Source organism: Sphingomonas sp., assembly GCA_019635535.1.
Classification (GTDB): domain Bacteria; phylum Pseudomonadota; class Alphaproteobacteria; order Sphingomonadales; family Sphingomonadaceae; genus Allosphingosinicella.
Map to the genome: position 1 here is coordinate 1536620 of JAHBZH010000001.1, position 54289 is coordinate 1590908.

The following is a 54289-nucleotide window of genomic DNA, read 5'->3' on the forward strand; positions in this document are numbered from 1 at the left end:
CACCGCCCCCGACCCCGATGACGAGGACGCGACGATTTCCGCCAGCGAAAGCGACGATGGCATCGCCTACGGCCTGGAGATCGGCTACGATTATCAGAGCCATGGCGGTTTCGTCGTCGGCGTCTATGGCGGCGCCGATTTCTCCAATGCCGGGCGCTGCGGCGAAGTGGTTGGCGACGATCTCGCCTGCATCGAGCCGGGCCGTAACTTCACCCTGGGCGCGCGCGCCGGCTGGGCGGTTGCCGATTCCGTGCTGGTCTACGCCAAAGGCGGCTATTCCAACGGGCGCGTGCGCTTCGATTATGACGCGGACGTGGAGGATGACGACAACGACACGATCGCGCTGCGGCGGAACCGCAACGGCTGGCATGTCGGCGGCGGCTTCGAGGTCGCGCTGAGCCGCGATCTCTACGCCAAGGCCGAATATACCTACACGGATTACAGCCGGCTCACCGTCGTCGACCCCGAGGATGACGACCTGACCTACCGCGTCGGTGCCAGCCGCCACCAGGCGATCGCCGGGATCGGCGTCCGCTTCTGACGACAGGGAGGGGCGTCCGCGCGCGGGCGCCCCTTATCCCGGCGGAACCGGCCCGCGCGGCCATCCGTTTGCGCTCGAACCCTTTTTCAAGGAGAGCGCCATGCCCACCGACCAGGAGATCGAAGCCCGTTTCTGGAGCGCGCTGAAGGATGACATGACGGTCATGCTCGGCGTGGCGGGCGGCGACGGTCACGCCCAGCCGATGACCGCGCAGCTCGATCCCGATATCGGCCCCGGTTCGATCTGGTTCTTCACCGCCAGCGATGTCGATCTGGTCCGCGACACCGGCGCGGGCGCACCGGCGATGCTCCATTTCGCCGCCAAGAGGCACGATCTCTTCGCCTCCGCCGAAGGGCGGCTGACGCCGGATACCGACCGCGCACGGATCGACAAATTGTGGAACCGCTTCGTCGCGGCCTGGTATGAAGGTGGCAAGGACGATCCCAAGCTTGTCCTGCTGCGCTTCGATCCCGGCCATGCCCAGATCTGGCTCAACGAGAACAGCCTGTTCGCCGGCGTGAAGCTGCTGCTCGGCGTCGATCCGAAGCAGGATTACAAGGGCAAGGTGGCCGAGGTCGATCTGGCCTGACCCGTCCCGTGGGGAAGGACAAGCACAAGGTGCGCCTCAGCATCGACGTCGAGCTCGACTATCATTTCCCGGAAGCGGCGGACGTGCTGCTGGCGCTCGAAGTCGCGCCGTTGCCCGATCAGCGGCTGGTCGAGGACTTGTTGACGGTTTCGGGCGCGGGACCGCTCCGCCCGATCGTCGGCGAGGACGGGATCGGCCAGCGGACCTGGCTGCGCGCGCAGGGCGCGGCGCGCGTCGCCTATCGCGCGACCGTCGATATCGACCGCCCGGTCATTTCGCTGGACAGCCGTGCGATCGTGCCGCTGAAGGAACTGCCGGCCGAGGTGGTGCCCTATATCTGGCCGAGCCGCTATTGCGAGTCCGACCGGTTCGAAGGCTTCGTCGAGCGCCGCTTCGGCGGCATCGCGGGCGGGGCCAAGGTGACGGCGATGGCCGAGTGGATCCGTGGCGAGCTGGACTATGTGCCGGGCTCCAGTGATGCGCGTACCACCGCGTCGGACGCCTTCGTCGCGCGCCGGGGCGTGTGCCGGGATTATGCCCATCTCCTCGCCAGCTTCGCGCGGGCGGCGGGCATTCCGGCTCGGCTGGTCGGCGCCTATGCCTGGCGGCTCGACCCGCCCGATTTCCATGCTCTGGTCGAGGTCTGGCTCGACGACGGCTGGCACCTGGTCGACGCCACCGGCCTCGCGCCGATCGAGGGGATCGTGCGCATCGGCGTCGGCCGCGACGCGACCGACATCGCCTTCATGACGATCTTCGGCACGGCGGAGATGAACGCGCAGAAAGTGGCGGTGACGCGGGTGGAGCAGGACGGGCGGCCAGGCGCCGACGTTTCAGTAAAGCGAGGGAGTTCAATCGGTCCTGTCGTCGGATGACAGCAAGTTTCGCCTTCTCATGGATACGAACCATCCAAGACCCGCGATCGCCGCTGTCATGGCCGACCAGAATGGCGTCGCAATCGTCAATCCGAAAACGAACATCAGCGCTCCGAAAAGCAGGGCGCTGAACCATGGCTGGCCGAGCAGAGAATGTCCGATCACAATGCGAATGTGCATCACATCCGGTATGCCTGCAACAGTAAGCAGGCTCTCGCACTGAATCCTAAAGCAGCCGCATCTGCGCGCCTTCGGGCGGGACGAACAGGTCGGTGCGGAGCGGGCGGCGCTCCAGGTTCAGCCCGTGCTTGCGGATCGCGCGGTCGAAGCGGGCCTTGAGCAGTTCCGCCCATGGGCCTTGCCCGCGCATCCGGGTGAAGAAATCCGGATCGTTGTCGCGGCCGCCGCGCAGCTCGCGGATGATCGCCATCACCTTGGCGGCGCGCTCGGGATAATGTTCGTCGAGCCAGGCGCGGAACAGGGGCGCGACCTCGTAGGGGAGGCGCACCGGCAGGTAGAAGATTCCGATCGCCCCGGCCTCGGCGGCGGCCTCGACGATATGCTCCAGCTCGTGATCGGTGATCGCCGGCACGACCGGCGCGATCGAGACATAGGCCGGGACGCCCGCCTCGGCGAGCCGCTTCACCGCCGCGAGGCGCTTGCGGGCCGCCGGCGCGCGCGGCTCCAGCGTGCGCGAGATGGCGGGGGTGAGCGAGGTGACGGAGAGCGCCACGCCGGCCAGCCGATCGCGCCCCATCGGCCCCAATATGTCGAGATCGGCCAGCACCCTGTCCGACTTGGTGGTGATCGTCACCGGATGGCGCGTCTCGGCGAGCACCTCCAGGATCGATCGGGTGATCCGCCAGCGGCTCTCGATCGGCTGATAGGGATCGGTGTTCGTCCCCATCGCGATCGGGCGGACCTGATAGCCGCGTTTCCCCAGCTCGGCGCGCAGCAGCTTGGCCGCGTCGGGCTTGGCGAACAGGCGGCTTTCGAAATCGAGGCCGGGGGACAGGTCGTGATAGGCGTGGGTCGGTCGCGCGAAGCAATAGATGCAGCCATGCTCGCAGCCGCGATAGGGATTGATCGAGCGATCGAAGCCGATGTCGGGGGATTGGTTGCGGGTGATGATCGTCTTCGGATGCTCGATCGTCACCGTCGTGCGGAGCGGCGGCGCCCCGTCCAGCTCCTCGCGCGCGTCCAGCCAGTCCCCGTCCGCTTCGCGCGTCGGCAGGTTGAAGCGGTCCGGGGTGCGATTCTCGGGCGCACCCCGGCCGGGACGGGCGTCGGGCCGGGGCATAAGCGAATGATGCGCTCACCGAGAGAACAGATCAAGAACAAAAAGAAGGGTGGAGGCGAGGTTTATTGCTGCTCGGTTCCCGGGTCCGTCGTGGGCCCGCCTTGCCCCGTCATCGCCGTCCGCACGGGCTGGCGCGGCGCGATGCGCACCGCCGCCTCGCCGCGCATGCCGGGGAAGCGGGGCCACATGCCCTGGGCCAGCGCGCGGCGGCTCGCCGAGCGATCGGCGGTCTGTTCTTCGTAGATCCAGTAGTTCCGGAGCACGATCGGCACATAGCCGCGCGTTTCCCAGTACGGAATCGTCTCCAGAAACAGCAGGGGATCGCTCTGGTCGTAGCGATTGTTCCACTCCGCGATCGGCGCCGGGCCGGCATTGTAGGAGGCGATGATCTTCGGGAGCAGTCCGCCCGTCGCCGGCAGATCGCGCAGATATTCCAGATAGGTCTGGCCATATTCCATGTTGATCGACGGAATGTTGAGCTGCGCGGGCGTCACCGTCTCGCCGCCGCGCCGGGCCATGTGGCGGCCGGTGCCGGGCATCACCTGCATCAGCCCGCGCGCGCCCGCCGGGCTCACCGCCTCGGGCCGGAAATTGGATTCCTGGAGCGCATGGGCGAAGGCGAGGGCCGGATCGACGCGCCAGCCATTGGTCGGCTGCCAGCTCGGCGATGGATAGCGGTTGTGGACCGCCGTGCGGGTGCCGCGCGGGCCGTTATGGGCGAGCCACATCTGGGCGCTGGTGAGATTGAGCCGCGCGGCGAGGTGGAGCAGGGCCTCATGCTCGTTCGGCCGGCCGATCCGCGCCTGATGGCGGATCAGGCCGTCGGCCAGCGCGGACTCGCCGATCTCGGCCAGCGCGACGGCGGCGCGCACGTTGCGATAGACGGATATCTCGCGCCATTCCTCGGCGGTAAGCGGATCGAGCGTGGCGGGCACCGCGCGGATGCCGAGCGCGCTCTGCGCCAGCAGGCCATAGAAAGTCTCATTGAGCCGCGCGGCGGTTTGCAGACGACCCTGTACGCGTTCCGGCCGGCCGCAGGCGGTGTCGGCGCGCGCCGCCCAATAATGGCCGGCGGCGGACAGCTCGATATCGCCGGATCGGCTCGCGACCGTACCGAAATGATCGGCCGCCGCCGCGCAATCGCCCATCCGCCAGGCGGCGAGGCCGGCGACCCAATCGGCATGGATCGCATATTCGGTCGGCCCGCGCCGGGCCTCGTCGGCGATGCGGCGCGCGTCGCGGTCATAGCCGTTCAGGTAGAAGACCCAGGCGATGCGCTGGCGCAACGCGGTGCGCGCCTCCTCGCTGAGATCGGCGCCGCGCTCGTTCAGGATCGCTTCGGCTTCGAACGGTCGGTCGCCGACCAGCAGCGGCTGGATGGCGGATTCAAGCCGATCGGCAACGGCATCGCCGCGGATCGGTCGGGGACGGGCGCGGCGCGGCTGGCCGGCCAGTCCGGCAAGGCGCTGCTGTTCGGGCAGGCGGGGCAGCACGGTGGCGCCGCGCAGGGTGGCGAGCCGCGCGAGATCGGCGGCCTGCGGCAGGTCGGGCGCGCGTTCGAGCAGCTCGGCGAGCGGCCCCAACTCGACGCGCGGCGAGCCGGACGCGGTGTAGAGCATGGCGCGGGCGACATCGTGCAGTGGGCCGGGCCGGATGGCGTCCAGCCGCGCGGCGGCGCTCGACCAGTTTGAGGCACGCAGATCGGCGAAGACGGCCTGGTAATTCTCTCGATCCGACCCATTGAGCTGGGTCGGGACATTGAAGGCGCGCGGCGGCCGCTGCTGCTGCCCCTGCGCCACGGCCGAGGCGGGCAAGGCGGCGAGGACGAATCCGGCGACGAGCGCTCCGGTCAGCCGCTTCATTCCGTCAGTCCTTCCTTGAGCATCTGCAGGTCTTCCCAGGCGAGCTTCTTGAGGCCGGGGACGAGCGCCAGTTTCTCCGGGCGGATCGTCGTCAAGGCGCGCACCGGGCCCGCGGGCGTATCGAGATCGTGCCAGCGCCCGCGCACCGCCGTCACCGCGCCACCGAGCAGCGCCTTGGCGCAGGCATCGCCGAACAGCAGCAGCGCGCGGGGACGGACGAGGCCGATATGGTGACGGGCGATGTCCGCCAGCTTCGCCGCATCCGCGGGATCGAGCGCGCCGGTCGGCGTACGCAGCGGCGAGAGCGAAGCGAGATAGTGTGTCTCGCGGCTCCGGCCGATCGCCGCCATCATCTTGTCGAACAGGTCGCCGGGTGCGCCGGAGAGCAGGGCGCCGGCGGCGAAATCCGCCTGGCCGGGCATGTCGATCATCACCATCAGCCCGGACGCGGGATCGCCCGACGGGCCGAGTCGGGGCGCGAGCAGCGCGCCCAGCGGCAGCGCGGCGGGATCGGTCAGCCAGGCGCGGAAGGCATCGAGCGTGTCGGGCAGCGCCGGGGCGGGCTCGGTTTCGGCGGCTGTCGTGGCGGGCGCCGGGCTGGCCGGCTTGAGCCAGTCGCGCGGGGCCTCGTCAACGAGCGCATCGACGCCCGCCTCCGCCCACCAGCTCAGCGCGCTCGCAGCCGCGCTCGAAGACATAGACGCACAACCCCACCGTGAAACCCGCAGGCATAGAGTCAGGCCCTGCCGGGCTGGTCAATCCAAAGCGCCCCGTTTATCTGCAAGGCGTTGGCTGCATGCGATGAGGGGAGTCCGCGAAGGATGAGCGAACGGGAGTCGATGCCCTATGACGTGGTGATCGTCGGCGCCGGCCCGGCCGGCCTCGCCGCCGCCATCCGCCTCAAGCAGCGCGCCGCCGAAGCGGGGCGCGAGCTGTCCGTCTGCATCCTCGAAAAGGGCTCCGAAGTCGGCGCGCACATCCTGTCCGGCGCGGTGGTCGATCCGATCGCGCTCGACGAGTTGCTGCCGGACTGGAAGGAGCTGGACAGCCCGCTCACCGTGCCGGTCACCAAGAACGAGCATTGGGTGCTGACGGAGAAGAAGAAAATCTCCTTCCCCCACATCCTGATGCCAGGCTTCATGTCGAACAAGGGCACCTACACGCTCTCGCTCGGCAATCTGTGCCGCTGGCTGGCGGGGCAGGCCGAGGCGCTCGGCGTGGAGATCTTCCCGGGTTTCGCGGCGGCCGAGGTGCTGTTTAACGACGATGGCTCCGTGAAGGGCGTCGCCACCGGCGACATGGGCGTCGCGCGCGACGGCACGCACAAGGCCGACTATCAGCCCGGCATGGAACTGCATGGCCGCTACACCTTTTTCGCCGAAGGCGCGCGCGGGCATCTCACCAAGGAACTGAAGCGGATATTCGCGCTGGAGACTGACAGCCAGCCGCAGGTCTACGGCATCGGCCTCAAGGAGTTGTGGGACATCGATCCCGACAGGCACGAGCCCGGCCGGGTCATTCACACCCAGGGCTGGCCGCTCTCCGATGCCTGGGGCGGCGGCTTTCTCTATCATCAGGCGAACGGCCAGGTCGCGCTCGGCTTCGTGGTCGCGCTCAACTACAAGAATCCCTGGCTCTCGCCCTTCGAGGAATTCCAGCGCTGGAAGCAGCATCCGGCGATCCGCCATTTCCTGGAGGGCGGCAAGCGCGTCTCCTACGGCGCGCGGGCGATCAACGAGGGCGGCTGGCAGGCGATCCCGAAGCTGGCCTTTCCGGGCGGCGCGCTGATCGGCTGCGCGGCGGGCTTCGTCAACGTGCCCCGGATCAAGGGCAGCCATACCGCGATGAAATCCGGGATGCTCGCCGCCGAAGCCGCCTTCGCGGCGATTTCGGCGGACCGTTCGGCCGATCTGCTGGCGGATTACGAGCCGGCGCTGCGCGACAGCTGGATCGCCAGGGAGCTCAAGAAGGTCCGCAATGTCGAGCCGCTGGTTGCCAGATGGGGCGGCGCGATCGGCACCGCGCTGGCCGGCATCGACATGTGGATGCGCCAGTTCGGCATCGGCCTCCCGTTCACGATGAAACACCATCCGGACAATGAGGGTCTGTGGCGCAAGGACGTCGCGCCGCCCATCGCCTATCCCAAGCCCGACGGCACGATCAGCTTCGACCGGCTCTCCTCGGTCTTCCTGTCCAACACCAATCACGAGGAGGACCAGCCCGTTCACCTGACGCTCAAGGATGCGAGCATACCGGTGGACGTGAATCTGGCGCGGTTCGCAGGGCCGGAATCGCGTTACTGCCCGGCGGGCGTCTATGAATTCGTCGAGGAGGGCGGCACGCAGCGATTGCAGATCAACGCGCAGAATTGCGTCCATTGCAAGACCTGCGACATCAAGGATCCGACCCAGAACATCAACTGGGTCGTTCCGGAAGGCGGAGGAGGCCCCAATTACCCCAATATGTAGGCGTACCGCCCGGACGGCGCTGACCGTCCTCCTCGCCGCGACGGCCGTCACGGCCGCACAGGCGCGCGGCGACGCGCGCTCGCCGCTCACTGTTTATGCCCAGGCACGCACCGCCGCTTCGGCCGGTGCGCGCGAACGGGCCAGTGCGGATTATGCCGCAGCCCTTGCCGCCGCACCGGACAATGTGGTGGTCGCCGGCCCGGCGCTCGGCCATGCCGTCGCCGTCGGGGACTGGCCGTTGGCGATGCGCGCCGTCAGGGTGCTGGAGCGGGCCGACGCGCTCTTGCCCGACGCGCGCTTCCTGCTCGCCGCCGACGCCTTCCGCGCGCGCGACTGGCGCGCCGCCGCTGCGCAGGTGGATGCGATCGAGCGCGACCGGTTGTTCGCCTTCACCGTTCCGGTGCTGCGCGCCTGGATCGCGCTCGGTTCGGGGCGCGGCGATCCGCTGGCGCCGCTCGCGGTCGCGCAGGGCGAGATGGCCGAAGTCTATGTCGCCGAGCATCGCGCGTTGATCCGGCTCGCTACCGGCCGCGCCGGCGCGGACGAACTGGACGGCCTGATCGCGGGCGCCGGACCGCGCGCGATGCGGGTCCGTATCGCCGCCGCCGCGACGCTTGCCCGCCGCGACCGCGCGGCCGCGCTGGCGCTGCTCGACGGCAATGCCGGCCCGATCCGCGCCGCCCGCGCGCTGGTCGAAGCGCGCCGGCCCGTTTCCGGCGCGATCCTGACGCCGCAGGAAGGCATGGCGGAATTGCTGCTGCGCCTCGCCGTCGATCTCAACGCGCCGGAGCTGACCTCCGTCGCCGCCACCTTCGCGCGCATTGCGACCTGGCTGGCGCCCGGCAACGGCGAGGCGTGGATCGTCGCGGCGGACTATGCCGGCCGGCAGGATCGCCATGCCGACGCGGTGGCGATGCTCGCCTATGTCCGCGCCGGCGATCCCTATGCCGAAGCCGCCTTCGATCGGCGCGTCCGCATGCTGATCGACGGCAACGAGAAGGACGAGGCGCTGCGCCAGGCCGAGGGGGCGGTCGCCGCCGGCGGCTCGTCGGCCGATCAGCTTCGCCTGGGCGAGGTGCTGATGAGCATGGATCGTCCGGCCGAGGCCGCCGCCGCCTTCGGGCGTGCGATCAGCCTCGCCGGCGACGGCCCGCAAGCCTATCCCGAATGGGCGCTCTGGCTGATGCGCGGCGGCGCGCACGATCAGGCGGACGAATGGCCGGAGGCCCGCGCCGCGCTGGAGCGCGCCTACACGTTGGCGCCGGACCAACCGCTGGTGCTCAACTATCTCGGCTATGCCCAGCTCGCCCGGCGCGAGAACCTGATCGAGGCGGAACGGCTGATCCGCGAGGCTCATGCCCGCGCACCGGACAATGCCGCGATCACGGACTCGCTGGGCTGGGCGCTGTTCCTGAAGGGCGAGCATGACGAGGGCATCGCCCTGCTCGAGCGGGCCGTCGAGGGCGAGCCCGCCGATGTCGAGATCAACGAGCATCTGGGCGACGCCTATTTTACGGTCGGCCGCCGTGCCGAGGCCCGCTTCGCCTGGCGCGCCGCGCGCGTCTACGCCGAAGGCGCGGACGCGGCGCGTCTCGACGCCAAGCTCGCCGGCGGCATGACCCCGGAGCTGGCGGCGCGCTGATGCGCGAAACCGCTTATGCCAAGATCAATCTCGCGCTCCATGTCCGGGCATGCGAGCCAGGAGGCTACCACCGGATCGAGACGATCTTCGCCTTCGCTGAAGACGGCGACGAACTCACCGTCGCCGAAGGAGACGGGCTGAGCCTCGCCGTCACCGGCCCGTTCGCCGGGGCGCTGGCGGGGGAGAGCGACAATCTCGTGCTGCGCGCCGCGCGGGCGCTGGCGGACAGGGCTGGAATCGAACCGGCAGCCGCGCTCACGCTCGACAAGCGCCTGCCGGTCGCGTCCGGCATCGGCGGCGGCTCGGCCGACGCGGCGGCGTCGCTGCGGCTGCTGCGCCGCTTCTGGAAGCTCGATATCGAGGATGCGGACCTCCGCGCCATCGCCGCCGGCCTCGGCGCCGACGTTCCCGCCTGCCTCGCCAGCCGTACGATGCGCGGCGAAGGGCGGGGCGACGAACTGACCCCGATCGACCTGCCCGGCCTCGCCGGCGCGCCGCTGCTGCTGGTCAATCCGCGCATCGCGCTCGCCACCGCGCCGGTGTTCAAGGCGTGGGACGGCGTGGATCGCGGGCCGCTCATCGATTGGAAGACGGGCCGCAACGATCTGGAAGCCGCGGCCCGCGCGCTGGTCCCGGAGATCGGCGCGGTGCTGGACGCGCTTGCGGGTGCAAAGGTCGCGCGCATGTCCGGCTCCGGCGCCACCTGCTTCGGCTTGTATGAAAGCGAAAGCGCGCGGGATGCCGCGTTTCATGATATGCAGGCGCGTCACCCCGGCTGGTGGATATTTGCCAGCCGCCTCCGTCCGGAGAAGACGACATGAGTGTGGGCCAGATCGTTTCCATTGTTTTCCTGCTTGTCGTCGTCGTGCTCGTGCTGCGCGGTATCCGGGGTCACAAGCGGTCGGGCAACCTGGATGGCGGTCTTGATGGGAACTCCATCGCTGGCGACCCTTTCTAGGATCGACGACAAGGGCGATCGCGTCCCGGATGACCCGCCTCTCCCATTTCGGCACAGCTTTCCACGCCCGTTAACCATCGGAAAGCGCAGGATTTCGTCGTGGCACGCCTTTTGCTCCCGCGTCGGGAACGAGTCGAGGCATGCTTGGCTATGCCGACATTCGCCCGCGGCCCCCGGCCTCCACCGGACGGGCGCCGCGGCCCCTCATGACCGGGCACCGCGGGCGCGGCGCCCGGTCTTTTTTTGGCGACAAGCCGGGCCGGGCGCGGCAACAGGCGGAGCATGTTCACGCTCGCCATCGACGAGGGCGGCCTTGCCCGCCTGACCCTGGATCGTCCCGAGCGGCGCAACGCCATTCCGGCGTCCGCCTGGGCCGTGCTGGCCGAGCATGTCGGCGCGGCGCGCGCGGCGAGGGCGCTGGTCGTGGCCGGCGCGGGCGGCAGCTTCTGCGCCGGCGCGGATCTCGGCGATTTTCCGATGATGCTGGACGAGGCGGCGTGCTTTCGCCGCGCCATGCGTGCCGCGCTCGATGCGCTGCGCGATCTGCCGATTCCCACCGTCGCGCTGATCGACGGCGCCTGTTACGGCGCCGGCGTGGCGCTCGCCATGGCCTGCGATCTGAGGCTCGCCGGGGCGGATGCCCAATTCGCGATCACACCGGCGAAGATCGGCATCTCCTATCCGCAGGAGGACGTGCACCGGCTGGCCGAGCTGGTCGGGCCGGGGCAGGCGGCGCGGCTGCTGTTCACCGGCCTGTCGATCGATGGCGCCGAGGCCGCGCGGATCGGCCTGGTCGAGACGGTCGCCCCGCTGGCGGAGCGCGAGGCGGCGATCGAGGCGATCCTCGCCAACGGCCCGGAAAGCCTCGTGACGCTGAAGCGCGCCATTCGCCTCGCTGGCGGCGGAGCGCGCACGGATGCAGGACAGGATCATCAGTTCGACGCGCTGCTGGGCGGGGCGGAGCTGGCGCGCCGGCTCGAAGCGCGTCGGCGGCGCTAGCGCGCTCTTCCTCTGTTCGCCCTGAGCCTGTCGAAGGAGTATGTTTCAGTTTGATTTTGACGCTAGCCGCTCGCTTCCTATATGCTTAGCGGAAAGCATGGAGGCGATATGGGCCAGCACAAAGAAGAGATGGAGCAGTCGGCGGACAAGTGGCGAAAGGCAGCTGAGATTAATGGGTATCGCTGTATGATCTGCGGGGAGATTCCACCCTATGAAGAGCGAGAAATATACTTCGAGACGAAGCTGTGCGGCTATCACGCGCACACGGCTCAGAAAGACGACTGATGCCCAAAGGTTCGCACGGAGAGAAGCACCCAGCCGACACCATCGGGCGCGCGGTGATGATTGGCAAGATCGAGGATGAGCGCGACCCCATCCGCTCCGCTGCCGCCGAGCTTGGCAGCCGGGGTGGCCAAGCGCGTGCTCGGAAGCTCACGCGCGAAGAGAGATCACGAATTGCCAAGAACGCGGCTAATCGCCGGTGGGGGAAAGCCTATCTTGAGCCGGAAAGCGTGAAATAGTCTAGGAAGCGGGGCTGAATATGCGGAACTGGCAGTGGGAGAACATTATCGCGGCTGCGCTGCTTTCAGCCGGTATCGTGGTCGCGGCGCTTATTGCCGCGCCGCCTCGCTATGCAGCATTCCAAATTGCCGACAATATCTACGGACGTTTGGACCGCACGACAGGAGACATCGTCCGATGTGCAGGCGACGTATGCCAGCGCCAGCCTGATCACAACGATGACCCGCTAAGCCAGTTCCTGAATTCAAACTGAGATACTACCGGCGAAGGGCTGTCTTTCTGTTGTCGATCGCAAGGAAGGGCAGGACTTCGACAGGCTCAGCCCGAACGGTATTCCTGTTTTGTCCAGTCCAAATGATCTCTAAGGTGCCCCCGATGCGCCTGACTCTCCTCGCCATTCCCCTTTTCCTCGCCGGCTGCGGCGGGGCGGTACCGGCCGGGCAGGCGGACAGCGCCGATGCCGGGGACGGGCGGATCGAGTGCCGTCCGGAAGGGGCGGCGGAGTTCGCGCCGGTCTGCCTGCTGGAGCGCGCCGGCGAGACGCTGACCTTGCGCAAGCCGGACGGCGGTTTTCGCCGGCTGATCGTCACCACGGACGGGCGCGGTGTCGTCGCGGCGGACGGGGCGGAGCCCGCGCGGGTTCGGGTGATCGGCGAAGGGCGGATCGAGGTGACGATCGGCGGCGACGCCTTCCGCCTGCCCGCCACCGTGCGCGCGCCATGACCGGCCGTACGATCCTGACCGCCGCCGAGATGCGCGCCGCCGAGGAAGCGGCGATCGCCGCCGGTACGCCGGTCGAAATACTGATGGAACGCGCCGGGATCGGTGCGGCCGAGGCGATCTGGCGCTATGCGGGACCGGTCCCCGCGCTGGTGCTGTGCGGACCCGGCAACAATGGCGGCGACGGCTATGTGATCGCCCGCGCGTTGGCCGCGCGCGGCGTGAAGGTGCGCGTTGCCGCGACGGGCGCGCCCAGGACGCCGGCGGCGAAGGCGGCGCGGGAAAGCTGGAACGGACCGGTCGAGGATATCGCCGGGGCGAAAGCCGCGCCGCTGCTGATCGACGCCTTGTTCGGAACCGGCCTGGCGCGGCCGCTGGATGAAAGCCTGTCCGCCCGCCTCGCGGAGCTGGTCGCCGAAGCGCGGATCGCCGTTGCCGTCGATCTGCCGAGCGGCGTCGCCACCGACGATGGCGCGATCCTTTCGCCTGTCCCCGATTTCGATCTCACCGTCACCTTCCAGACGCTGAAGCCCGCTCATCTCCTCCAGCCCGCCGCGCGCCATCTGGGCCGCGTCGTCGTCGCCGATATCGGCATCGTGGCGGCCGGTTCGCTCGGGACGGTCGAACGGCCGCGCCTCATCCCGCCCGGCCCGGATTCGCACAAATATGATCGCGGTTTCGTTCTCGCCTTCGGCGGCGACCTGCGCGGCGCCAGCGCGCTGTCCGCCGTCGCTGCCTTGCGCGCCGGGGCCGGAGCGGTGCGGCTCGCCTCCGACAAGCCGCTGGGCGCGGTGCCGTTCGGGATCATGCAGGTGGGCGAGGACATGGTCGATCTGCTCGCCGACAAGCGGCTCGGCGCGGTCGTGTTCGGCCCCGGCATCATCCCGGGCGGGGAATCCGACGATCGGCTCGATCAATGCCTCGCCAGCGGATTGCCGCTGGTCCTCGACGCGGGCGCGATCACGCTGCTCGCGGAGCGCGGGCCCGAGCGGCTGCGCGATCTGGAGCATATGGCGATCCTCACGCCGCATGGAGGCGAGTTCAAGCGCCTGTTCGGCGACGGGCAGGGTGACAAGATCGCCCGCGCCCGCGCCGCCGCCGCGCGGTCCGGCGCCGTCGTCGTCTTCAAGGGCGCCGACACCGTCATCGCCGCGCCGGACGGCCGCGCGGCGCTGGCCGCGGACGCGAGCTCCTGGCTGGCCACCGCCGGCTCGGGCGACGTGCTGGCCGGCGCGATCGCTGCGATGCGGGCGCGGGGGCTGGACGCCTATGAAGCCGCCATCGCCGGCGTCTGGCTGCACGGCCGCGCCGCCCAGCGCGCGGGGCCGAACCTGATCGCCGACGATCTGCTCGAAGGGTTGCGCGGCGCGTTTATCGAATGTCTGTGAACGAAGGCGCGGAGATCGTCCGCCTCGCCGCGCGCGGGGACGGGGTGACGGCGGACGGCCGCCATGTGGCGATGGCTGCGCCCGGCGATCGTGTCGCGCCGGACGGGGCAGTAACGCCCGGCTCGCACCATGCCGATCCGCCCTGCCGCCATTTCCCGGAGTGCGGCGGCTGCCAGCTCCAGCATGTCGATGACGCGGCCTATCGCGACTATCTGCAGGATCGGGTGGTCGCCGCGCTCGCCGCGCAGAATATGGCGGCGTCCGACATCCGCGAACCCCACCTCTCCCCGCCGCTCAGCCGCCGCCGCGCCAGTCTCAAGGCGGCGGGCGGCACGATCGGTTTCAACGCGGAAAAGAGCCACCGCATCGTTGACATGCGCGAATGTCATATCCTGCGGACCGAGCTGTTCGCCCTGGTCGCGCCGCTACGCCGGCTGCTCAACAAGCGGGCGAGCGCGTCGCTCACCCTGGCCGATCAGGGGGTGGACCTCTTGATCGAAGGCATCGCGGTCGAGGGTCTGGCGCGGACCGAGGCGATGGGCACCTTCGCCGCCGAACATCGTCTCGCCCGGCTCGCCGTCGACGACGGCTATGGCGCGCAGACCCTGTGGGAGCCCGAGCCGGTCACGGTGACGCTCGGCGGCGTGGCGGTCCCGCTGCCGCACGGCGCGTTCCTGCAGGCGACGGCGGACGGGGAGGCGGCGCTGGTTGCCGCCGTGCGCGAGGCGGTGGGAGAGGCGCGGCTCGTCGCCGACCTCTTCGCCGGCCTCGGCACCTTCGCGCTGGCGCTGGCGGGCCGCATCTATGCCGCCGAGGGCGCGCGCGACGCCGCGCTGGCGCTGAAAAACGCGGCCAATGCCGCCGGGCGCACCATCTTCGTCGACCATCGCGACCTGTTCCGCCGTCCGCTCGACGCCGCCGAGCTGAACCGGTTCGAAGCGGTCATACTCGATCCGCCCCGTGCCGGCGCGCGCGAGCAAGTCGAGGCGCTGGCCGCGTCGCAGGTGCCGGCCGTCGCGATGGTCTCGTGCAATCCCGCCACCTTCGCCCGCGATGCGAAGGCGCTGGCGGACGGCGGCTACCGGCTCGACTGGGTGCGCCCGGTCGGCCAGTTCCGCTGGTCCACCCATGTCGAGCTGGCGGCGCGCTTCTCGCGCTAGCCGCCAGCGGGCCGGTTCAGTCGAACAGCTTGCCGAAGGCGCGCTTGGCGCGGGTCTTCCAGTGGCCGCGATGATAGGCGTCGCTGGCGAGGAGCGGCAGCACCGTCGTCGCCTCGGCGAACACCATCTGCTCGAGCGCGGTGGAGACCTTGCCCCAGCTCGCCGCCTCCTGGAGGGTGGAGGAGGAGCAGGCGCCGTCGCGCACGTCGGCGACGGTGATCTGCACCGCATATTTGTGCACCTCGACGTCGTCATGGCCGAGGATCTCGGCACACACGACCGTGTCCTGCACGAAATTCTTCGGCACGCCGCCGCCGATCATCAGGAGGCCGGTGGTGCCCGCCTTGATCTTGATGTCGGTCAGCTCGCGGAAATCGGCGATGCTGTCGATGGTAAGATAGGGCTTGCCCGCCTTCATCGCGTCTACCTGATGCTTGACGAGGCCGAAGCCCGCCGAGCTGTCGGTGAAGGCCGGGCAGAAGATCGGCACGTCATGCTCGAAAGCGAGCTTGACCAGGCTGTTGTCCTTCTTGCCGTGCGTCTGGAGATAACGGCCCATCTCGCGGATGAACGCGCGGGAGCTGTAGGCCTTCGGCTCCAGCGTCTCGGCGATCTCGAAGATGGTGTGATCGACGTGCTGGAGCTGCTCCTCGTCGATATAGGTATCGTAGATCCGGTCGATATAGAGCGAGCGCAAGGTGTCGTCGTCCGGCACCTCGTTCGCCTGGTAATGCTTGAAGCCCAGCGCCTCCAGGAAATCCATGTCGACGATGGTGGCGCCGGTGGCGACGACGGCGTCGATCATGTTGTTGGCGAGCAGGTCGGCATAGAGGTCCATGCAGCCGCCCGCCGAGGTCGAGCCGGCGATCACCAGGATGACCGAGCAGTCCTTGTCGGCGAGCATCTGGTTGTAGATGTCGGTCGCCCGGCCGAGATCGCGGCTGGAGAAGCTCATCTTGCGCATCGATTCCACGATCGGGCGCGCGTCGAAGCTCTTGATGTCGATATGCTCGACTTGCGTCGCGAGCAGCTCCGCCTTGCGGGTGTCGTTCACGGGGGAGTCGGTCATGTGGGTCTCCAATTCTTCGTCACCCCGGGCTTGACCCGGGGTCCACCTTCTTCAGCAAGGAAAAGAAAGGTGGATGCCGGCTCAAGTCCGGCATGACGATTGACTAATGAGTGGCCGTTACAGCGTTACGACGTTGGACGGAACCGCCTGTGCCCGCGCGTCGCCGAGGTACAGGCTCGCCATCGGCTCGTCCTCGGCGATCACCTTCATGTCCGCGCCGAAGCCGTTGAACTGGGTCCGCATCGCGCAGCCATAGGCGCCGAGCATGCCGATCTCGATATAGTCGCCGGCATTGACGTCGGCGGGCAGCAGGAACGGCCCGGCCATGTGATCGAGATCGTCGCAGGTCGGCCCGTAGAAGCTGAACGCCATGTCCTTCGTCTCGGATTCCGGCTCGCGCAGCAGCTTCACCGGAAAGCGCCAGCCGACATGCGCCGCATCGAACAGCGCGCCATAGGCGCCGTCGTTGATGTAGAGCGTGTCGCCGCGGCGCTTCTCGACGCGGACCAGCAGGCTGGCATATTCCGCGCACAAGGCCCGGCCGGGTTCGCACCAAAGCTCCGCCGAATAGGAAATCGGCAGATCCTCGAACGCGCGGTGGATGACCTCGAAATAGGTCTCCAGCGGCGGCGGCTCCATGCCGGGATACCAGGAGGGGAAGCCGCCGCCGACATCGACGATGTCGACCGTGACCGCCGCCTCGACGATCGCCGCGCGCACCCGCTCCATCGCTTCGGCATAGGCGGCCGGCGTCATCGCCTGGCTGCCGACATGGAAGCAGATGCCGAGCGCGTCGGCGACCTGGCGGGTCGCCATCAGCAGCGCCTTCACCTCGTCCGGCTCCGCGCCGAACTTGGCGGCGAGGCTGAGCTTGGCATGATCGGAGGAGACGCGGATGCGGACCAGCAGCTCGAGATCGGTGGCCCCATCCGTGGCGCGCACGATCTTCTCCAGCTCCTCGAGCGTGTCGAGCGAGAAGGTCCGCACCTTGTGCGTGAAATAGGCCTCGCGAATCGCTTCCTCGGCCTTCACCGGATGCATGAAGCAGAGCGTCGCCTCCGGCAGCGTCTCCGCCACGAGCCGCACCTCGGCGATCGAGGCCACGTCGTAATGCGTGACGCCGCTTTCCCACAGGATCTGGAGCAGATCCGGCGAGGGATTGGCCTTCACCGCATAGAGCGACCGGCCCGGAAACTTCTCGACGAAGAAGCGGGCGGCGCGCCGGGCGGCGTGCGGACGAATGAGCGTAACCGGCTGGACCGGCTTAAGGGCGGACGCTAGCCCCAGCGCATTATGGTGCGTGTGCAACTCAAGGGACCTCCAACGGACAGTTGACTAAAAGCTGCCTTGCGGTTGGAAGTCCCATGGGGCAGCGGAGGCGCGATATATGTGCCTTGGACCCCTGTGTAAAGACCCGTGAATTCTCCTCTGTTCCCAGGGATTTGAATGACGAATCGACAGCCCACGATGAGCGGTGTCGCCGCTGCGGCGGCGCGCATCGCCGGCGCGGTGACTCGCACGCCGCTCCTGCCGCTCGATCATGGCGGCCGGCGCTGCTGGATCAAGGCGGAATGTCTGCAACAGGGCGGGGCCTTCAAGCTGAGGGGCGCGACCAACCGGCTGATGCAATTGAGCGAGGCGGAGCGCGCGCGCGGCGTCGTCGCCTTCTCGTCCGGCAATCATGCCCAGGGCGTGGCGCTGGCGGCGCGGCGGCTGGGCATCGCCGCGACGATCGTGATGCCCGCCGACGCGCCGGCGGTGAAGGTGGCGGGCACGCGCGCTTACGGCGCCGGGATCGTCTTCTACGACCGCGCCACCGAAAGCCGCGAGGAGATCGGCGCGCGACTCGCCGCCGAGCGCGGCTGCGTGCTGGTGCCGAGCTTCGACGATGTCGACGTGATCGAGGGGCAGGGCAGCGTCGGCGTCGAGATCGCCGGGCAACTCGGCGGGCCGCCGCCGCTGGTCATCGTGCCCTGCGGTGGCGGTGGTCTGTCCGCCGGCATCGCGCTGGCCTTGCCCGACAGCGAGATCGTCGTCGCCGAGCCGGAGGGCTGGGACGACATGACCCGCTCGCTCGCCTTGGGCGAGATCGTTCCGGTCGAGCAGCCCGCCCCGCCGACCCGCTGCGACGCGCTGCAGACGACTCTGGTGTCCCCGCTCACATTCGACGCGCTGCACGGCGCCGGCGCGCGCGGCGTGGCGGTGAGCGAAGACGAGATCGCCGCCGCCATGGTCTTCGCCTTCCGCCATTTGCAGCTGGTGGTGGAGCCCGGCGGCGCGGTCGCGCTGGCGGCGCTGCTCGGCGGCAAGGCCGGCGAAGTGCCGGACGGCGGCGTCGTGGTGCTGTCCGGCGGCAATGTCGATCCGGCGCTCTTCGCGCAAATTCTCGCGGCCTGATCAGCCGCGCGGCATCGCCCCCAGCAAGGCCGTCAGCGCGTGCATCTGCCGCGCGGTCGCGCGCAGGCTGTCCGCATAAGCCTCGGCGTCATGCCCCGGCCGGGCGAGCGCGGCGCTGTCGAGCAGCCCGTCCAGCGCCAGCGGCAGGCTGGCGAGAATCGTCGCGTCCATTCCACCCAAAGCGGCGTCGAACTGGCGATGATCGAAATGGCTCATGGCCCGGACCTAGGCGCCGACGCTTAATCCTTCGCTAAAATGGGGTCGCGAAAATCCGCCGATAGTCCGGCTTCGCCTTCACGTCCGCGGCGGATTGATCTCGGCGAAATGGGTGGGCTCGTTGAACAGGTCGCCGATCCAGAACCAGGCGTCCCCGATCGCGCACCCGGTTCGCGCCTGCTCTCCGTCCCAAAGCAGCAGCGGCCGCCCGTCCTTGAGGTCGTCGGGCATGTTCCCTGTTGGAATCCAGTCGATGCGCCCGGCCATGGCCTCGCGCTACCCGGCAAGGACATGCGCCGCATCGCCTGATCAGGGGATGGGCGCGCGCGGGCGGATCCTCGCCTTTTCAGTTCGCCCTTTGTGAAAATCGCGCGCCATGGCATCAGCGCGGCCATGACCGGAACCGCCGCCTTCCTGCTCTCGATCATGGTGCTCGCCAGCTTCGCCCTGGTGGGCGGCGGCGTCTATCTGATCGCCAGGGGCGGCGACCGGCGCAAGGGCGCGCTGATGCTGGTCGCCGCGCTCGTCCTCATCGGCAATGTCGCCATCCTGACGGTGTGAGCGGCACGCGCGGCTTTGCCGGGCGGACCGATTGCGATAGCAACAGGCGTGGGAGGTGGTCGCTTTGCTCCTCGTCGTCCTGAGCCCGATTCTGGCCGCTGCCGCTTTGGCCGGCGGGCCGGACATCGGCTGCGCCCGCAACTTCACGGTCGGTGAGCTGAGCGGACTGATTGCGCAATTTCACGATGCGGAGACCATGGCGGGCGGGCCGATCCGCTATTCGATCTGGCGGCGCGACAATGCGCTGCGAATGGACTGGTGGGAGGTAAGGCAGGACGCGCCGAGCCTCGATCGGCCGAGCGCGCTTCAGTGGGAATTCGTGTTGGCCACCTCCGCGCGCGGGCCGCTCTGGGCGCGCATATGGGGCGATGGCCGCTATGTTGGACAAGTGCCGATGCCCGACGGGAGCTTGCGCGGGCCGAACGGGCAGCAGCTGCGGCGATTGTCGGTTCACGATCCCGGCCTGCTGGCCCGGCTGGTGGAGTCCGAGATCTGGGAGATGGAAATCGTGACGGCGCAGGGAGCATCGCTGATGCGCGAGCGGATACCTGCGCCGCCGGCCAGCGCGCTGCGTGCCTCGCTCGCCGAGCAGGCCGCGTGGCTGGAGGGCGCGCGCGAAACCCGTCCCGCCGCGGCCTGCCACCGGGTTACGGATGCGAACGAGGAGGTTTAGCCCTCAGCGGATCGGGCAGTTCGGGTCCAGCCGGAAATCGAGATAGTCGTCCACGATCTTCATCAGCTGGTCCATCTCGTTGGCGAAGAAATGGTTCGCGGTCGGGATGGTCTTGTGCTCGATCGTGATGTGGCGCTGGGTGCGCAGCTTGTCGACCAGCTTCTGGGTGGCGATCGGCGTCACCACCTCGTCCGCCTCGCCCTGGACGATGATGCCGCTGGCGGGGCAGGGGGCGAGGAAGCTGAAATCGTACATGCTCGCCGGCGGCGCGATCGATATGAAGCCGCGCGCTTCCGGGCGGCGCATCAGCAGCTGCATGCCGATCCAGGCGCCGAAGCTGAAGCCGGCGATCCAGGTCGTCTCCGCCTCGGGATGGACGGACTGCACCCAGTCGAGCGCGGAGGCCGCATCGCTCAATTCGCCGATGCCGTTGTCGAACACGCCCTGGCTCTTGCCGACGCCGCGGAAATTGAAGCGCAGGGTCGCGAAGCCGCGCCGCACGAAGGTCTTGTAGAGCGCCAGCACGATCGCGTTGTTCATCGTGCCGCCGCCCTGCGGATGCGGGTGCAGGATCATCGCGACGGGCGCGCGCGGGCGGGGACCGGGGCTGAACCGGCCTTCGAGACGGCCCTCGGGGCCGGGAAAGATGACTTCGGGCATAACGTGATCGATCCGGACTATATGGTGCCGCTCGGGATGGTGGCGACCGTGCGACGCGCCCTATATAGGTGCTGGTTTCAAACCGCAACTTTTGCGAATCATTCGCAATAGGGGCCGCAAGCTTGGCGATTTGAATGTTGTACTTGGATTATCAGGCCACGACCCCGCTCGCGCCCGAGGCGCTGGAGGCGATGCTGCTTTGGCTCGACGGTCCGGGCGGCGACGGCTTCGCCAATCCGGCCAGCCCGTATCGCGCCGGCCGCGCCGCGTCGGCGGCGGTCGAGGTGGCGCGCGATGCGGTCGCGGCGCTGCTCCCGCCGGGCGGCCAGGTCCATTTCACCTCCGGGGCGACGGAGGCGCTGAACTGGGCGCTGGCCTGCGGCGCGCGGATCGCGCCGGGCGGCCTGGCGGGCAGCGCGATCGAGCATCAGGCGGCGCTGCAATGCCTGGAAAGCCGGGGCGCGGCGCTCATTCCGGTCGGCGCGGACGGCCTGGTGCCGTCACCCGATGAGGCGAGCCTGCCGGAAAACGGCATCGTCGCGCTGATGCTGGTCAACAACGAGGTCGGGACGATCCAGCCGGTCGCGGACTATGCCGCCGCCGCGCACGCGAAAGGCAGCCTGCTGCTGTGCGACGCGGTGCAGGGCTATGGCCGGATGGCGATCCCGGCAGGTCCGGACCTGATCGCGATCAGCGCGCACAAGATTCATGGGCCCAAGGGCATCGGCGCCCTGTGGGTGCGCGACGGCGTGCGCCTGCCGCCCTTGCTGCTCGGCGGCGGGCAGGAGCATGGTATGCGTTCGGGCACGGTCTCGCCCGCTCTGGTCGCCGGCTTCGGTGCGGCGGCGCGGCTGGCGGCCGAGCGGATGGAGGAGGATGCGGCCCATGTCGTGCGGCTGTGGGAGATCGCGCTGGAGCTGCTGCCCGACTGGACGATCAATGGTTCCGCCACGCATCGCTATCGCGGCAATCTCAACATCCGGCGCGACGGGGTGAACGGCGTGCGGCTGCTGTCGGACGTGCGCGAGGTCGCCTTCAGCCTGGGCAGCGCCTGCGGCAGCGGCTCGGGCAAGACCAGCCATGTGCTGCGCGCCATGGGCCTGTCGGAAGCCGAGACCCATGCCAGCATCCGCCTCGGCTTCGGCCGCTACACGAGCGAAGCGGAGCTGCGCGAGGCGTTTGCCCTGCTCAACGACGCGGCGGAGCGCCAGCTTCGCTTCGCCGCATGACGCGGGTCCGCTTCATCTCGGCGGACGGCGTCACGGTGCAGGAGGTGGATGCGCCCGCCGGCGAGCGGCTGCTCGACATCGCCCAGCATGCCGGCCAGCCGCTGGAGGGCACGTGCGAGGGGCAGATGGCCTGCTCGACCTGCCACGTCATCGTCGAGGCGGAGGATTTCGCCAGGTTGCCGCGCGCCAGCGAGGAGGAGGAGGACATGCTGGACCTCGCCTCCCACGTCACGCGCCATTCGCGCCTGTCCTGCCAGATCTGGCTCACCGGGGAACTGGAGCGGATCACCGTTCGTATTCCCGGCGGGGTCCGCAACATGCAGGGGCGCTAGATGGGACGAGGGGGGCAAGGCGCGGGGATCGATCGCCGATCGGTGCTGCTCGGCGGCGCCGTGTTCCCGATCGCCGCCGTGTCCCACGCCCAGGACGTCGATCCGCTTGAGATCGAGGAAGCACTGGCCCGCCAGCGCGCGCGCCTCGGCTCCGGCGGCCGGCTCGGCGTAGCCGCCTGGGACGGCGGTAACCGACGGGTCGGCCTGGATGCGCACAGCCGCTACGCGATGTGCTCAACCTTCAAGCTGCCGCTCGCCGCCGCGATCCTCGCCGGCGCGGAGCTGGAGCGCTGGTCGCTTGCCGACGAGATCCAGTTCGATGAATATGACCTGCTCGATTACGCCCCCACCGTGCGCGCCGGTCTCGAGCGCGGGCGGATGTCGATCGAGGCCTTGTGCGCTGCCGCGATGCTGGTCAGCGACAACAGCGCCGCCAATCTGCTCCTCGCCCGGCTCGGCGGCCCGCGCGAGCTCACCGCCTTCCTGCGTCGTTGCGGCGATAGGGTGACGCGGCTCGACCGGATCGAGCCCGATCTCAACACCAATCTGCCCGGCGACGTGCGCGACACGACGACGCCCGGCGCGATGGTCGCTCTGATGTGGACCTTGCTGTTCGGCGAGGTTCTGGGCCGCTCCTCGCGGCTCAAGCTGGTGTCCTGGATGGCGCGCGCGACGACCGGGCGCGACCGGCTGCGCGCCGGCATCCCGGGCGACTGGCGCGTCGGCGACAAGACCGGCACCGGGGCCAACGGGGCCTATAACGACATCGCGTTCGCGCTGACGCCGCGCCGCGTGCCCGTGCTCATCGCCTGCTATGCCAGCGGCGGCGATGCCTCGGCAGACGAGCGCGCCGACATTCATGCCGAGGTAGGCAGGATCGTCGCCTCCGCCTTTTCCTGACCGGCTTGCATCATCGGCCCCGCGCCGCCATATGCGCGGCGGGAGTCGGGCGGACGGAGTTGTCGCCAACCCGGTCAGATCCGGAAGGAAGCAGCCGTAACGATTTCGCTCCGGGTCGTTCCGGCTCCCACCCATGAGCCGCCAAGCGCAGCGAAGCAGCGCGAAGAGCCGGCGAATGGCGGACGGCCTGCGTCCTGAGCGAAGCGAAGCGCGACAGGACCGACGGCGCGGCTTGGCCGCGACCCCCCCCGGAGAAGTACAGTGAGATTCCAGCTTTCGCTGGAATGACGCAGGCGCGGACCCTAGTTTGGGCGCGATGTCCGATTCTCCCCAGCCCTATCGCGTCCTCGCCCGCAAATATCGTCCGCAGGGCTTTGCCGAGCTGATCGGGCAGGAGGCGATGGTCCGGACGCTCGGTAATGCGATCAGGCGCGACCGGCTCGCCCACGCCTTCCTGCTTACCGGGGTGCGCGGGGTCGGCAAGACCTCGACGGCGCGGCTGATCGCCAAGGCGCTGAACTGCATCGGGCCGGACGGGCAGGGTGGCCCGACCATCGATCCGTGCGGCCAATGCGAGCCGTGCCGGGCGATCGCGGAAGGCCGGCATATCGACGTGGTCGAGATGGACGCCGCCAGCCATACCGGCGTCGACGACGTGCGCGAAATCATCGAGGCGGTGCGCTATGCCGCCGTCTCCGCGCGCTACAAGATCTACATCGTGGACGAGGTCCACATGCTGTCCAAGAACGCGTTCAACGCGCTGCTGAAAACGCTCGAGGAGCCGCCCGCCCACGTCAAGTTCCTGTTCGCCACGACCGAGGTGAACAAGGTCCCGATCACCGTCCTGTCGCGTTGTCAGCGCTTCGATCTGCGCCGTATCCCGGCCGACAGGCTCGCCGCGCATTTCGCTCATGTCGCGAAAGAAGAGGACGTGGAGATCGAGCCCGAGGCGCTGGCGCTGATCGCGCGGGCGGCGGAGGGTTCCGCGCGTGACGGCCTCTCCATGCTCGATCAGGCGATCGCGCACGGCGCCGGTGCGGTGACGGCGGCGCAGGTGCGCGAGATGCTGGGCCTGTCCGATCGCGGCGCGGTGCGCCGGCTGCTCGGCCTGGTCCTGGCCGGCGATGCGCCCGGCGCGCTGGCCGCGCTGGAGGAACAATACGATCTGGGCGTCGAGCCGGCGGCGGTGCTGCGCGGGCTGCTGGAGGCCGTCCACGGCATCACCCGCGCCAAGGTCGGTGGCGCGCTCGATCCGGCCCAGTCGGCGGAGGAGCGCGAGGCCTATGACGATTGGTCCGGCAAGCTCTCCTACGCCGCCATCCACCGCCTCTGGCAGTTGCTGCTGAAAGGCCTGGGCGAGATCCAGGCCGCGCCGTCGCCGCTGGAGGCCGCCGAAATGGCGCTGCTGCGCGTCATCCACGCCTCCGAGCTGCCCGATCCGGGCGAGCTGGCCGCGAAGCTGGCGCGCGGCGAGGCGGCCGCGCCGTCCGCGCCCGCCGCACCGAAAGGCGAAGAGCAGGGCGCCCTGCTCAAGCTGCCGGATAGCTTTCCGGCGCTGATCGACACGCTCGCCCACAATGGCAAGGCGCATGTCGCGCAGCAACTCCACGATTTCGTCGGCCTGATCGCCTATGCGCCGCCCGAGCTCGCCATCCGCCCCGTCAAGCCGCTGGCGAGCGATTTCGCGCGCGAGCTTGCCGCCGCGCTCAAATCGGTTACCGGGGCACTCTGGCAGGTCCGCATCGCGGACGAGCCGGCGGCGCGCTCCCTGCGCGATCAGGAGAAGGCGGACGAGCAGCGGGTGCGCCAGGAGGTGCTGGACTCGCCGGTCGTCCAGGCGGCGCTTGAAGCCTTTCCCGGCGCGGAGCTGGTCAGCCACCCGCCCGACGCAAAACAACGGAGTGCGTGATGCCCAATATGGACGACATCCTGAAGATGGCCCAGGAGGCCCAGGCCAAGCTGATGGAGGCCCAGAACAATCTCGACAAGATCGAGGTGGAGGGCGTCTCGGGCGGCGGCCTGGTGAAGATCAGGGCGTCGGCCAAGGGCCGGATCATCGCCGTGGACATCGACGAAAGCCTGCTCGCGCCCAGCGAAAAGCAGATGGTCGAGGATCTGATCGCCGCCGCGCTCAACGATGCGCGCGGGAAGGCCGACGCGGCGAGCGCGGAAGCGATGCAGAACGTCGCCGGCGGCCTGCCCCTCCCGCCGGGCTTCAAGATGCCGTTCTAGGGTCCGTAAACGCACCCGTCCAAGCCATCCCGCCGCACCACGCCCATCCGGGCCTGGATCATCCCGCCATAGCGCCGGGTGAAGCCGCGCGGGGCCACCGCCGCGCGGCGCTTGGGCAACGGCAGGACGGCGGCGATCCGCGCCGCCTCCTGCGGGCTGAGCCGCGACGCGTCATGGTTGAAATAGCGCATCGCCCCGGCATTGACGCCATAGGTGCCGATGCCGGTCTCGGCGACGTTGAGATAGACCTCCATGATCCGCTGCTTGCTCCACAGATGCTCGATCAGGAAGGTGAACCAGGCCTCCAGCCCCTTGCGGACATAGCCGCCGCCTTGCCACAGAAAGGCGTTCTTGGCGGTCTGCTGGCTGATCGTCGAGCCGCCGCGCAGCACGGAGCCGCCCGCCATGTTGCGCCGGAACGCGGCCTCGATCGCCTCGCGGTCGAAGCCCGAATGGCTGCAGAACTTGCCGTCCTCCCCGGCGATCGCGGCGCGCACCATGTTGCGGTCGATCCGCTCGATCGGCATCCACACCCGCGTCGCGCCATTGCCGCCGACCATGTCGGCAAGCTGCGTCGCCGTGACCGGCGGGTTCACGAAGCGATAGGCGAGCACCCACAGCAGGGAGCCGACAAGGAAGATCAGGACGGCCTTGATCAGCCATCCCGCCAGCCGGCCGAACCAGCCGCGCTTCCTCTTCCCCGCCCGCGCCATCGCAGGGTGATTAGCCGAGGTCGTGCCGAGAGGAAACTAGGCCGCCGGCAGCAGCCGCCGTTCGCCGGCCAGGTTCATCAGCGCCTTCTGGAGCTTCTCGAACGCGCGGACCTCGATCTGGCGGATGCGTTCGCGGCTCACGTCGTAAACCTGCGAAAGCTCCTCCAGCGTCTTGGGCTCGTCGGTCAGCCGCCGCTCGGTCAGGATGTGCCGCTCGCGCTCGTTCAGCGCCTCCAGCGCCTCGACGAGCAGATCGTGGCGCATCCGCGCCTCCTCGGCCTCGGCGACCCGCTCGTCCTGCAGCGGCTCGTTGTCGACCAGGAAATCCTGCCAGCTCCCCTCGCTGTCGTCGCGCAGGGGGACGTTCAGCGAGGTGTCGCCGCCCATCGCCATGCGGCGGTTCATCGAGATGACGTCCTCTTCGGTGACGCCGAGATCGGTGGCGATCTTGGTCACGTCCTCGGGCTTGAGGTCGCCGTCCTCGAACGCCTCGATGCGGTTCTTCATCCGGCGCAGGTTGAAGAACAGCTTCTTCTGCGCCGCCGTGGTACCCATCTTCACGAGTGACCAGGAGCGCAGGATATATTCCTGGATCGAGGCACGGATCCACCACATCGCATAGGTGGCGAGGCGGAAGCCCCGTTCCGGCTCGAACTTCTTCACGCCCTGCATCAGGCCGATATTGCCCTCGGAGATCAGCTCGGACGTGGGCAGGCCATAGCCGCGATAGCCCATCGCGATCTTCGCGACGAGCCTAAGGTGGGAATTGACCAGCTTGGCGGCGGCATCGGTGTCCTGATGCTCCGTCCAGCGCTTGGCCAGCATATATTCCTCTTCCGGCGTCAGGATCGGAAACTTCTTGATCTCCGAAAGATAGCGGTTGAGGCCTGCCTCGCCGCCGCTCGCGGGGATCGTCGCCGGAACATTGCGTCCTGCCATGGTGAACCAAACTCCCTGCATGCCGGGCTTCGTGCTGCCGTGCCGGCACCTGGCGTCTATACGGCAAGCGCCCCGAACAGTTCCTGAATATCAGATGGAAGGGCGCTTTGGAAGGATAGGTTTTCTTTAGAAACTGGATGGACGAAGCCGAGCCTTGCCGCGTGCAATGCCTGGCGATGAAAATCGAGCCTTTTCAATATCTCCCGATGCGACGGCCGGCCCCGGCCATAGACCGGATCGCCGACCAACGGGTGGCCGATCGAGGCCATGTGAACCCGCACCTGATGCGTCCGCCCGGTTTCCAGCCGGCATTCGATCATCGCGGCGTCCCTGAGCGGCGTGACGATTCGGTAATGCGTCACCGCCCGTTTGCCCCGCCCTTCGGCCTGCACCGCGATCTTCTTGCGGTTGGCGCTGGAGCGGGCGAGAGGGGCGTCCACCGTCCCGCGCGCCGGGATCGGCCGGCCCGACACGATCGCCGCATAAACCCGCTCGATGCTGTGCTTCGCGAACTGCGCGGCCAGCCCTTCATGCGCCACGTCGGTCTTGGCGACGACCAGCAGCCCGGACGTGTCCTTGTCGATCCGGTGGACGATCCCCGGCCGCGCCACCCCGCCGATGCCGCTGAGGCGGCCCGCGCAATGGTGGAGCAAAGCGTTGACCAAAGTCCCGTCCGGATTGCCCGCCGCCGGATGAACGACCATCCCCGCCGGCTTGTCGACGACCAGCAGATGATCGTCCTCGAACAGGATCTCCAGCGCGATGTCCTGCGCCTCGTTATGCGCCGGTGTCGGCGCCGGCACGGAAACTTCGTAGGTGGCGCCCGGCAGGGCCTTCACCGCCGGATCGCGGATCGCCTTGCCTTCGGGTCCGTTCACCGCGCCGCTGCTGATCAGCGCCTTCAAGCGCTCACGCGACATTGTGGGGACGGCCATCGCCAGCGCCCGGTCCAGCCGCATGTCCGCCGCGTCATCCGCCACGCGCGCCTGAATGATCGAAAACCCCCCGGACATTGGACTGTGAGATGGGGTTTCGGCGGCGGATTTCAAGGCGAGATGGGACGGCGTCGGGGTGCCATGAGCAATGACATGTCCTTCTTTCCCTCTCCCTTGAGGGAGAGGGTAGGGTGAGGGTGTCGGGCGTGTGGGGGCTGGATCTCGGCCGCCGTGCCCCCTCACCCCAGCCCTCTCCCCGCCGGGGAGAGGGAGAGATGGGCGAATGTCTATTTGACTTGGAGGCGCCAGCCCCGTTCTGCCTTTCCTTCCGACCTTCCCGCCCTTGCAACGCGGACTCGCAAGGCCCAATAGAGGTCGCATCATGCATAAGGATCAGGGCCCAGCGGAATGAAATCGCACGAATTCGCCAGTCTGCTGTGCTCGCGCCTGTGTCACGATCTCCTGTCCCCGGTCGGCGCGCTCAACAACGGGATCGAATTGCTCGCCGATGAGCATGATCCGGAAATGCGCGCCCGCTGCCTGGACCTGCTCGCCGAAAGCGCGCGCTCCAGCGCCAACAAGCTGAAGTTCTTCCGCCTCGCCTTCGGCGCCGCCGGCGGCTTCGGCGACGAGGTGGACACGCGCGAGGCGCGCGCCGCGATCGAGGGGCTGTTCGGCGGCGACGGCCGCATCCGGCTCGGCTGGATGGTGGACGAGCCGACGATGAGCAAGGCGGCGCTGAAGGTGCTGCTCAACGTTGTGCTGATCGCCGGGGATTCGCTGGTGCGCGGCGGCAGCCTCGATATCGGCGCGGAAAAGCATGAGGGCGGGCTCGACATCGTCGTGCGCGCCGAAGGCCCGCGCATCGTCCTCGATCCGGAGCTGCGCGACGTGCTGGTCGGCAAGACCGGCGAAGACGAAGTCGCCCCCCGCGCCGCCGCCGCCTGGCTGGCCCACGCCCTCGTCGAGGAAGGAAATGGCCGCCTCCAGGTCTCGGACGATCAGGACGGCATGCTGCTGATCGGGGCGAGCCTGCCGGCCTGAGGGCGTAGGCGCTTCCCCCAATGCGTCACCCCGGACTTGATCCGGGGTCCAGCTTCTTCTTCCAGGCGAACTTGATGCGATGCCCGTTATGGGTGGCTTTCTGCCATTCCTCACTTTGAGTCGAATGGTTTGATCGACACTGAAATCTCGGCTGCAACGACTTCACCGTCCACGCCGTAACTCTCCGGGAGATGCAGGACATAACCTTCCTCGCTCCGATCAACCCACAGACCAGACAGCACATTCTGGTGGTTCCACCCACTCAGTCTGAGAGAGGTGATACGCTTGAGAGAGTAGGTGACGAGAGCGTGTCGATCCTGACGATAGTGTCCTTGTTCAGTGGTATCGCTATTCGTTCGCCAAGCATGAACGCGGACGTAAGAAGCCTCCGGATCGCGCTGAAGTTCGATCGATACCACCTCCGCGTCGTGAAAGTTCGGCGAGTAACCAAACCAATCAATGACGGATTGCCAGCCCGGAATGGTGTCAATTTCTGTCATGCGATCCGGTTAAGCGCCGGGGACAGCGACCGCAAGCGAAGTCCGCAAGCGACGACCGCAACGGGTCGAAATCAGCCGTCCCGCCGGCTGCTTCCAATGTAGGAAATCCTCTGTCACGCTCGCCCCGAATCGGGGTTTTGGCTCCGGCTCATCGGCTCTTTGAACCGTCCGTTTCACGCGAAAAAATCTCGCGGCACACCATCGCGCATATGGGTGAAGATGCTGAAGTTGAGCGCCGCCGCGATCCGCCCGGAAACACCCTCGACCCCGACAACTTTGTCAACAAAACACTCTGCATGACGGACGAAAATATCGGCGGCTTTGCGCGGACCTCCGCTAATCCAGCGTCGTGCGATACCTTGCCAGCGCCAGCGCGGCGACGGCGCACATGAAGACCGCCAGCGCCAGCAGGCTCGGCGCCATGTCGGCGAAGCTCTGGCCCTTGAGCAAAGCGCCGCGCACCACGCGCAGGAAATGCGTCACCGGGATCAGCGTGCCGAGCCATTGCGCCCAGTCCGGCATGCCCCGGAACGGGAAGAGGAAACCGGACAGCAGGATCGAGGGCAGGAAGTAGAAGACCGAGAGCTGCATCGCCTGGAGCTGCGTGCGCGTGACCGTGGAGATCAGGAAGCCCAGCCCCAGCGAGCCGATGATGAAGAGCAGGATGCCGAGCGACAGGCCCGTCCAGCCGCCCGCCATCGGCACGCCGAACAGCAGCCGGCCGATGACGAGGATGAGCGCCGTCTGGATCAGCCCGACGATCACGAAGGGCGCGAGCTTGCCGACCATCACCTCGAGCGGCTGGACGGGCGTGGCGAGCAGGCTCTCCATCGTGCCGCGCTCGGTCTCCCGCGTGACGCCGATCGCGGTCATCATCACCAGGGTCAGCGTCAGCACGATGCCGAGCAGGCCGGGCACGATATTGTAGGCGGTGATGTTCTCCGGATTGTAGCGCCGGTGGATCACCACCTCGAAGGGCTGCGCCGCGTTCGCCGGCGGGGCGAGGGCGCCGGTCAGGTCGCGGCGCAGCGAGTCCTGCGGCAGCCGGGCGAGGGCGGCGAGGGCGCTACCCGTGGCGGTCGGATCGGTGGCATCGGCTTCGACCAGGATCTGGGCATTCTCGCCGCGCACCACGCGGCGGGTGAAGTCGCCCGGAATGGTGATCGCGAACTGGACCTCGCCGGTGCGCACCAGCGCGTCCAGCTCGGCCGGCGATCGGGCCTGGTGGGTGATGGAGAAATAGGAGCTGTTGGCGATGCCGGAGACGACCGAGCGCGCCATCACGCTGTTCTCCTGCACCAGCACGGCGGTCGGCAGGTGCCGGGGATCGGTGTTCACCGCATAGCCGAAGAGCAGCATCTGGATCACCGGCACGGCCAGGATCAGCGCATAGGTGATCCGGTCGCGCGACAGCTGGATGAACTCCTTTACCAGCACGGCGATCATCCGCTCCAGCGAAAAGGCCTGCTCGCCCCGGCGGCCCTCGGCGCTCACCGGAAATTGTCCTCGACGCCGCTCATCAGGTGGATGAACACGTCCTCCAGCGTCGGCTCTGTGCGGGTCCAGCGGAAGGGCGGGCGGTGATAGGGGGCCAGCGCCTGTTCCAGCGCCGCCGCGTCGCCGCCGCTGACATGGAGGGCGAGGCCGAACGGCGCCGCCATCTCGACGCCCGGCGCCTGCAGCAATTCGTGGGCGAGCCGGTCGACGCCCGGCCCTTCGCCGCGCCAGGTGGCCAGCTTCGCGGCGGCGATCACCTCGTCCGCCGTGCCGCGCGCCAGCAACTCGCCATAGGCGATATAGGCGATGTCGTGGCAGCGCTCAGCCTCGTCCATGTAGTGGGTCGAGACGAGCACGGTGAGGCCCTGGGCGGCGAGCGCGTGGATCTCGTCCCAGAAGGCCCGCCGCGCCTGCGGATCGACGCCCGCCGTCGGCTCGTCGAGGAGCAGCAATTGCGGCTGATGCAGGGTCGCGACGGCGAGCGCCAGCCGCTGCTTCCAGCCGCCCGACAGCGTTCCGGCCAGCTGCCGCCGCCGCTCCGCCAGCCCGAGCTGCTCCAGCGCCTCGGCGACCCGCTCGCCCCGCCGGTCGAGCCGCCGGATGCGCGCGGCGAATTGCAGATTCTCCTCGACGTTCAGGTCTTCGTAGAGCGAGAATTTCTGGGTCATGTAGCCGGTGCGGCGCTTGATCTCCCAGCTTTCGGAGATGATGTCGAAGCCGAGCGCCGTGCCGCTGCCGCTGTCCGGGGTCAGCAGGCCGCACAGCATCCGCAAGGTCGTCGTCTTGCCCGAGCCGTTCGGCCCCAGAAAGCCGGTGATCCGTCCTTCCTCGACCCGGATGGCGAAGTCCTTCACCACCCGCCGCCCGCCGAACGACTTGTCGAGGCCCGCGACGTCGATCGCGATCGTCACCGGATCCGCTCCACATCGACGGGAAGGCCGGGGATCAGGGCCGCGCCGTTCTCCGGTCGCGCCTCGACCATGAAGACCAGCCGGTCGCGCGAGTCCCGGCTGTAGATGACGGGCGGGGTGAATTCGGGGCGCGGGCTGACATAGGAGATTGTCGCCGACAGGTCCGCCGGGCAGCCGTCGCAGGCGAAACGGACACGGGTGCCGGGGCGATAGGCCGCGACCTCGCGCTCCGGCACGAAGAAGCGGACGAACACGCGGTCGTCGGGGATCAGCGCGACCACCGGCTGGTTGGCCGCCGCCCATTCGCCGCGCTGGAAGAAGACATCCTCGATCCGCCCGGCGGCGGGCGCGATGGGCGAAAGCGTGGCGAGCCGGGCGCCGGTCTCGGAGACGCGGGCGCGGGCCTGAGCGACGCGGGCGTCGGCGGCGCGGATCTGGTCGGTGCGCTGGCCCAGCTCGGCGACCTCGATGCGCCGACGCGCGGCGGCGAGATTGGACGCGGCATTCTGGTGATTGGCGCGCGCCTCGTCGAGCCGGACCCTTGCGTAGATGCCGCGCCGGACCAGCTCCTCGGCGCGGTTGAGCGCGATCCGCGCCTCGCGCTCGGCGCCGGCCGCCGCGTCGCGGCTGGCTTCCAGGACGGCAATCTCGGCCGGGCGTTGACCTTGCCGCGCATCCTCGGCCTGGGCGCTGGCGGCCGCGAGATCGGCGGCGGCCTGCTGCTGCTGCGCCTGCTGCTGATCCGGCTCGATCTGGAACAGCCGCGCGCCGGCCTTGACCCGCTGGCCGCGCCGGACGCCGATCTGCGTCACCTGGCCGGCGCTGGCGGCGGACAGATAGAGCGCCTCGCCCTCGATATAGCCGGAGAGGGTCGGCGCCGGCCGGAATTGCGGCGCGAGCGTCCGCCAGCCGAGAAACAGGATGGCGAGGCCGGCAAGGACCAGGATGATGATGCGCTGCGGCTTCACGATTGCGGCTCCTCGATGAGCAAGCCGCCGAGGATCGTCTCGGCATGCTGGCGGGCGATGGCGGGAAGGTCCGGATCGGCGCCGCCGATCGGTGTGAACGTCTCGCGCCACAGCACCCCGATCATCATCGGCCCGATGATCGAGAAAGCGTGGGTGCGCGGATCGCCGTGGCGGACCTCGCCCTTCGCCTGGGCGCGTTCGACCATGCCGGCGATCAGACCGACCGCCTGCTGGATCACATCGTCGTGCCAGACCTTGGCGAGCTCCGGAAAGTTGCGCGATTCCCCGATCACCATCTTGGCGACCGCGCCGACCGGAACCGTAGTCACCAGTTCGGCAAAACGTGGCAGGAAGGCGCGGATAATCGTCGCGAAGGGAAGGTCGGCCGCCTCCATCGCCGCGCGCACCGTTTCCAGGTTCGGCGCCACCACCTCGCGCACCACCGCCCGGAACATGTCCTCCTTGGTCGCGAAATAGAGATAAAGCGTGCCCTTCGACACGCCCGCCCGCCTGGCGATCTCTTCCATTCGCGCGCCGGCGAAGCCCCTTTCGGTGAACACGCTCAAGGCGGCGGCGATGATGTCGCCCGGCCGCGCATCCTTGCGACGGCGCCATTTCGGCTCGGCGGAATTGGCCATCTCATCGTCCTAGTAAATGACCAGTCAGTTATTAATTGATTCGCGGCCACCTGTCCAGCCGTCCGTTCCGGGCGGTAAACGGGTTGTTTACCAAGCGTCTCCATAACCGCCGGCGCGCAGACGGATGGATCCATGGACGACCTGATCAACGACTTCCTCGCGGAAACCCGCGACATGCTGCAGGCGCTTGCCGGGGCAATCGTCGCTTGGGAGGCGGAGCCGGGCGATCGCGACCGGCTCGACGAGATTTTCCGTTTCGTCCACACCGTGAAAGGCAATTGCGGCTTCTTCGACCTGCCGCGCCTCCAGCAGCTCAGCCATGCTGCCGAGGACGCGCTTGCCGACGTGCGCGCGGGTCGGCGTATCGCCGATGCCCAGCTTGTCAGCGCGGTGCTCGCCGTCATCGACCGGATCGGCGAGCTGGTGCTCGCGCTCGAGACCGGGGAATCCCTGGCCAGCGAGGACGACGAGCAGCTCATCGCCGCGCTGAGCGACGACGAGGATGACGGCCAGGTCGAACTGCCGGCACAGGAAGTCGTTACCGCCGTCGAGATCGCTTCCGTCGAAACCGATCGGCGCAAGTCGGTGCGCTCGATCCGGCTTGCCGTCGATCTGCTCGACCGGATGATGAACGGTGTCTCCGACGCGGTGCTGGCCCGCAACGAGCTGGCCCGTCGCCTGCGTGATGCACAGCGCGACGTCGCCATCGAGGCGGCGTTCGATCGCGTCTCCTCCTGCATCGCCGAGATTCGCGACGCGATCACCCGCACCCGGATGCAGCGCATCGACAATCTGTTCGGCGCGCTGCCCCGTATGGTGCGCGATCTGTCCTCCGAGCTGGGCAAGCAGGTCCGGCTCGAAGTGGATGGCGGCGACGTCGAACTCGATCGCGAGATGATCGAGATGATCCGCGATCCGCTGAGCCATATCGTGCGCAACGCGATCGATCATGGCATCGAGACGCCCGAGGCGCGGACCAAGGCCGGCAAGGACGCGGCGGGCACCTTGCGCGTCAGCGCGCGCCAGGCTGGAAACCAGATCCTGATCGAGGTGATGGACGACGGGCGCGGCATCGATGCCGAGGCGCTGGTCCGCAAAGCGATCGCCGCCGGCATCGTTTCGACCGATCGGGTCGAGAAGATGTCATTGGCCGACAAGACCGCGCTCATCTTCGCGCCGGGCCTCTCCACCGCCGGCACCGTCACGGCCATTTCCGGCCGCGGCGTCGGCATGGATGTGGTGCGCGCCAATATCGAGCGGATCGGCGGCGTCGTTGACATAGACTCGCGCAAGGGCAACGGCGTGCGCCTGATCATCCGCGTGCCGCTGACGCTCACCATCATCCCGGCGCTGACGGTCAGCGCGGGCGGGCAGATTTTCGCCATTCCGCGTTCGGCGATCGAGGAAATCCTGCGCGCCGCCGGCGATGCGGTGCGCGTCGATCGGGTCGGCGAGGCCGAGGTGGCGACGATCCGGGGGCGGCGTGTGCCGCTGGTGTCGCTGTCGCATCTGCTCCGAGTCAATGCCGTCGAGGCGCGCGACCAGCGGCTGATCCTGCTCAAGCCCGCCGGCGGCAGCGTCTACGCGCTCGCCGTCGATGCGGTGCACGATCATGAGGAGCTGGTGGTCAAGCCCGCCGCGCCCCTGGTCATGGCCGCCGGCCTCTATGCCGGCACGACACTGGCCGATGACGGCCGCCCGATCCTGCTGCTCGATCCCTCCGGCATGGCCAATCGCGCCGAGGTCGGGGATGACGAGCAGGAGGCCGAGCGCCGCGCCGGTGACGACGGCAATGCCGCCCGCGAAGACAGCCTGCTCCTGTTCCGCACCCTGGACGGGGCGCTGCGCGGCATGCCGGTGCCTCTGGTCGAGCGAATCGAGGACATTCCGGCCGCGGCGATCGGCTTCACCGCCGGTCGGCTGCGCGTATCGATCGGCGAGCGCATCCTGCCGCTGGTCGGTTGCGCCGCGCCGCCGGCCGAGGGCCTGCTGCGCGTGCTGCGGCTGACCGACGGGCGGAGCGAGATCGCCTACGGATTCGCCGAGGTGGTCGATATCCGTGCACTGGCGTTCGAGCTGCAGCCGCCGCCCGCGCCGGGCGAAGTCGCCGGCGTCGCGCTGATCGACGGTGCGCAGGTCGAGATCGTCGATCCTTATTGGCTGTTCGCAGCGTATGCCGGGGAGACGCAGGACGGCAGGGAGCCGCCGGTCTGCGCGCTGCCGCCGGGCGATCCGTGGATGGACAATATCCTGCGGCCGCTGATCGAGAGCCTGGGCTATCGGGTCGTCGCGGCCGCCGAGGGCGTGATCGCCGACATCGTCATCGCCAGCGCCGATGGAAAAAGCGAGTCCCCGGCCTGCACGGGCGAAGTGGTGCGGATCCGCGCCAATCCCGAGCTCGGCGGCGCCAACGACGACAGCATCTACCGCTACGACCGCGCCGCCCTGATCAACGCGCTGGCCCGGCATGCGAAGGAGAGCGCTCATGGCTGACCGTCTCGTCCTCATCGTCCGCCTCGCCGGCCGGCGGACCGCCTTTCCCGCCGCCGAAGTCGAAGCGGTCGTCGAGCTGGAAGGCCTCACGCCGGCGCCGCGCGCCGCGCCGCATGTCGCCGGACTTTCGGCACTGCGCAGCCGCGTGCTCACCGTGATCGACGGCCTGGCATCGCTTGAACTCGGCTGCGCCGTCGCGGAAGGGTTGATCGAGGCGATCGTCGTCAATTCCGGCGGCCATCCCTATGCGCTGCTGGTCGACGAGGTGGAGGATGTGGTGGAGGCCGCCGGAGCGCCTCAGCCGATGCGCGCGCCGATCGGCCCGGGGTGGGACCGGATCGCGATCGGCATGGTCGATGTCGGCGAGGATTTGCTGCTGCTCGTCGATCCGCACCTCATCATCGCCGGACCATCCGCGCAGGCGGCCTGAAATACTGCCGCCATCGATTTAATCTATGATTAGTTCTTGCCGTTATAGGGACATAGCCGCGGTCACGGAGCATGCACGAATGAAAAGCTGTCTTGTCGTCGACGATAGCAAGGTGATCCGCAAGGTCGCCCGCCATATCCTCGAAACGCTCGATTTCTCGGTCGAGGAAGCGGAGGATGGCCGGCAGGCGCTGAATCACTGCGAAGCGAGTATGCCCGACGTGATCCTGCTCGACTGGAACATGCCGGTGATGAGCGGCATGGAATTCCTGCGCGCGCTGCGCCAGTCGCCCGACATGGCGCAGCCCAAGGTGGTGTTCTGCACGACCGAGAATGATATCGGTCACATCCGCGCCGCGATCGCCGCCGGCGCCGACGAATATGTGATGAAGCCGTTCGACCGCGAAACCATCCACAGCAAGCTGCAGATCGTCGGCCTCGCGTGAACGCGCTCCCCGTGGCAGCGCGGCGGCGGGGTCCTGAAGACTCGGCCGAACCGCCCATTCGTCTGATGATCGTCGACGATTCGGCGGTCGTGCGGACGGTGCTGTCGCGGATGCTCTCCGCCGATCCGGAATTCGAGGTGGTGGCGCAGGCCGGCAATGCCGGCGAGGCGCTCGACGCGCTGAAGAGCGTGCGGGTCGATATCGTGCTGCTCGATGTTGAAATGCCCGGTGCCAGCGGCATCGACGCGCTGCCCGACATCATCCGCGCCGGCAAGGGCGCCCGCGTGCTGATCGTCTCCTCCATGGCGGAGGACGGAGCGGAGCTGGCGGTGCGCGCACTGGCCCAGGGCGCGGCCGACACGCTGCCCAAGCCGGGCGCGGCCTCGTCGGTCAACGGACGCTTCTCGCAGATTCTCGCGGACCGGATTCGTCGTATCGGCCGGGCGGGCACCGCCCAGCCCGCGCCCTCGGCGGAGCCCGCGCCCGCGATCCGGCTGCGCTCCATGCCGGATGCGCCATTGGGCTGCGTCGCGCTCGGCGCCTCGACCGGCGGGCTGCACGCGCTGGTCGCCTTTCTCGGCGCTTTGCCCAAAGAGATCGGTGCGCCGATCCTGGTGACGCAGCATCTGCCGGCGATCTTCATGCCCTATTTCGCTCGCCAGCTCGAAACCGCCTGCGGCCGCGAGGTGCGCGTCGCACGGGACGGGCAGGCGCTGGCCGACGCTATCGTGCTGGTCGCGCCGGGCGATGCCCATCTGTGCGTCGAGCGGATCGCGACCCAGGCGCGCGTCCGGCTGGACCGCCGCCGCGCACCGTCGGGCTGCTGCCCGTCGGTCGATCCGATGCTGGAGTCGGTCGCGGAGCTGTACGGTGCCGCCGGAATCGGTGTGATGCTGAGCGGCATGGGGCGCGACGGCCTGATCGGTGCGGGGCGGCTGGTCGAGGTCGGCGGTGCGATGCTTGTCCAGGACGAGGCCAGCTCGGCGATCTGGGGCATGCCGCGCGGCGTGGCGGAGGCTGGTCTCGCTTCGGCGGTGCTGGCGCCGGCCGCGCTGGCACGGCGGATCGGCTTGCGTGCGGAAGGCCGGCCATGGAGCTGAGCAACGCCTCGCAGCGCATCCTCGCCTCCATGCTCGAGGCGCGCAGCGGGCAGCAGCTTTCCTTCTCGCGGCGCTGGCGGATCGACAGCGCGCTCTCGTCGATCCTGCGGCGGCACGGCTTCGCCACGCTCGACCAGCTCGTCGCCCGCCTCGTCTCCAGCCGCGACAAGGCGCTGACCGACGAGGTGATCGAAGCCCTGCTCAACAACGAGACCTATTTCTTCCGCGACAAGCTGCCCTTCGATCTGCTGCTCGGCGGCCCGCTGACCCGGCTGGAGCAGGCGCGGGCGCGCGAGCGGCGGCTCGCCATCTGGTGCGCCGGCTGCTCGACGGGCCAGGAGGCCTATTCGCTGGCGATGAGCTTCGCCGACGAGCCGGCGCGCTGGGCGGGCTGGAAGATCGAGATCGTCGCCACCGATCTCTCCCGCTCGGCGATCCACAAGGCGCGCGAAGGCGCCTATTCGCAGTTCGAAGTGCAGCGCGGCTTGCCGGTGATGCAGATGGTCCGCTGGTTCGAGGAGCAGGGCGACGGCGAATGGCGGATCGATCGCAAGCTGCGCTCGGCGGTGCGCTTCGAGCCGGGCAATGTCACCGAGCCGGCACCCGCGCCGGGCCGCTTCGACATCATCCTGTGCCGCAACGTGCTGCTCTATTTCTCGCCCGACATGCGCCGGCTGGCGTTCAACCGGCTCGCCCAGGCGATCGCGCCGGACGGCACGCTGATGCTCGGCGCGGGCGAGACCGTGCTCGGCCAGACCGACCGCTTCGTCTCGGACAGCGATTTTCGCGGTCTTTATGTACCGGCGCCCGCCAGGGAAACGCCGCGCGCCCGCGTCGCCTAGATACGCACTGGATTGATCCACACTCCGTTCGCCCTGAGCCTGTCGAAGGGCTGTCCTTTCTTGAGGCAGAAAGGAAGGACAAGGCTTCGACAAGCTCAGCCCGAACGGAAGAAGTGATTCGCTCAAATCTCCAATGCTCCAGATACGCGCTCGGGCCCTTGACGGCGGCGCGCTTTTGGCGCCGGATGCGCGGGTGGACGGGATCATCGACTGCCCATCGCCCAATTTCGACGAACGGGGTCAGCCGATCTCGGTGATCGTCCTCCATTATACCGGCATGGAAAGCGCCGAGGCGGCGATCGCCCATCTGCGCGATCCGGACTCGCGCGTGTCGTGCCACTATCTGGTCGCGGAGGACGGGCAGGTGCTGCGCATGGTCGCCGAGGACAAGCGCGCCTGGCATGCCGGCAAGTCCTATTGGCGCGGCCATGGCGGCATCAACCACAGCTCGATCGGGATCGAGATCGTCAATCCCGGCCATGCCTGGGGCTACCGGCCCTTTCCGGACCAGCAGATCGACGCGCTGATCCCGCTGATCGCCGACATCAAGGAGCGCTACGGCATCACGCGCGGCAATATCGTCGGCCATTCCGACATCGCCCCGGCGCGCCGGCAGGATCCGGGCGAGCTCTTCCCCTGGGGCCGGTTGGCGCGCCACCGACTCGCGCTGCCGCGCCCGACCAAGAACCTGCTGGACCCGAACTGGACCGACAGCGGCTTCCTGCTGGCGCTGGAGCGGTTCGGCTATGACGTCACTGACGAACTGGCGGCGGTGGTCGCCTTCCAGCGCCGTTTCCGCCCGGAACTGATCGACGGCACCATCTGCGGCGAATGCCGCGCTATCCTGCTGGCGCTGCTGCTGCCCCGGCCGCAGGGGGACGATTAGCGAAGTTTCCGGTAGGCGCCGCGCACTCTGTTAAGTTGACAAAGTTGACAGGGTGGGGGGTGTTTTGACGGGGTATCGATGTCGGCATCGGGCCACGTTTTCAAAGAGCCGGCGAGCCGGGGCCGAAACCCCGAGTCGGGGGCAAGCGTGACAGAGCATTTCCTACATTGGAAGCGGGGGTGGACGTTCCGCTATCGAACCATTGCAGTCGTATGCCGCCCGTGAGATTTTGAGCGGATGCGGCTCGCCTTGCTCAGTTCTATAGCCTTGGTTTTGTCAGCCTGTTCGGACGGCACACCGCCAAGCGCATACAAACATTTCAGGGATCAATTCTGGGCAGCGACCGGTTTGCACGGCCCATGCTTTCGCACGATCGATGGGCGACCGGGCCGATTGCCCGATGCGGAATGCTACCGACTTGAAGAAGCTCAGCACTGGAGCGGTATTGCAGTAGTCGGCTTTGAAACCGGAAGCTTCTTTCCGGGAGCAGCCAGCTTGCCGAGTGTCGAAGAACGTAGCCGATATTGGATCGCACCGGAGCGGGAGAGCCTTCCCGAGAGTGTGCGAACCGAGTGCTATCAGGGGTGCACCTTGCGGCTAGACTTTATCGGGCGACGTACGGCGGTGAAGGGGGCTTACGGCCATATGGGACTGGCCGAGCACCTCCTTATAGTCGATCGCATTCTCGAAGCTACGATAGTGGAATAATGTCCGCTTCCTACCCATAGCGGCCACGCCCCGATCAGGGCTTACACGTAGCCCTCCGCATCGCTATATCCCCTTCCGCCAGAGGGCCGGGCGGCCGCGGCTCGCGCTTGCGCGGGGCGAGGAAAGTCCGGGCTCCATGGAACGGCGGTGCCGGGTAACGCCCGGCGGAGGCGACTCCAGGGAAAGTGCCACAGAAAGGACACCACCGCATTTCGATGCGGCCAGGTCGAAAGGGTGGGGTAAGAGCCCACCGCGCTTCCGGTAACGGCGGCGGCACGGCAAACCCCACCGGGAGCAAGACCGAATAGGGGCGGCATATGGGCTTCGTTCCGGCCCCGCCGCCCGGGTTGGTTGCTTGAGGCGGCGCGCGAGCGTCGTCCTAGAGGAATGGCCGCTCAGTCCCGCAAGGGACGGACAGAACCCGGCTTACAGGCCCTCTGGCATTTTCTTTCGACGGCGGGGTGGCCGGATGGCGCCCCATTTTCTATCTGGGGTCCATGGCGCGCAGCAGGCGGACGGACGATTGGGGCTTTCCCCGCTGGCGGAGCTACGGCTCCGGCCGGCAGGCCGAGCCCGTGCGCCTGTGCGACCGGCATGGCTGCGAGGAACCGGGCGACCGGCCCGCGCCCAAATCGCCGAACAGCCCGGAGCGCTGGTATTTCTGCGAGGCGCATGCCGCGGAATACAATCGCAACTGGAATTATTTCGAAGGGCTGACCGCGGAAGAGGCGGCGAAGCGCGCGGCCGACGAGCAGCGCGGCGCCGACGCCTTCGCCAGCGCCTCCCATTATGGCTGGGGCGGCCCGGGCGACGGCACCCGCAGCCGCGACGAGATGCGCGCGCTCGACGTGCTGGAGCTGGAGGCCGATGCCGGGTTCGAGGATGTGCGCGCCGCCTGGCGCCGGCTCGCCAAGGCCAATCATCCCGACGTGAAGCCCGGCGACGCCGAGGCGGCCGCCCGCTTCCAGGCGATCCAGGCCGCCTATGAGGTGCTGCGCAAGGCCGAGGAACGCCGCGCGGCGGCGTGACCATCCTCTTCCTATCGTCATTCCGGCGAAGGCCGGAATGACGGGAGGGGACTCAATCCGTGCCCATGAAGGCGGCGCTGACATGGGCGACGGGATCGTCCGGATCGCCGTCATGGGCGAGGCCGCGGGCGAAGCAGACGCTGCGCGTCACGCCATAGCATTCGGCGCGGCCGATGATCGTCCGGCCGGGAATGGCGGGACGCAGATAATCGACGCGAAGGTCCAGGGTCGCCTGCGGCCGGAACTTGCCGAGGCGGATCCAGATCGACAGGCTGGTCGCCATGTCCATCAGGCTGACGATCGGGCCCGATGCGACGATGCCGCTGTCGGGCATACCGACCAGGTGATCGGCATAAGGCAGCTTCAGCTCGACCCAGTCGGCGCCATGGGCGTGATAATCGATGCCGAGCGCGCCGCTATGGCCGAGCACGCGGACATAGGACATGAAGCGTTCGGGATCGAAGGCGGCGCCGGCCGTGCGCGGATCGCCCTCGCTCATGCGGCCAGCCGCCGGGCGGTGTCGCGGATCAGGGCGATCATGTTGGGAATGCCCTGCGTGCGGTTCGAGCTGAGCTGGTTGCCGAGATCGAAGCGGGCGAGCGCGGCGGCGATGTCCATATCGGCGATCTCCGCCGCCGCCCGGTCCTGCACGCCGAGCAGGATGAGCGCGACGATCCCCTTGGTGATCGCGGCATTGGAATCGGCGAGGAAATGGAGCCGCCCGTCCGCCTGCGGCACCGGATAGACCCAGACCGCCGCCGAGCAGCCGCGCACCAAGGTCGCGTCGGTCTTCAGCGCGTCCGGCATCGGCTCCAGCGCGCGGCCGAGATCGATCAGCAGCCGATAGCGATCGTCCGCCTCGAGCAATTCGTAATCGGCGAAAACCGCATCGAGGCTCTGGAAGGTCATGGCGCGCAGATAGGACGCGCCGGGCTGCGTGTCACGCCGGGAAAGGGCTCAATCCTCCGCGCCGTCCGCGATCGCTTCCAGGCGGCGGACGCGTTCCTTGAGATCGGCGAGCTCGATGCGTTGCGGCACCGACGCCCGCACGCTGACGCGCCCGCCCAGTTCCTGGCGCTTGAGCTCCAGCCAGCCCTGCCAGCCCTTCAGCGCCGCCGCCGCCGCGATGGCCACCGCGAAGGTGCCGGCGGCGGCGAGGACGAAGAGGGTGGCCGGGTCGCTCATCGCGTCGTTCCTAGCGGTCCCTCAGCTGTTCGATCTCGCGGGCGAGGCTGTTTTCCTTCTCGACCGTGATCCGCTCGAGCACCTGCAGCCGTTCGCGCAACTGCTTCACCTCCTCGCGCAGGCGATCCGCTTCGAGGCTGTCCGCGCCGTCCTGGCCCGATCCCCGGCGGTATTTCGCCCGCAAAACGCTCGCGACCATGACGATCATGACGATCATGATCACCATGATGTGACTGCTCTGCATGCTCTTCTCCTTCTTCGCGCCGGCGCGTCAGTTCAGCGGGGTGTCGCGCAGCCGCTCGATCTCGTCGGCCACGTCGATGCCCTTGTCGGTGACGATCCGCTCCAGCACCCGCACCCGCTGCTCCAGCCGCTCGGTATGGGCGGCATATTGCGCCGCTTTCTCGGCGGTGAGCCTGGCGTGCATTTCCACCATCTTTCGGCGGTGCTTCAGCCAGCTGTCGGTGATCCCCCAGATCATCATCGCCAGCATCGGCAGACCGATGACGATGAAGACGATCAATGCTTTCCAGCTGCCGTCCATGGCTTTCTCTCAATTCCGCTGGCCGCGCAGGGCCTCGATCTCGTGGGTGAGCCGGTGGCTGTCGTCCGTCACGATCCGTTCGACATTGCCGAGCCGGTCCTTGATCGAGCCCAGCTCGGCGCGCAGCTGCGCGTTCTCGGTCGACAGCAGCTTGAAGCGCTCGGCCGTCTCGGTCGTGACCCTGGGCTCGATCGCCTTGCCCCAGGAGGTTTCGAGCGGATAGCCGTGCTTGATCCGCAGCCAGGTGAGAAACACCCAGCCGGCGACGGCAACCAGGCCGATCAGCAGCCCAGCGCCGATAATCCAGGGCAGGTGAGGGGCAATCGCGTCCGCGGGGTCCATTATCCGTTTCTCCTCAGTTCACGCGATCGTCGCGCAAATCCTCGATCTCGGCGGCGAGATGCGCGCCCTTGTCCGTGGCGATCCGCTCGAGCACCCGCATGCGCTGCTCCAGCCGCTCGATGTGCGAGGCCTGCGCGGCGGCCTTGTCGGCGGCGAGCGACGCGGCATGGTCGAGCTGCCGCTCCTTGAGCTTGATCCATCTCTTGGCGATGTCGCCCAGGATGCCGGCGACGACCGGGATCCCGACCACGACGACGAAGAACAATACCCAGCTCGGCATCTGGCTCTCTCCCCCTCAACGCAGATTGTCGATCTCGCGCGCGGTGCGCTCGGCGGGATCGGTCGCGATCCGCTCCAGCACCGCGATCCGCTCCTCGAGCCGGCCGACCTGGCCCTTGAGCGAGGCATTTTCGTCCGACAGCAATTCGATCTGCCTCGCGGCGGCCGGGCTGTCGGACTTCTCGACCGTGCCGAAGAACTGGTCCTCGATCGGATAGCCATGCTTGGCGCGGATCCAGGTGGTCAGCACCCAGCCGGCCGTGCAGATGGCGATGATCATGATGACGAAGACGGGTCCGCCGAAATTCATGTCCTGTCCCCTTGTTACGCGTTCAGGTCAGCGCAGCTCTTCGATCTCGCGGGCGAGGCGGCTGTTGGAGCTGGTGACATAGGTTTCCATGTCGGCGAGGCGCCGGTCGATGTCGCGCAGCCGGCTGCGCACCTCGCGCGAGGTGCGGCGCGGATTGGCGCGCACGCCCTGCCAGAATTTCTGCTCCTCGCGGTTGCGGTCGTAGAGTTCGATCGGCTTGCGCGGCGCCATCCAGGCGGCGAGGAAGTAGATGATGAAGGTCATCGGCCCGAGCACGAAGAGCGAGGCGACGAAGCCGAGCCGGACGAGCGTCACGTCGATGCCGGTATAATCGGCGATCCCCGCGCAGACGCCGGACCATTTGGCGTTCTGCTTGTCGAGATAGAAGCGGGTGCGAGGCGAGGTCATCAGTTCCTCCTGGCGCTGGCGCGGTTGGAGCGGGATTCGGCGAGCAGGCGCTCGGAGCGGTCCTCGAGGGCGGCGTCGGCCGGATCGTAGGCGACGGCGCGCCAGTTCGGATTCTCGGCCTGGACGATCCGCTCGATCGTCACCATCCGCTCGTCCAGCCGGCGGGCGAGCTCGTGCATTTCGTCGAGCAGGTTCTCGTCCTCGGTGGTGAGCGTCGAGGCGGTCTTCCACTTGCTGACATAATGGAGGATGATCCACGGCAGCCCGATGAAGAGCATGCCGACGACACCGATCGGGACCAGGATGTCTTCCATCTGATCAGCCCTCCTTCTTCGCGGCTTCACCGCCGTTGCTGCGCTTGGCGAGGCTGGCCTTCAGCGCCTCCAGCTCGGCATCGACCTTGTCGGAATTGCGCAGCTCGGCGATCTCGTCGTCCAGCGTGCGGGGCGGGCCGCCCAGCGCGAGCGCGTCGGCATGGCCCTCGGCGAGATCGGCGTGGCGCTCCAGCACGTCGAAGCGCGAGAAGGCGTCGTCCACCTTGGGGCCGGAATGCAGCTCGCGCAGGCGGGCGCGGTTGTGGGCGCTTTCCATCCGGGTCATGATCGCGTTCTGCCGGGCGCGGGCCTCGCGCAGCTTGGTCTGCAGCTTGGCGATGTCGGCCTCGGAAGCGCGCAGCGCATCGTCGAGCACGTCGATCTCGGTCTTGAGCTGATCGGCCATGTCGGCGGCCTTCTGCTTCTCGAACAGGGCGGCCTTGGCGAGATCCTCGCGGTCCTTGCTCAATGCCAGCTCGGCCTTCTCGACCCAGCTGTCCTGGAGCCGGTTCAGCTTGTCGATCTGCCGGCGCATCTCCTTCTGGTCGGCGATCGTCCGGGCGGCGGAGGCGCGCACCTCGACGAGGGTCTCCTCCATCTCCAGGATGATCATGCGGATCATCTTGGCCGGGTCCTCGGCCTTGTCCAGAAGATCGGTGACGTTGGCGGCAATGATATCGCGCGTCCGCGAAAAGATACCCATGGGGAAAAGCTCCTTGATTACGAAAGGCCGCGTCGGGCGGCTGTCGCGGTCATGGCCGGGGAGGCTCATCCGGATGAGCTCCTCGGCCGCGACCGCCACCCGCTTGGGCTCAGCCATGCGCCCGTGTGTCCTGGGAAACAAGCTGGGCGAAAGCCGGCTGGCTGGCGCCGGCCGGCATGGCCGGGCCGACCGCGGCGGCAACCGAAAGGGTCGAGAGGACGAGCGCGCCAACCGCGGCGGTGGCGACCCGGGCGAAGCGGTCGAAATTGAACATATCCGGTCTCCTTGGGCTTTGGTTTTCGATCCCGTCCCGCCGACCATCCGGCGGTGACAGCTTCCGTTAAGCATGGGTCGTGCCAGGTCCGGAAAGCGTCAGAAATCTGCCAAAAACGACCGAAGTGACTTAGTCTGCTCAAACAATTATCTTGCCAAGTGTTGGCAAAATGCGCCAATAAGCGGGAGTGGAGCGCAACACGCATCTGGTCGGTCAATCCTCGTCCTTCCTCGACGCGGTCGAGCGGGCCAGCCGCGCCGCGCCGCTCGATCGTCCCGTCCTCGTCATCGGCGAGCGGGGCACCGGCAAGGAGCTGATCGCCGAGCGACTCCACCGTCTTTCCGCGCGCTGGGACGGTCCGCTCATTATCATGAATTGCGCCGCGCTGCCCGAGACTTTGATCGAGGCGGAGCTGTTCGGCCACGAAGCCGGCGCCTTCACCGGCGCGACCAAGGCGCGGCCCGGCCGGTTCGAGGAGGCGAGCAACGGCACGCTCTTCCTGGACGAGCTGGGCTCGCTCTCCAGCCCCGCGCAGGACCGCCTGCTGCGCGCCATCGAATATGGCGAGGTGACGCGGATCGGCGCCAGCCGGCCGATCGAGGTCGATGTCCGGATCGTCGCGGCCACCAACGAGCATCTGCCGCGCATGGTCGAGCAGAACCGGTTCCGCGCCGACCTGCTCGACCGGCTGAGCTTCGAGGTGGTGACGCTGCCGCCGCTGCGGCACCGGCACAGCGACATTCCCGTCCTCGCCGACCATTTCGGGCGGCGCATGGGGCTGGAGCTGGGCTGGGACGTCTGGCCCGCGTTCAGCGAGGAGGCGATGGCCCGGCTGCTCGCTCATGGCTGGCCCGGCAATGTCCGCGAATTGAGAAACGTGATCGAGCGCGCCGTCTATCGTTGGGAAGACCAGACCGTCCCGATCGACGAGATCCAGTTCGATCCGTTCGAAAGCCCCTGGGCGCCCATGGCTTCGGCCGCCGCGAACGAGAACAAGGCGGCCGTGCCGGTCGGCGCCGCGCCTGCCGCGGAAAGCGACGGCCTCGCCGCGGCCGCGGCGGCTGCCGTGCACGATCCCGCCGCCTGCGGCGATTATCGCCTCGCCATCGCCGAATATGAGAAGGCGATCCTCGCCGTGGCGCTGGAGAAATGCCGCTGGAACCAGCGTGCCGCCGCCGCCGCGCTCAGCCTCACCTACGACCAGCTCCGTCACGCGATGCGGCGGCACAAGCTGCAGGAAGGCTAGGGCCCCTCGGCCGGTGCGGCGCGCAGGCTTTCGAGATATTCGACGAAGCCCGGCGATGTCGAATAAGGCGGCAATCGCCGCGCGGCATCGATCGTCCGCTCAAGCGTCGGCAACAGGTCGCAGCCGCCAGCAAGCAGCCAGCGCAGATTGTTGTCCTGCCGGCTGATCCCCGTGACCGCCGTCTCCAGCCCGGGATTGCCGGCGGCCAGCCCGCCGATCAGCCGCCCGAAGGACTCGACATAGGTTCCGCAGAGTTCGGGCGTCACCGCCAGGTTGAGACCGCTCATCCATTCGAGCCGCTCCAGCCCGTCGGGGCGCGCCAGCAGGCGCATCGCGTCGGCCTGACGCGATGGCAGCCGCTGGATGCCCGCGCGCGCGCGCTCGCCGCGTTCGCCGCTCATCCCTCCGGCGGGGCGCGGCGGGCCTTCGTCGTAAATATATTCGAGCAATTGTTCGAGCCGGGTATCGCCCGATGCCAGCAGCGCGTCGAGCGCGGCATCGCGCCGCTGCTCCTCGGCATTGGCTTCGGCCCGGTCCGCCGCCACCTGGCCACGATAGTCCCGGCCGGCAAGCATGACCGAGGCGACCAGCACGACCGCGACCAGCCCGAAGCCGCTCGCCGCCATGATCCGGCGCCGGTCCGGCTCGCCGGCGCTGCTCCGCGCCCAGGCGGCGAAGCCCAAAGCGATGAGCGGCAGCAGGATCAGGGCAAGCACCGGCCCGACGCCGCGCCGGCCGGTCAGGCCGATCACGTTGAAGGCATCCAGGCTGGCATAGGCGCAAAGCAGCAGGAGCAGGGCGGCGCCGATCAGGACCGGCTGGGGCAGGCCGGCATCCTTCAGCGTCCACCAGCCGAACGCGCCGAGCAGCAGCCAGAGCGGAATCTCGAGCAGCATGATGATGCCCATGGCCACGCCGCCCTGGGGATCGTGCTGGCCTTGCGGCATCAGCCCGGCGAACAGGATGATCGCGTGGACGCACAGAGCGGCGGCCAGCAAGGCGAGCGCGCAGCCGTCGGGCTGCCGGGACGGTGGCGGGGCGGGTTCGTCTCCCGTCATGGCGTTGGCTCCCCGGCCGCGACCGTCCTCGCGACGATCGCGTCGATCTCCTCGGCATATCCCGGCGAGCGCCATTCGTCGGGCAGCATCCGTTCGGCGGCGGCGAGGTTGCGCAGCCGGGCGGAAAGATCGCAGCCCCGGCCCGCGAACCAGCGCATATTGTCCAGTTGATCGCGCAACGAGGCCGGCACCTGGCGCCAGTCGGGGCGCGCCGGATTGGCCTCGGCCAGCCGCGCATCGATCCGCGCGCGATAGGCGTCGCACAAGGAGCCGCGGGCATCGAGATCGAAGTCATGCAATCGATCGAGCAGGTGAAGCTCGACGCCGTCCTCCAGCATCCGCGCCGCGTCGGAGGTGCGCGAGGGCAGGGCGCGGATGGCGGTCAGCGCCTCCCAGGCATGTTCGCTGGAGAGGAATTCCATATAATCGCCCAGCCGCGATTCGGGGCCGAGCGCGCGGAAGCGGGCCTCGAAGGCGCGCTCAGCCTCAGCCTGGGACTGTTCATATTCGGCTTGCGCCTGCGCCATTTCGGCCGCGCGCTCGTCCGCGCCGGCCGTCCACTGCCACTGCCCGATCGCCGCCGGGAGCATGAAGGCGATCGCCGCCACGGCGAAGGCAACAAGCCCGGTCGTCGAGGCCGGGCTCTTCCGGCTCAGCATCCACAGGCCGAAGGCGACGGCGAGCGGCGGCAGGGCGTAAGGCGAAATGGCGAGCCAGTCCGGTCGCCGCGCCAGCGTGATCGCGGTCAGCGAGGCCGCCGCCGCCCCGATCAGCAGGAGGATGGCGCCGAGATAGATCATGGTGTCCGCCTTCGCCCGCGCGCAGGCGAGGATGATGAACAGGCTGAGCGGCACCCAGAGCAGCAGCATCGCCAGGAAGGCGAAGCCCTGGGCCATGCCGTTGCCCGCCGCATCGCTTTGGCCGAATTCGGAGATCGCGACGGCGGTGAACAGGTAAAGCGCCATGGCCGCCACGAGGCTGGCGATCAGCGCGCAGCCAAGGCCAGCGCTTGCTTGGCGCGTCTCCATCGCACCTCCCCCCAATGCGGCGGAGCGTTCCGCCGGGGGGGCCTTTTACTCCGGCAGGCGCGCTTTGGGAAATCCGTCCCACGCCGCGTCGTAATCCGGCTGGGCATGGTCCAGCGCGAAGCGGGTGGGGCGATAGGGCCAGCAGGTTTCGACCATGAAGGCGAGGGTGCCGTCGATCTTGTGGGGCTGAAGTTCCGCCTCGCTCGCCTTGCGCCAGCTCTCGGCGTCCGGGCCGTGGCCGGACATCAGGTTGTGGAGGCTCATCCCGCCCGGCGCGAAACCGTCGGCCTTCGCGTCATAGGCGCCGTGGATGAGGCCCATGCACTCGCTCATCACGTTGCGGTGGAACCAGGGCGGGCGGAACGTGTCCTCCGCCACCATCCAGCGCGGCGGGAAGATCACGAAATCGGCATTGGCGCGGCCCGGCGTCTCGGACGGGCTGGTGAGCACGGTGAAGATCGAGGGATCGGGATGGTCGTAGCTCACCGTCCCCATCGTGTTGAACAGGCGCAGATCATATTTGCAGGGCGTGAGATTGCCGTGCCAGGCGACGACATCGAGCGGGCTGTGGTCCAGCGTTGTCGTCCAGAGCGATCCGAGATTCTTCTGGATCAGCTCGACCGGGCCGTCCTTGTCCTCATAGGCGGCGACGGGCGTGAGGAAATCGCGCGGATTGGCGAGGCCGTTGGAGCCCAAAGGTCCCAATTCCGGCAGGCGGAACAAGGCGCCGTGATTTTCCGCGACATAGCCGCGCGCGGCGCCGTCCGGCAGCGCGACGCGGAAGCGCACGCCGCGCGGGATCAGGGCGATCTCGCCCGGCTCCACGTCGATCCGGCCCATCTCGGTGGCGACGGCGAGGCGGCCCTGCTCGGGGATCAGCAGCAATTCGCCGTCCGCGTCGAAGAAACAGCGGTGCATGTCGGCCGTCGCGCGATAGATATGGACGGCGACGCCGGTCAGCTCGTCGGGCGCGCGATTGCCCATCATGGTGACGAGGCCGTCGACGAAATCGGTCGGCGTCTCCGGCATGGCGAGGGGATCCCAGCGCAGCCGGTTGGGCGGCAGCGGGGCATCGGGCAGGCCGGGGGCGAAGAGCGGCGCGCCGCGATAGGGCGCGAACGGCGGATGCGCGGCGGACGGGCGCATCCGGTAGAGCCAGGAACGGCGATTTTCGTGGCGCGGCGCGGTGAAGGCGGTGCCGGACAGTTGCTCGGCATAGAGACCGAAGGCGGGGCGCTGGGGCGAATTGCGGCCCAGCGGCAGCGCGCCGGCCACCGCCTCGGTCGCGAAATGGTTGCCGAAGCCGGACATGTAGCCAGCAGACATGCGCGTCACTCTCCCGCTCTCGTGTCGCCGGAGGCCTACACCGATCGGCGCGCGGGTGCCAGATCGCCGAAGAAGAGCCGGAAGGCGCGGCGGGCCTGGCCTTCCAGCATCACGAAGCCGCCGACGGGGCGCAGGCCGTGCGCCCGCGCGGCGGTGAGGAAAGCCGTTTCGGGCGGGTTGTAGACCATGTCGAAGGCGATGGCGCTGGGCAGGGCGCAGGGAAGGGCGTCGAGCAAAGCGGGCGGCATCGGGCCGATATGGGCCATGCCGAGGCTGGAGGCGTTCACGATTCCCATGACGCCCGCCATCGCTTGCGGTGCCTGGTCGAAGCCGAAGGCGGCGAAGGGGGCGACCGCGCGCAGCGGCTCGGCCCGCTCTGGCGTGCGGGCGAGGAGGCGGATGTCGGCGGCGCCAAGCTGGGCGAGGGCGGCAAGGCCGGCCCGCGCCGCGCCGCCCGCGCCGATCATGGCGACTGATGCGCCCGCCAGATCGGCGCCATCGAGCGCGGTGGTCACGCCGTCCACATCGGTGTTGTAGCCGGTGAGGCCGTCCGCTTCCGGCACGATGCAGTTGACCGCGCCGATCTTCGTCGCCGCCGGATCGAGCCGGTCGAGATGCGGGATCACGGCCTGCTTGAGCGGGGCGGTGACGTTGCAGCCGCGCCAGGCCGGATCGCTGCGGCGACCGGCAAGGAAATCTTCTACTTCTTCACAGGTTACGCGCGTAGCCTTGTAATCGGCCTCAATGCCTGCCTCGGCCAGCCAGCCGCCGTGGATGGCGGGCGAGCGGGACTGGGCGACGGGATCGCCGATCACCTCGGCATAGGGCGTCATCGCGCGTCCAGGAAGGCGGCGGCGTCGGCGAGATCGACGTCGCGGTCGAGATAGGTTTGCCCGATGCCCCGCGCGAGCAGGAAGGGGACCTTGCCGCCCGACGCCTTCTTGTCGTGCGCCATATGCGCCGCCAGCGCGGCCCCGCTCGCGTCGATCCCCGCTTCGGCGAGGCTGGTCGCGAAGCCGCCGCCGGCGAGGTGGCGGGCCACCCGCTCGGCATCCTCCGTCGGGCACAGGCCGCGCGCGGCGGAGAAGCGGAAAGCGAGGACCATGCCGAGCGCCACCGCCTCGCCGTGCAGCAGGCGATCGGAAAAGCCGGTCTCCGCCTCCAGCGCATGGGCGAAGGTGTGGCCGAGATTGAGCAAAGCGCGCGTGCCTTTCGTCTCGCGCTCGTCGGCGGCGACGATGCGGGCCTTGGCCTTCACGCTGGTCTCGATCGCGTGGGTCCGCGCCGCGCCGTCGCCGGCGAGCAGGGCCGCGCCGTACGCCTCGCACCAGGCGAAGAAGGCCGGATCGTCGATCAGGCCGTATTTGACGACCTCGGCATAGCCGGCGCGGATATCGCGCGGTGGCAGGGTGTCGAGGCAATCGGGATCGATCAGCACCAAGGCCGGCTGGTGGAAGGCGCCGACGAGATTCTTGCCGGCGGGCACGTTGATCGCGGTCTTGCCGCCGACCGAGGAATCGACCTGGGCGAGCAGGGTGGTGGGCACCTGCACGAAGCCGCAGCCGCGCTTCAGGATCGACGCGGCGAAGCCGACCAGATCGCCGATCACGCCGCCGCCAAAGGCGAGGATATGATCGGAGCGTTCGACATTCAATTCCAACAGCTTGTCGAGCAGAGCCGAGAGCTGTTCCCAGCTCTTCGTGCTTTCGCCGGGGGGCAGGACGATCGGGACCAGCTCCGCGCCCGCAGCGAGCCTTGCGCCCTGCGCCGCCCAGACGTTCACGTCGCTGACCACGATCAGCCGCCCGCCGCGCACGAAGGGGGCGAGGGGCGCGGCGGCGCGGCCGAGCAGGCCCGGCTCGATCAGGATGGGATAGGACCGGTCGCCGAGCGCGACCTCGACCCGGCTCATCCGCGCTCCCCGCATTGGGCGCGGTCGAGCAGCTTGTGATCGGCCAGCACCAGCGCGACCATCGCCTCGACCACCGGCGCGCCGCGAATGCCGACGCAGGGATCGTGGCGGCCCCTGGTGACGATCTCGGTCTCGTTGCCGTCCCGATCGAGCGTGCGCACCGGGGTGAGGATCGACGAGGTCGGCTTGAAGGCGGCGCGCACGACGATCGGCTGACCGGTCGAGATGCCGCCCGCGACGCCGCCGGCATGGTTGGCGAGGAAGGCGGGCCTGCCGTCCGCGCCGGCGCGCATCTCGTCGGCATTCTCGCTGCCCGTCAAGCGGGCGGCAGCGAAACCGTCCCCGATCTCCACGCCCTTGACGGCGTTGATCGACATGAGCGCGGCGGCGAGATCGGCGTCGAGCTTGGCGTAAACCGGCGCGCCCCAGCCGGCGGGCACGCCGGTCGCCACGCATTCGACGACCGCGCCCAGCGAATCGCCGGATTTGCGGGCGGCGTCCACCAGGCCCTCCCAGCGCGCGGCGGCGGCGTGATCGGGGCAGAAGAAGGGATTGGCGTCGATCGCTTCCGGGTCGAACGCCGCCCGGTCGATCGCATCGCCGCCCAGCTCGACGACACAGGCGCGGATCGCCACCTCGGGAACGATCAGCCGCGCCGCCGCGCCCGCCGCGACCCGCGCCGCCGTCTCGCGCGCGCTGGAGCGGCCGCCGCCGCGATGGTCGCGCAGGCCGTATTTGGCGTCATAGGCGTAATCGGCATGGCCGGGTCGGTATGCGGCGGCGATGTCCGCATAGTCCTTCGATCGCTGGTCGACATTCTCGATCGTCAGGCTGATCGGCGTGCCGGTGGTGCGGCCCTCGAACGTGCCGGAGAGGATGCGGACCGCATCCGGCTCGCGGCGCTGCGTGGTGAAGCGCGACTGGCCGGGGCGGCGCCTGTCGAGATAGGGCTGGATGTCGGCTTCGGTGAGCGCGAGGCCCGGTGGGCAGCCGTCCACCAGCGCGCCGATCGCCGGGCCGTGGCTTTCGCCCCAGGTCGAGACGCGCAGCACCCGGCCGAAGCTGTTGACGCTCATGCCCCCGCCTCCTCGGCGCGGGCGAGCACGCAGAAGATGGTGTGATTGTCGTCGCGGTCGTGCACGTCGCGGTAGAGGATCTTGAGGCCATAGGCGTCGGCGGCGGCTTCGGAGGCGATCACGCCGGTCGTCGCATCGCCGGATTCCGCCAGTTGCTGTGCCGCGACGGCGGTATTCGACGCCTCGCTGGTGGCGACGTCCGCTTCCGCGATCCAGCGCCCGCACTGGCCGAGCGCGACCGGGTGGCTCGTCACGCGCGCGATGCGGTCCAGCGCGGCATCGGGCAGGCCGAGCAGGTGCATGCGGATCGGCAGCCGATGCCGCTCGACCACCAGCAGGCCGCTCTCCCGGATCAGCTCCTCGACGCCCGGCACCGGGCCGGCGATCGCATTGCGCAGGGGGACCATGCCGCGCGCTGCCTTGCCGGCGAGGACGGCCTTCACGACGCCGGTGAAGGTCGCGCGCGCCACCGGCGTCCATTCCGGCAGGAAAATGCGGCAGGCCTCCCAGCCGAACGCGCCGGGCGCCCCCTGATAAGCGATCTTCACCTCAAATCTCCGTCAGGCCTGCGCCCAGCGAATATAGCAGATCGGCGAAGCCGGGAAACGAGGTGGCGATCATGTCGGCGCGGTCCACCGACACCGGTGCGCGGGCGGCGAGGCCGAGGCCGAGGAAGCTCATCGCGATGCGATGATCGCCATGGGTGGCGACCGCGCCGCCGCCGGCCGGCGTGCCGCCGGTGACGCGCAGCGTATCGCCCTCGGCACTGGCCTGGACGCCGCAGGACGCGAGACCGGCGAGGATGGCGGCGAGCCGGTCGCTTTCCTTGACGCGCAGTTCGCCGAGGCCGTGCATCACCGTCTTGCCTTCGGCGAAGGCGGCGGCGACGGCGAGGATCGGATATTCGTCGATCA

General features: G+C 68.6%; 65 protein-coding genes and 2 other RNA genes (2 of these 67 cut by a window edge). 32 read left to right on the forward strand and 35 right to left on the reverse strand.

Annotated elements, in window-relative coordinates; all coding sequences use genetic code 11:
* From KF780_07865 to KF780_07875, 3 genes are all read left to right on the forward strand, one after another.
* Positions 1-541: the 3' portion of a porin family protein gene (locus tag KF780_07865; GenBank protein MBX3561717.1), read on the forward strand. Its footprint begins 131 nt before the window's first position; only the last 541 of its 672 coding nucleotides appear in the window; the start codon falls outside the window, past its left edge; the stop codon is at positions 539-541.
* A gap of 100 nt (positions 542-641) precedes the next feature.
* A complete protein-coding gene (locus tag KF780_07870) occupies positions 642-1130 on the forward strand; it encodes a pyridoxamine 5'-phosphate oxidase family protein (protein MBX3561718.1) in 489 nt (162 codons plus the stop codon).
* 29 nt (positions 1131-1159) lie between these two features.
* Positions 1160-2005 carry a transglutaminase family protein gene (locus tag KF780_07875; protein MBX3561719.1) on the forward strand — a complete coding sequence of 282 codons (846 nt, stop codon included), beginning with the start codon at positions 1160-1162 and terminating at the stop codon, positions 2003-2005.
* A gap of 226 nt (positions 2006-2231) precedes the next feature.
* Here the strand turns inward: KF780_07875 and KF780_07880 are convergent, their stop codons facing one another.
* The 3 genes from KF780_07880 to KF780_07890 form a co-directional block, all read right to left on the reverse strand.
* Entirely contained in the window at positions 2232-3305 is a 1074-nt protein-coding gene (locus KF780_07880; protein MBX3561720.1) for a PA0069 family radical SAM protein, read from the reverse strand.
* Between the two features lie 62 nt (positions 3306-3367).
* A complete protein-coding gene (locus KF780_07885) occupies positions 3368-5167 on the reverse strand; it encodes a lytic transglycosylase domain-containing protein (GenBank protein MBX3561721.1) in 1800 nt (599 codons plus the stop codon).
* Positions 5164-5838 (reverse strand): uracil-DNA glycosylase, encoded by a 675-nt coding sequence (locus tag KF780_07890; protein ID MBX3561722.1) that lies wholly within the window; start codon positions 5836-5838, stop codon positions 5164-5166. Before KF780_07890 ends, KF780_07885 begins: the two co-directional genes overlap by 4 nt.
* Before the next feature lie 150 nt (positions 5839-5988).
* Here KF780_07890 and KF780_07895 point away from each other — a divergent pair, with 150 nt between their 5' ends.
* From KF780_07895 to KF780_07940, 10 genes are all read left to right on the forward strand, one after another.
* Entirely contained in the window at positions 5989-7635 is a 1647-nt protein-coding gene (locus KF780_07895) for an electron transfer flavoprotein-ubiquinone oxidoreductase (GenBank protein MBX3561723.1), read from the forward strand.
* Between the two features lie 184 nt (positions 7636-7819).
* Positions 7820-9277: a tetratricopeptide repeat protein gene (locus KF780_07900; GenBank protein ID MBX3561724.1), complete on the forward strand. Its 1458-nt coding sequence runs from the start codon at positions 7820-7822 to the stop codon at positions 9275-9277.
* On the forward strand, positions 9277-10098 hold the full coding sequence (locus KF780_07905) for a 4-(cytidine 5'-diphospho)-2-C-methyl-D-erythritol kinase (protein MBX3561725.1): 822 nt from the start codon (positions 9277-9279) through the stop codon (positions 10096-10098). Before KF780_07900 ends, KF780_07905 begins: the two co-directional genes overlap by 1 nt.
* Entirely contained in the window at positions 10095-10235 is a 141-nt protein-coding gene (locus tag KF780_07910; GenBank protein MBX3561726.1) for a hypothetical protein, read from the forward strand. The genes KF780_07905 and KF780_07910 overlap by 4 nt, the downstream gene beginning before the upstream one ends.
* Positions 10236-10517: 282 nt before the next feature.
* Positions 10518-11234, forward strand: coding sequence for an enoyl-CoA hydratase/isomerase family protein (locus tag KF780_07915; protein ID MBX3561727.1), 717 nt, complete (start codon positions 10518-10520; stop codon positions 11232-11234).
* 284 nt (positions 11235-11518) lie between these two features.
* Positions 11519-11755, forward strand: a complete 237-nt coding sequence (locus KF780_07920; GenBank protein ID MBX3561728.1) for a hypothetical protein — start codon at positions 11519-11521, stop codon at positions 11753-11755.
* A gap of 20 nt (positions 11756-11775) precedes the next feature.
* A complete protein-coding gene (locus tag KF780_07925; protein ID MBX3561729.1) occupies positions 11776-12009 on the forward strand; it encodes a hypothetical protein in 234 nt (77 codons plus the stop codon).
* 122 nt (positions 12010-12131) lie between these two features.
* Entirely contained in the window at positions 12132-12479 is a 348-nt protein-coding gene (locus KF780_07930; protein MBX3561730.1) for a hypothetical protein, read from the forward strand.
* On the forward strand, positions 12476-13864 hold the full coding sequence (locus tag KF780_07935; protein MBX3561731.1) for an NAD(P)H-hydrate dehydratase: 1389 nt from the start codon (positions 12476-12478) through the stop codon (positions 13862-13864). The genes KF780_07930 and KF780_07935 overlap by 4 nt, the downstream gene beginning before the upstream one ends.
* Complete coding sequence (locus KF780_07940; protein MBX3561732.1) at positions 13855-15024, forward strand: class I SAM-dependent RNA methyltransferase; 1170 nt, start codon at positions 13855-13857, stop codon at positions 15022-15024. The genes KF780_07935 and KF780_07940 overlap by 10 nt, the downstream gene beginning before the upstream one ends.
* 16 nt (positions 15025-15040) lie before the next feature.
* Here KF780_07940 and KF780_07945 read toward each other — a convergent pair whose 3' ends face one another.
* Both KF780_07945 and KF780_07950 read right to left on the reverse strand, forming a co-directional pair.
* Positions 15041-16093, reverse strand: coding sequence for a deoxyhypusine synthase (locus tag KF780_07945; GenBank protein MBX3561733.1), 1053 nt, complete (start codon positions 16091-16093; stop codon positions 15041-15043).
* Positions 16094-16210: 117 nt separating this feature from the next.
* Positions 16211-17401: a type III PLP-dependent enzyme gene (locus tag KF780_07950; GenBank protein MBX3561734.1), complete on the reverse strand. Its 1191-nt coding sequence runs from the start codon at positions 17399-17401 to the stop codon at positions 16211-16213.
* 138 nt (positions 17402-17539) lie between these two features.
* On the opposite strand from KF780_07950, the gene KF780_07955 reads away from it, so the two are divergent.
* A complete protein-coding gene (locus KF780_07955) occupies positions 17540-18490 on the forward strand; it encodes a threonine/serine dehydratase (protein MBX3561735.1) in 951 nt (316 codons plus the stop codon).
* Here the strand turns inward: KF780_07955 and KF780_07960 are convergent, their stop codons facing one another.
* Entirely contained in the window at positions 18491-18706 is a 216-nt protein-coding gene (locus KF780_07960; protein ID MBX3561736.1) for a hypothetical protein, read from the reverse strand.
* A gap of 78 nt (positions 18707-18784) precedes the next feature.
* Positions 18785-18937 carry a hypothetical protein gene (locus tag KF780_07965; GenBank protein ID MBX3561737.1) on the reverse strand — a complete coding sequence of 51 codons (153 nt, stop codon included), beginning with the start codon at positions 18935-18937 and terminating at the stop codon, positions 18785-18787.
* A 162-nt stretch (positions 18938-19099) separates the two neighbouring features.
* On the opposite strand from KF780_07965, the gene KF780_07970 reads away from it, so the two are divergent.
* Both KF780_07970 and KF780_07975 read left to right on the forward strand, forming a co-directional pair.
* Entirely contained in the window at positions 19100-19267 is a 168-nt protein-coding gene (locus KF780_07970) for a hypothetical protein (protein ID MBX3561738.1), read from the forward strand.
* Positions 19268-19322: 55 nt separating this feature from the next.
* Positions 19323-19940 carry a hypothetical protein gene (locus KF780_07975; protein MBX3561739.1) on the forward strand — a complete coding sequence of 206 codons (618 nt, stop codon included), beginning with the start codon at positions 19323-19325 and terminating at the stop codon, positions 19938-19940.
* A 3-nt stretch (positions 19941-19943) separates the two neighbouring features.
* Here the strand turns inward: KF780_07975 and KF780_07980 are convergent, their stop codons facing one another.
* On the reverse strand, positions 19944-20600 hold the full coding sequence (locus KF780_07980; protein ID MBX3561740.1) for an alpha/beta hydrolase: 657 nt from the start codon (positions 20598-20600) through the stop codon (positions 19944-19946).
* Between the two features lie 134 nt (positions 20601-20734).
* Here KF780_07980 and KF780_07985 point away from each other — a divergent pair, with 134 nt between their 5' ends.
* The 6 genes from KF780_07985 (at position 20735) to KF780_08010 (ending at position 25293) form a co-directional block, all read left to right on the forward strand.
* A complete protein-coding gene (locus KF780_07985; protein ID MBX3561741.1) occupies positions 20735-21829 on the forward strand; it encodes a cysteine desulfurase in 1095 nt (364 codons plus the stop codon).
* The gene (locus KF780_07990) at positions 21826-22161 is read left to right on the forward strand and encodes a 2Fe-2S iron-sulfur cluster binding domain-containing protein (protein MBX3561742.1); all 336 of its coding nucleotides are present in this window, start codon (positions 21826-21828) and stop codon (positions 22159-22161) included. The genes KF780_07985 and KF780_07990 overlap by 4 nt, the downstream gene beginning before the upstream one ends.
* Positions 22162-23061: a class A beta-lactamase gene (bla, locus tag KF780_07995; GenBank protein MBX3561743.1), complete on the forward strand. Its 900-nt coding sequence runs from the start codon at positions 22162-22164 to the stop codon at positions 23059-23061.
* Between the two features lie 37 nt (positions 23062-23098).
* An RNA gene (gene ffs, locus KF780_08000) (signal recognition particle sRNA small type) lies at positions 23099-23196 on the forward strand.
* A 181-nt stretch (positions 23197-23377) separates the two neighbouring features.
* Entirely contained in the window at positions 23378-24970 is a 1593-nt protein-coding gene (locus tag KF780_08005) for a DNA polymerase III subunit gamma/tau (protein MBX3561744.1), read from the forward strand.
* The gene (locus KF780_08010) at positions 24970-25293 is read left to right on the forward strand and encodes a YbaB/EbfC family nucleoid-associated protein (protein ID MBX3561745.1); all 324 of its coding nucleotides are present in this window, start codon (positions 24970-24972) and stop codon (positions 25291-25293) included. The genes KF780_08005 and KF780_08010 overlap by 1 nt, the downstream gene beginning before the upstream one ends.
* On the opposite strand, the gene mtgA is transcribed toward KF780_08010, so the two are convergent.
* Genes mtgA through KF780_08025 form a run of 3 tightly spaced genes read right to left on the reverse strand, consistent with a single transcriptional unit; the run spans position 25290 to position 27958 of the window.
* Positions 25290-26006: a monofunctional biosynthetic peptidoglycan transglycosylase gene (gene mtgA, locus KF780_08015; GenBank protein MBX3561746.1), complete on the reverse strand. Its 717-nt coding sequence runs from the start codon at positions 26004-26006 to the stop codon at positions 25290-25292. The two genes, KF780_08010 and mtgA, sit on opposite strands and share 4 nt — an antisense overlap.
* 36 nt (positions 26007-26042) lie before the next feature.
* On the reverse strand, positions 26043-26945 hold the full coding sequence (gene rpoH, locus KF780_08020; protein ID MBX3561747.1) for an RNA polymerase sigma factor RpoH: 903 nt from the start codon (positions 26943-26945) through the stop codon (positions 26043-26045).
* Positions 26946-27001: 56 nt separating this feature from the next.
* Complete coding sequence (locus tag KF780_08025; GenBank protein MBX3561748.1) at positions 27002-27958, reverse strand: RluA family pseudouridine synthase; 957 nt, start codon at positions 27956-27958, stop codon at positions 27002-27004.
* 330 nt (positions 27959-28288) lie between these two features.
* On the opposite strand from KF780_08025, the gene KF780_08030 reads away from it, so the two are divergent.
* Positions 28289-28924, forward strand: a complete 636-nt coding sequence (locus KF780_08030; GenBank protein ID MBX3561749.1) for a histidine phosphotransferase — start codon at positions 28289-28291, stop codon at positions 28922-28924.
* Positions 28925-29034: 110 nt separating this feature from the next.
* On the opposite strand, the gene KF780_08035 is transcribed toward KF780_08030, so the two are convergent.
* From KF780_08035 to KF780_08050, 4 genes are all read right to left on the reverse strand, one after another.
* Positions 29035-29424 (reverse strand): hypothetical protein, encoded by a 390-nt coding sequence (locus tag KF780_08035; GenBank protein ID MBX3561750.1) that lies wholly within the window; start codon positions 29422-29424, stop codon positions 29035-29037.
* Positions 29425-29760: 336 nt separating this feature from the next.
* Positions 29761-30870 (reverse strand): ABC transporter permease, encoded by a 1110-nt coding sequence (locus KF780_08040; protein ID MBX3561751.1) that lies wholly within the window; start codon positions 30868-30870, stop codon positions 29761-29763.
* A gap of 44 nt (positions 30871-30914) precedes the next feature.
* A complete protein-coding gene (locus KF780_08045; GenBank protein MBX3561752.1) occupies positions 30915-31955 on the reverse strand; it encodes an ABC transporter ATP-binding protein in 1041 nt (346 codons plus the stop codon).
* A gap of 841 nt (positions 31956-32796) precedes the next feature.
* Complete coding sequence (locus tag KF780_08050; GenBank protein MBX3561753.1) at positions 32797-33438, reverse strand: TetR/AcrR family transcriptional regulator; 642 nt, start codon at positions 33436-33438, stop codon at positions 32797-32799.
* 132 nt (positions 33439-33570) lie between these two features.
* Between KF780_08050 and KF780_08055 the strand changes: the two genes are divergently transcribed.
* The 8 genes from KF780_08055 to KF780_08090 all read left to right on the forward strand — a co-directional run bounded on the left by KF780_08055 (position 33571) and on the right by KF780_08090 (position 41370).
* Entirely contained in the window at positions 33571-35931 is a 2361-nt protein-coding gene (locus tag KF780_08055; protein ID MBX3561754.1) for a chemotaxis protein CheA, read from the forward strand.
* Positions 35924-36361 carry a chemotaxis protein CheW gene (locus tag KF780_08060; GenBank protein MBX3561755.1) on the forward strand — a complete coding sequence of 146 codons (438 nt, stop codon included), beginning with the start codon at positions 35924-35926 and terminating at the stop codon, positions 36359-36361. The genes KF780_08055 and KF780_08060 overlap by 8 nt, the downstream gene beginning before the upstream one ends.
* Positions 36362-36440: 79 nt before the next feature.
* The gene (locus KF780_08065; protein MBX3561756.1) at positions 36441-36806 is read left to right on the forward strand and encodes a response regulator; all 366 of its coding nucleotides are present in this window, start codon (positions 36441-36443) and stop codon (positions 36804-36806) included.
* A gap of 65 nt (positions 36807-36871) precedes the next feature.
* Positions 36872-37906 (forward strand): chemotaxis-specific protein-glutamate methyltransferase CheB, encoded by a 1035-nt coding sequence (cheB, locus tag KF780_08070; protein MBX3561757.1) that lies wholly within the window; start codon positions 36872-36874, stop codon positions 37904-37906.
* Positions 37897-38748, forward strand: coding sequence for a protein-glutamate O-methyltransferase CheR (locus tag KF780_08075; protein ID MBX3561758.1), 852 nt, complete (start codon positions 37897-37899; stop codon positions 38746-38748). Before cheB ends, KF780_08075 begins: the two co-directional genes overlap by 10 nt.
* Before the next feature lie 133 nt (positions 38749-38881).
* A complete protein-coding gene (locus tag KF780_08080; GenBank protein ID MBX3561759.1) occupies positions 38882-39634 on the forward strand; it encodes an N-acetylmuramoyl-L-alanine amidase in 753 nt (250 codons plus the stop codon).
* Between the two features lie 786 nt (positions 39635-40420).
* Positions 40421-40787: RNase P RNA component class A (gene rnpB, locus KF780_08085), an RNA gene on the forward strand.
* A gap of 52 nt (positions 40788-40839) precedes the next feature.
* A complete protein-coding gene (locus KF780_08090; GenBank protein ID MBX3561760.1) occupies positions 40840-41370 on the forward strand; it encodes a J domain-containing protein in 531 nt (176 codons plus the stop codon).
* Positions 41371-41422: 52 nt separating this feature from the next.
* On the opposite strand, the gene KF780_08095 is transcribed toward KF780_08090, so the two are convergent.
* From KF780_08095 to KF780_08150, 12 genes are all read right to left on the reverse strand, one after another.
* Positions 41423-41869 carry a PaaI family thioesterase gene (locus KF780_08095; GenBank protein ID MBX3561761.1) on the reverse strand — a complete coding sequence of 149 codons (447 nt, stop codon included), beginning with the start codon at positions 41867-41869 and terminating at the stop codon, positions 41423-41425.
* Entirely contained in the window at positions 41866-42279 is a 414-nt protein-coding gene (locus tag KF780_08100) for a SufE family protein (GenBank protein ID MBX3561762.1), read from the reverse strand. The genes KF780_08095 and KF780_08100 overlap by 4 nt, the downstream gene beginning before the upstream one ends.
* A gap of 48 nt (positions 42280-42327) precedes the next feature.
* Positions 42328-42555, reverse strand: coding sequence for a hypothetical protein (locus KF780_08105; protein MBX3561763.1), 228 nt, complete (start codon positions 42553-42555; stop codon positions 42328-42330).
* A 10-nt stretch (positions 42556-42565) separates the two neighbouring features.
* The gene (locus KF780_08110; GenBank protein ID MBX3561764.1) at positions 42566-42781 is read right to left on the reverse strand and encodes a hypothetical protein; all 216 of its coding nucleotides are present in this window, start codon (positions 42779-42781) and stop codon (positions 42566-42568) included.
* A 45-nt stretch (positions 42782-42826) separates the two neighbouring features.
* Positions 42827-43099, reverse strand: coding sequence for a hypothetical protein (locus KF780_08115; protein ID MBX3561765.1), 273 nt, complete (start codon positions 43097-43099; stop codon positions 42827-42829).
* 9 nt (positions 43100-43108) lie between these two features.
* Positions 43109-43441, reverse strand: a complete 333-nt coding sequence (locus tag KF780_08120) for a hypothetical protein (GenBank protein ID MBX3561766.1) — start codon at positions 43439-43441, stop codon at positions 43109-43111.
* Positions 43442-43454: 13 nt separating this feature from the next.
* A complete protein-coding gene (locus tag KF780_08125) occupies positions 43455-43721 on the reverse strand; it encodes a hypothetical protein (GenBank protein MBX3561767.1) in 267 nt (88 codons plus the stop codon).
* A gap of 15 nt (positions 43722-43736) precedes the next feature.
* Positions 43737-44030, reverse strand: a complete 294-nt coding sequence (locus KF780_08130; protein MBX3561768.1) for a hypothetical protein — start codon at positions 44028-44030, stop codon at positions 43737-43739.
* Positions 44031-44057: 27 nt separating this feature from the next.
* Positions 44058-44438 (reverse strand): envelope stress response membrane protein PspC, encoded by a 381-nt coding sequence (gene pspC, locus KF780_08135; protein ID MBX3561769.1) that lies wholly within the window; start codon positions 44436-44438, stop codon positions 44058-44060.
* Entirely contained in the window at positions 44438-44752 is a 315-nt protein-coding gene (gene pspB, locus KF780_08140; protein ID MBX3561770.1) for an envelope stress response membrane protein PspB, read from the reverse strand. The genes pspC and pspB overlap by 1 nt, the downstream gene beginning before the upstream one ends.
* 4 nt (positions 44753-44756) lie before the next feature.
* On the reverse strand, positions 44757-45455 hold the full coding sequence (gene pspA / locus KF780_08145) for a phage shock protein PspA (protein ID MBX3561771.1): 699 nt from the start codon (positions 45453-45455) through the stop codon (positions 44757-44759).
* A 109-nt stretch (positions 45456-45564) separates the two neighbouring features.
* Complete coding sequence (locus tag KF780_08150) at positions 45565-45729, reverse strand: hypothetical protein (protein ID MBX3561772.1); 165 nt, start codon at positions 45727-45729, stop codon at positions 45565-45567.
* A gap of 187 nt (positions 45730-45916) precedes the next feature.
* Between KF780_08150 and pspF the strand changes: the two genes are divergently transcribed.
* On the forward strand, positions 45917-46975 hold the full coding sequence (pspF, locus tag KF780_08155; GenBank protein ID MBX3561773.1) for a phage shock protein operon transcriptional activator: 1059 nt from the start codon (positions 45917-45919) through the stop codon (positions 46973-46975).
* On the opposite strand, the gene KF780_08160 is transcribed toward pspF, so the two are convergent.
* The 8 genes in view from KF780_08160 to aroA are tightly spaced (at most 45 nt apart) and all read right to left on the reverse strand, a layout consistent with a single transcriptional unit that may run on beyond the window.
* Positions 46972-48033: a hypothetical protein gene (locus tag KF780_08160; GenBank protein ID MBX3561774.1), complete on the reverse strand. Its 1062-nt coding sequence runs from the start codon at positions 48031-48033 to the stop codon at positions 46972-46974. The genes pspF and KF780_08160 overlap by 4 nt on opposite strands.
* Entirely contained in the window at positions 48030-49061 is a 1032-nt protein-coding gene (locus KF780_08165) for a hypothetical protein (protein ID MBX3561775.1), read from the reverse strand. Before KF780_08165 ends, KF780_08160 begins: the two co-directional genes overlap by 4 nt.
* Before the next feature lie 45 nt (positions 49062-49106).
* On the reverse strand, positions 49107-50387 hold the full coding sequence (gene hmgA, locus KF780_08170; protein ID MBX3561776.1) for a homogentisate 1,2-dioxygenase: 1281 nt from the start codon (positions 50385-50387) through the stop codon (positions 49107-49109).
* Positions 50388-50422: 35 nt separating this feature from the next.
* Entirely contained in the window at positions 50423-51220 is a 798-nt protein-coding gene (locus KF780_08175) for a shikimate dehydrogenase (protein MBX3561777.1), read from the reverse strand.
* Positions 51217-52299 (reverse strand): 3-dehydroquinate synthase, encoded by a 1083-nt coding sequence (gene aroB, locus KF780_08180; GenBank protein ID MBX3561778.1) that lies wholly within the window; start codon positions 52297-52299, stop codon positions 51217-51219. Before aroB ends, KF780_08175 begins: the two co-directional genes overlap by 4 nt.
* Positions 52296-53375 carry a chorismate synthase gene (aroC, locus tag KF780_08185; GenBank protein ID MBX3561779.1) on the reverse strand — a complete coding sequence of 360 codons (1080 nt, stop codon included), beginning with the start codon at positions 53373-53375 and terminating at the stop codon, positions 52296-52298. The genes aroB and aroC overlap by 4 nt, the downstream gene beginning before the upstream one ends.
* The gene (locus KF780_08190) at positions 53372-53923 is read right to left on the reverse strand and encodes a prephenate dehydratase (GenBank protein MBX3561780.1); all 552 of its coding nucleotides are present in this window, start codon (positions 53921-53923) and stop codon (positions 53372-53374) included. Before KF780_08190 ends, aroC begins: the two co-directional genes overlap by 4 nt.
* Before the next feature lies 1 nt (position 53924).
* Positions 53925-54289 carry the final stretch of a 3-phosphoshikimate 1-carboxyvinyltransferase gene (aroA, locus tag KF780_08195; GenBank protein ID MBX3561781.1) on the reverse strand. 952 nt of this gene lie beyond the right edge of the window, so only the last 365 of its 1317 coding nucleotides appear in the window; its start codon lies beyond the right edge, outside the window — the gene reads right to left on this strand; the stop codon is at positions 53925-53927.

Coding starts and splice junctions, on each gene's coding strand:
- KF780_08080 (MBX3561759.1), top strand. CDS start 38,882: ATGCTCCAGATACGCGCTCGGGCCCTTGACGGCGGCGCGCTTTTGGCG.
- KF780_07925 (MBX3561729.1), top strand. CDS start 11,776: ATGCGGAACTGGCAGTGGGAGAACATTATCGCGGCTGCGCTGCTTTCA.
- KF780_07935 (MBX3561731.1), top strand. CDS start 12,476: ATGACCGGCCGTACGATCCTGACCGCCGCCGAGATGCGCGCCGCCGAG.
- KF780_07980 (MBX3561740.1), bottom strand. CDS start 20,600: ATGCCCGAAGTCATCTTTCCCGGCCCCGAGGGCCGTCTCGAAGGCCGG.
- bla (MBX3561743.1), top strand. CDS start 22,162: ATGGGACGAGGGGGGCAAGGCGCGGGGATCGATCGCCGATCGGTGCTG.
- KF780_08175 (MBX3561777.1), bottom strand. CDS start 51,220: ATGACGCCCTATGCCGAGGTGATCGGCGATCCCGTCGCCCAGTCCCGC.
- KF780_07955 (MBX3561735.1), top strand. CDS start 17,540: ATGACGAATCGACAGCCCACGATGAGCGGTGTCGCCGCTGCGGCGGCG.
- KF780_08130 (MBX3561768.1), bottom strand. CDS start 44,030: ATGAATTTCGGCGGACCCGTCTTCGTCATCATGATCATCGCCATCTGC.
- KF780_08090 (MBX3561760.1), top strand. CDS start 40,840: ATGGCGCGCAGCAGGCGGACGGACGATTGGGGCTTTCCCCGCTGGCGG.
- KF780_08060 (MBX3561755.1), top strand. CDS start 35,924: ATGGCTGACCGTCTCGTCCTCATCGTCCGCCTCGCCGGCCGGCGGACC.
- KF780_07885 (MBX3561721.1), bottom strand. CDS start 5,167: ATGAAGCGGCTGACCGGAGCGCTCGTCGCCGGATTCGTCCTCGCCGCC.
- KF780_07895 (MBX3561723.1), top strand. CDS start 5,989: ATGAGCGAACGGGAGTCGATGCCCTATGACGTGGTGATCGTCGGCGCC.
- KF780_07910 (MBX3561726.1), top strand. CDS start 10,095: ATGAGTGTGGGCCAGATCGTTTCCATTGTTTTCCTGCTTGTCGTCGTC.
- mtgA (MBX3561746.1), bottom strand. CDS start 26,006: ATGGCGCGGGCGGGGAAGAGGAAGCGCGGCTGGTTCGGCCGGCTGGCG.
- KF780_08125 (MBX3561767.1), bottom strand. CDS start 43,721: ATGCCGAGCTGGGTATTGTTCTTCGTCGTCGTGGTCGGGATCCCGGTC.
- KF780_07930 (MBX3561730.1), top strand. CDS start 12,132: ATGCGCCTGACTCTCCTCGCCATTCCCCTTTTCCTCGCCGGCTGCGGC.
- KF780_08095 (MBX3561761.1), bottom strand. CDS start 41,869: ATGAGCGAGGGCGATCCGCGCACGGCCGGCGCCGCCTTCGATCCCGAA.
- hmgA (MBX3561776.1), bottom strand. CDS start 50,387: ATGTCTGCTGGCTACATGTCCGGCTTCGGCAACCATTTCGCGACCGAG.
- KF780_08075 (MBX3561758.1), top strand. CDS start 37,897: ATGGAGCTGAGCAACGCCTCGCAGCGCATCCTCGCCTCCATGCTCGAG.
- KF780_07880 (MBX3561720.1), bottom strand. CDS start 3,305: ATGCCCCGGCCCGACGCCCGTCCCGGCCGGGGTGCGCCCGAGAATCGC.
- cheB (MBX3561757.1), top strand. CDS start 36,872: ATGATCGTCGACGATTCGGCGGTCGTGCGGACGGTGCTGTCGCGGATG.
- KF780_08040 (MBX3561751.1), bottom strand. CDS start 30,870: ATGATCGCCGTGCTGGTAAAGGAGTTCATCCAGCTGTCGCGCGACCGG.
- KF780_08100 (MBX3561762.1), bottom strand. CDS start 42,279: ATGACCTTCCAGAGCCTCGATGCGGTTTTCGCCGATTACGAATTGCTC.
- pspA (MBX3561771.1), bottom strand. CDS start 45,455: ATGGGTATCTTTTCGCGGACGCGCGATATCATTGCCGCCAACGTCACC.
- KF780_08160 (MBX3561774.1), bottom strand. CDS start 48,033: ATGACGGGAGACGAACCCGCCCCGCCACCGTCCCGGCAGCCCGACGGC.
- KF780_07985 (MBX3561741.1), top strand. CDS start 20,735: ATGTTGTACTTGGATTATCAGGCCACGACCCCGCTCGCGCCCGAGGCG.
- KF780_07905 (MBX3561725.1), top strand. CDS start 9,277: ATGCGCGAAACCGCTTATGCCAAGATCAATCTCGCGCTCCATGTCCGG.
- KF780_08025 (MBX3561748.1), bottom strand. CDS start 27,958: ATGTCCGGGGGGTTTTCGATCATTCAGGCGCGCGTGGCGGATGACGCG.
- KF780_08165 (MBX3561775.1), bottom strand. CDS start 49,061: ATGGAGACGCGCCAAGCAAGCGCTGGCCTTGGCTGCGCGCTGATCGCC.
- KF780_07990 (MBX3561742.1), top strand. CDS start 21,826: ATGACGCGGGTCCGCTTCATCTCGGCGGACGGCGTCACGGTGCAGGAG.
- pspC (MBX3561769.1), bottom strand. CDS start 44,438: ATGACCTCGCCTCGCACCCGCTTCTATCTCGACAAGCAGAACGCCAAA.
- pspB (MBX3561770.1), bottom strand. CDS start 44,752: ATGGAAGACATCCTGGTCCCGATCGGTGTCGTCGGCATGCTCTTCATC.
- KF780_07970 (MBX3561738.1), top strand. CDS start 19,100: ATGACCGGAACCGCCGCCTTCCTGCTCTCGATCATGGTGCTCGCCAGC.
- KF780_08035 (MBX3561750.1), bottom strand. CDS start 29,424: ATGACAGAAATTGACACCATTCCGGGCTGGCAATCCGTCATTGATTGG.
- KF780_08105 (MBX3561763.1), bottom strand. CDS start 42,555: ATGAGCGACCCGGCCACCCTCTTCGTCCTCGCCGCCGCCGGCACCTTC.
- aroC (MBX3561779.1), bottom strand. CDS start 53,375: ATGAGCGTCAACAGCTTCGGCCGGGTGCTGCGCGTCTCGACCTGGGGC.
- rpoH (MBX3561747.1), bottom strand. CDS start 26,945: ATGGCAGGACGCAATGTTCCGGCGACGATCCCCGCGAGCGGCGGCGAG.
- aroB (MBX3561778.1), bottom strand. CDS start 52,299: ATGAGCCGGGTCGAGGTCGCGCTCGGCGACCGGTCCTATCCCATCCTG.
- KF780_08120 (MBX3561766.1), bottom strand. CDS start 43,441: ATGGACCCCGCGGACGCGATTGCCCCTCACCTGCCCTGGATTATCGGC.
- KF780_08055 (MBX3561754.1), top strand. CDS start 33,571: ATGGACGACCTGATCAACGACTTCCTCGCGGAAACCCGCGACATGCTG.
- KF780_08030 (MBX3561749.1), top strand. CDS start 28,289: ATGAAATCGCACGAATTCGCCAGTCTGCTGTGCTCGCGCCTGTGTCAC.
- KF780_07915 (MBX3561727.1), top strand. CDS start 10,518: ATGTTCACGCTCGCCATCGACGAGGGCGGCCTTGCCCGCCTGACCCTG.
- KF780_08010 (MBX3561745.1), top strand. CDS start 24,970: ATGCCCAATATGGACGACATCCTGAAGATGGCCCAGGAGGCCCAGGCC.
- KF780_08115 (MBX3561765.1), bottom strand. CDS start 43,099: ATGGACGGCAGCTGGAAAGCATTGATCGTCTTCATCGTCATCGGTCTG.
- KF780_07920 (MBX3561728.1), top strand. CDS start 11,519: ATGCCCAAAGGTTCGCACGGAGAGAAGCACCCAGCCGACACCATCGGG.
- KF780_08005 (MBX3561744.1), top strand. CDS start 23,378: ATGTCCGATTCTCCCCAGCCCTATCGCGTCCTCGCCCGCAAATATCGT.
- KF780_07965 (MBX3561737.1), bottom strand. CDS start 18,937: ATGCCCGACGACCTCAAGGACGGGCGGCCGCTGCTGCTTTGGGACGGA.
- KF780_07940 (MBX3561732.1), top strand. CDS start 13,855: ATGTCTGTGAACGAAGGCGCGGAGATCGTCCGCCTCGCCGCGCGCGGG.
- KF780_07960 (MBX3561736.1), bottom strand. CDS start 18,706: ATGAGCCATTTCGATCATCGCCAGTTCGACGCCGCTTTGGGTGGAATG.
- KF780_08065 (MBX3561756.1), top strand. CDS start 36,441: ATGAAAAGCTGTCTTGTCGTCGACGATAGCAAGGTGATCCGCAAGGTC.
- KF780_07870 (MBX3561718.1), top strand. CDS start 642: ATGCCCACCGACCAGGAGATCGAAGCCCGTTTCTGGAGCGCGCTGAAG.
- KF780_07945 (MBX3561733.1), bottom strand. CDS start 16,093: ATGACCGACTCCCCCGTGAACGACACCCGCAAGGCGGAGCTGCTCGCG.
- KF780_08150 (MBX3561772.1), bottom strand. CDS start 45,729: ATGTTCAATTTCGACCGCTTCGCCCGGGTCGCCACCGCCGCGGTTGGC.
- KF780_08110 (MBX3561764.1), bottom strand. CDS start 42,781: ATGGTGATCATGATCGTCATGATCGTCATGGTCGCGAGCGTTTTGCGG.
- KF780_08050 (MBX3561753.1), bottom strand. CDS start 33,438: ATGGCCAATTCCGCCGAGCCGAAATGGCGCCGTCGCAAGGATGCGCGG.